Raw genomic sequence first — 56,836 nt, forward strand, 5'->3', positions numbered from 1 at the left:
GCCTACTCATCAAGCCGATGACATCGCCGCACTTCTACCGCATCGATGGGTGCCTGCCGCCGCCTGATTGACGGCAATTTAGGCTGAGGGGTGCCTTTGCCGGGCGCTTACCGTGGAACCTCCATCCGTGCCAGAAATCTCCGTCGACGAAAATCGCGAGCTTGATCCGGGTGAAGACGATATCCGGCTTTCCAACGAGCCACGTAGCATTAACCCTGAATCGGTGGCCGCGGTGATGGAGTTCGCGTCGAACGAGCAATTCCAGTTTGGTATCGCGACCTCGAATCTTCGACATCGTGGCGCGCCGTTGCTCGGGCGTCATGTTGTCTACCATCGTGGCTCTCAGTGTGGTCCTTACGTCGTGGCAAACGACTCCGCGACCTTCTCGAAAATCTGGGCGACGTGTTGGTCAAGGCTTTCCGCTGAAATCGATTCTAGGCTCACGAACGACGACAGTCGAAGGAGCCGCTTTTGCGCCTCACGCATCAAGTGCCGCCGGGCAAGGCCCTGGTATTTGATGCGTGCATCGAGCATACCGGCGGCCACGGCTGCCGCAAGCCCCTCGATGCCTGCCAGCGATGGTCGTTCTGTCACTTGGACCAGTTCGTCTTCACCGAGTGCGTGTACGAGCTGTTCAACGCTGTAGCTCGCGTGCGGGCGCGTGCCGAGATAGAACGCTCGCCACCACAGTCGTTGAAACGTATTCCTGCGCCCTGACAGGTAACGCTCGAGAGACGTTGCCGAATCGACACTGCCGAAGCGCCAGCGCACGACGTCCGGCAGGACGACGCACGCGAGGAACGACCATACTCCACCTCTCGCCGCTTCGGCAGGCGCGATGGGCATGTGCGCGAAAAGCATCAGCGTGAGTCTGGCATCGAACGTTGCGGCCTGAAGCTGGTTGGGAAACCCCGGGTAGCCGTGCGCCTTGGCCAAATCAAGAACCTCAGTGCGCAGGGCCGTGATTACGTCAACCGTCGCGCGTGATCCGCCCGTAGGTGTGTATTCGCACTCGTCGCATTCAAAGTGTGCCTGCGCTGCCAATCCATCGACGCTGGTATTGCAGATTGCTGCGGCTGTCCGCAGTGCAGCGTGATGGGGCAATTGTGGAAAGAGAAGGGTGCTCAAGAGTAGAAAACCCGAAGTTTGCCTTGGAGATCGCTGCCAAACTGTTCTGGCCGCTGTTCTGCGGCGCTTTTCAGCCCATCAAGCCCGTCGCCCGGGAAAAGGAGCTGGATGAGTGTATAAATCGCACGACCGCAGGTGCCATCGCCGTAACTTCCTTCGCGCGACACGAACTCGTCGTTCCTCAGTGCCCCGAGGATAAGGCTCCTTGCCACGTCGAAATAGATGGCGTCGCGGATGGCTTTTGCTTCGGGCGAGGGCGGTTCGTCGGACACCGCTTGAACGACACGTGCGTGTCCCGCATTGACGAAAAGCCGAACCGACCGAAGAAATGGAGCCTCCATATCAAGGCTGTTCCAAGAAAGGCGCCAACCCGCCTCGGGGTTTGCCCAGAAGACCGCGTTAAAGTCGACAATTTCAACCGGGAATCGGGACGTCGACTCGTCCAAGCACACTGCGTGGCGATCGCGTGCCAAGACGCTTCCTGCGTACTTCGCGATGAGAGCGGCGGCCTGCGCATTGTCGCGAGCGAGCAAGATGGACGTCTCAATCTGAAGAGTTCCGGCGACCTCGGCGCCCGGTATCTCACCAGATAGATCGATGCGCTGATGAATGTCCCGGTCGCTGAGCTCGATTTGCGCGAGGCAACGTTTGACAAAAGTGCCAGCACTTGACCAGCTTGCCGAAACGAGCAGGGGCACGTGCTCCGGGAGGCCGCAATCTCGCCGCACTCCTTCCGCGTCAACTGACAGTTGCCGGCGAACCTGGATCGTCGATAGGTAGTCTATTTCAATTGGGCTGGACGCGGTCGCTCCCGGAGCATTAGCAGAGACGATTTCCCACGAACCGCCGCCAAGCCGGGCGGAGTTCGCGCATCGATAGGGCATAGTTGTGGCGGCCTTCATGGTCCAGCCTCGATCTCGAGTGCAAGCGTCGTCATTGCATCAGAAGGAATGCTAACTTCCACGCTCCACGTCCCGCTGGCAACCTGAACGGTGCAGCTTGATCCCGTTGAGCACACTGAGCCATCGGGTGTCCGCCAGGCCAGAACGCGAGGAATGTCTGCTCCTTCGGGTGGCTCTGTTTCAAAGCCGTCAGCAACCATTACGCGGGAAAGAGCCTTGATCGTGGCTGTCCGCCCGGGTCTGCCCAGTACTTCGAAACGGGCCACCATCGCCGGGATACCGTTGATCAAGGCAAGTTCGGGTTCGCCGATGAAGTTTGTGCGCGCATCGGTTGGGGAGGCAGAAGGATGCCGCCGTGGCGTTCCGCCATTCCTTGACGCAGACGGGCCGCCGTCATCGTGGAGGGAAGGCACCAGCCCGCCCAGCATGGTGGAAAATCCAAGCACGGAGCGTGCGTCCGTCGTTCCAGGCTCAACACTGAACGGCGCAGCGAAAGCCTCTACGAGTTCCTTGATGCGACGCTGCGCCACGCGGACGTATGTTCTTTCCGCCGTAGCCTCGAGCTGGTCAGGCACCCAATCGTCGTGCGTTGGCGGCTCCGAGCGCGCAAACGCAGCGTCAACCCGGGAGTCCACACGGAATACGCCGGCGTATTCGGCAAGACCATATGGTGCCGGAGGCCCCTCGATGTACTTGACGACAAAGTTGGGCGCCCGCATGAGCGCAATATGGCGAAGCGGAAATTCGACAATTCTCCTGCCAGATATTGACTCCGCACTTTCGCTGGTCGTGCTGCCACCGACGCTGACCGAATTGGCGGGCCTGCGCATCAACGCAAGCTTTCCCAAATCCTGTCGGGGCCGTTGCGACGAAATGGAATGTACCTTTCCGAAATCCGTCGGTGCACCACCCGAAGCTGCGAGAAATGCATGGTTAAGCAACGCCCATTGAGGCTCGTTGATTGGCAGGACAATGTCGTGTCCCTGCCACTGCAGGCCGAACGTCATCGAGGGCGCGCCATCGACCCCGTCAATCAATTTCGGCCAGAAAAACTCGACGATGGTTCGGGCCATCGAAGCGAACACGCTCTCGGGCGAGGTATCTCCAAACTCGGGACCCAGCACATAGATGGTCGTCCCCGTGGCATTGGACTCTCGAACTGCCGGGTCAAGCAGCCGGGCGAGTTCGTCCGCGTCATGTCCTGCGACAGGGTCGACAACGCCGTCGGCTGCCCGCCCGCCCCACCAGTGACGTCCTGTGTAGCGTTGGCTGTCGGGACCTGTCGTCTCGAACTGAGGGCCGAGCGCGGAGGCCATGAACCGAGATTCCACGCCTGTTGGGCCGGCAAAGCGCGTGTGAACACAAATCGTACGAAGCGAACTAGCGAGAAAGTAGGCAGCCTTGCCAAAGCCATATGTGCCGCCCCCGTACGTCCGGTTGGGCGGCCTGCCCGAGTAGCGCATGAAGTCAACGAAGTTGGTCGGCTCGCCTGGACGCGGAACAATATTTCCGCGTGTCGGGCCGCCCAGTCCCTTTGTCCCAAAATCGCGGATCGCCAGGACCGGAAAATCTGAGTTGCCGGCCAATCGTGTCCGGACGGGGAGGTTCGCAGGGACATCCTGGAATATCGTGGCCAGCAATGCCTGCCGCGCATCGCGCGGCAAATGCCGACCTGTTATCTCGAACCTTACGCCGCCGGCGGCGTCGAGTCTTGCGTCCCAGCTGTTCTGGATTGCCTCCCGCACAAGAAGCGTGAAGCGGTCGGCGCGTGGGCGTCCCAGCTGATTCGATATACCCTCGGCCGAGGCGCCACCCGTCGCTGGAAAAACCTCAGAGTGAAGGCTTAGCGGAAGGGGCATCCGGGTTCCTTGAATTTGTCACAAGCACGCCAAGTAGCTCGTCCAGATCGGTGCGCGTCAACGGCGCTGCTGCATGAGCAGCGAGGTCCACTGTGTAGTCGATCTCCGTGACACCGTGTGGGGGGGCCGAGGCGCCGAAGTCAGCGGTCGTCAATCGCGGAAAGCCATTGACGACTTCGTGCAGTCGCCACTCAAGCAGCTCGAACCGGAATTGTTCGTAATGCATCTGGTCCTTCAGCTGGTATCCCACCCCTGCGAGCAGGGTAACGAACTCGTGGCGGTCCACACCAAGGTCTATGATCTGCTGGACTAGGTCCGGCACCGTGATCCCTGCGGCACCATTGAGTTCCAGCCGCATTGCACAAAGGTACAGTGATGCGTCTGCAGGCGCATCAAGTTGGGTCAGCCCGTGAATGCGAAACATCCAGTTGCGGCGTAAGGTCGTTTTCACTTCGAGCGCAACGCCAGGTGCGCTGAAATCGTGGCGTGCACCTCGCGGGCCCTGCCAGATGCATAGGCCGGATGGATCCCGCTCCGCAATTGCCCGCATATGCCATAGTTCGCCGAAGAGTCCGCACAGCGCCTCGGTCGTCATGACCGGCGAGACTTCCCGGTCCATGAGCTCGCGCCAACGTTGTAGCGTACGCCGGCAGGTCTGGAACGCGTCGCCGGAGTTCACACTTAGCTCCGTGAGCACCTCGTCTGCCATATGACTGAATACGGCATTCAAATGCTCCTTCTGACAGGCCAGGTCGATGTATTGACGCTGCGCTGATCCGTCAAGCAGATCACGGGTGACAAGATGCACGCCGCCGCTGCGCCGGTCGTGTGCGGCTTCAAACGTATCGGGCGCTGGCGTCAGCAGGTGGCGAAAACCCGAACCGTCAATAGCAAGGAGCACGTTCCCATTTGGGGTGGAAATCCCCGTATCGAAAACGCGGAATTCCCCCCTGGTTGGAGTCACTCCCGGCGACTCCAGCTGTTTCCATGCGATATCGGTTGGCCATGCGGTGTCACGGGTCATTGCTCAATTTCGCCTATGGTTACTCGGTTTCGCCCATGTCTTCCAGATCGTCGATATCGATCAATTCGCTGCCGGTATTCGGCAACTCGACCGTCACGTAGTCCTGTGGCGTGAGGTCCTCCTGCGGCACATCGGGGAACGCGAGCGCAATGCCCATAACGTGCTGCACAGCCTCCAGCGGTGCCCTGAACTTGCTGTCAGGGTGGGGCTGCGAGTCCTTGCTGATGGGATAGATGATCAACAGTCCCCGATCGGCAGCGTATTCATTGCGCAACTGTCTGAGCGTCTCCCGGTCGCGATTGCGCAGATCAGTAGCTGCCACAGGAACATCGGCAGCGACGTCTGTTTCCGACATCAGTGCCTTGATGTCGACGACCTCCGGGTTCCTATCGCGCAAAAAACGCGCACGGTTGACCAACGGCACTTCGAGACCCACGCCGAGATCGATCGTGCCCAGTTCCGGTCGCGGGTTCGCGCGCGTCGCAATTGCTACTGACCACTGGGTGATGTGTCCTCGCTTGTTCTGGGCGGAAATATAGCCGCGCAGCAACGGTGCTTCCATCTCACTGTTGCTCGGATCGATGGCAAAGCGGGTGAGAAAATCTAGAATCATCGACGCAGGTACGTCGATAAACACGTGGTGAGGCTTTCCCGCGAGCGTGGTTGGCTGGATGCCAGTTGCCGTCATGTCCTGGACGAGATCGCGTACGGCCTTGATGTTGCCATCGAGCCACTCCTGATCCCTGTGCCGGAACACGATCGTCTGCACTTCCCGCGCGTTGTATGCCATCTTCGCTTTTACCGCGTGCTGCATCTTGAGCTTCGACGTAATGGCCAAGGCGGGATGCGTGCGGATGCGCACGGCAAAGTCCATCGGCGTTATCGCCCCGCTCTTGTAATGCGCGATATCGGATCGAATCTCCTTTTCGACGCTGGCAAGATCGTAGAAGTAGTCGCGAAGCTCTTTGGTTGTCCAGACCCGTGGGAGGTCGGCATACCCGGGTCGATAGCCGAACCACCGGCCCATCTGGAGCAACGTGTCGTAGGCGGAAGCAGACCGAACAAAAAAGCTGACGGTCAACCCCTCAAGCGTCAGGCCTCTCGATAGAACGTTGCCGCCGATCACGATGTACACCCGGCCATTACCTTCAGAATCGACCTCGTAGTCCACGCGATCCAGCATTGGGCTCCTGCCGTTTTCCACTTTGACGTCGGTGAGTCGGACTACCGTCGGCAGATGTGCGAGCACTTCCTTGAACGGGATCGGACGTACGCCGAACGTCGCGGCAGGCAGCTTCGCCTGTTCGCGCTCCCACAGCCTCTCAAGTTCAACCAGGAGCGACGCCGCGCCCTTGTCAAGCAGCGAACGCATCGCATCGCGGAAGCTCTCGATAACTGGCTTCGAATTCAGATGCACGGCGGCATACTGAGTCGTATGGATAAGCATCGAAGCGTGTTTCGAGCGCTGGCCCCGCGCATATCGTGCAGCCGTCGCCATCCAGAAATAGAGCATCGCTTCCCGAAGCGTCGGCGTGATCTCAATCGCGAAGTTGAAACGTGCTTCGCGGCTGGGCGGCTTCAGTAGCGGCACCTCGTCGTCCGGCACCTGCCGGAACACATCGAGTCCGTCGACAGGTTCATCATCCTCGTCGAGAGCAGCGCGCCCGAAGACCTCCTCTGCGCCGAAATAGCCTTTGCCTTTGGGCAGGTCGACGATGAAGTCGCTCGGATAAAGATCCTCGGGCGTCGACGGGTCGATAAGGAGATTGGCAAAGGGCGTCGCGGTGTAGCCGACGTAAGCCGCCTTGGGAAGGTCCGTCAGCAGCTTAACGATCAACTTGTTGATCTTGGTTCGCTCTTCCGGGTCTGGGTGTGCATTGGGGCTTGCCTGATCGGCCTCGTCGTCAACGATCAGAACTGGGCAGCTCCGCAGCACTTCCGGGCGCGCGCCCGTAAGCCACTTGTGAAGGCGGGTGAGTCGGCTACTGTTTTTCTTGACGACCCCCAGAACCTTCGTGGCATGCCTATCAGTCAGGAATGAATTGACGTTCCGGTTGGTATTGAAGTCGTCTTCAGTGTCGGTAACGGTGATCCAGTGCTCGGGGTTTGCCGCGACCAGATCTTCGTCGATCCGCATCTGCGTCTGATAGCGCAGAACGTTGTTGAGCCCGGCCAGCACGATGATAAACCGGTAGCCGACGTCGGCTGCCTTCGCAACCACTGCAGTAAAGCTCGCGGTTTTGCCACTTTGTACATATCCGATGACAAGTCCACGGGTCCGAATCTGCGCCTTCTGTGGCGGATCCATCAGCGAGACGATGCGCGTCGATGCATCGTCGATGTCCTTGATGGTGTCTTCGCTCCAACCCTTTTCACGAAGATATTTCGCGTAGGAATGCCACAACCGGTCTGACGGGTCGGGCCCAAGATACCATGGATCGAAATGCTTTTTGTGAATGCTGCCCGGCTCCTTCATCGTCCAGACACGCCGCGCGGCATCGCGATATCGCTGTAGCGCCTGCTCCACAAGGTCTGCTTTGGCAAATGCCGCAAGACGCGCAGCAGCTTCTTCAGGCGTGCGGCCGGCCCGCACCGCATCAAAAATCTGTTCCGCCATGAGACCGATCTGGTCATCGGGTCCATTACTCAGTGGCATGCGACAGCCCTCCCAGTTACAGGTCGAGAATGAATTCAGCAACTGCCTTGGTGACGCTCGGACAGACAGCGTTTGCGAGTTGCTGTTGTTTATGCATCAGACCACCGGCGGTGCCCGTCGGTGTGCCTGCAAAGCGGAACCAGTCGGGAAAAGACTGCAGGCGGGCAGCCTCGCGCAGCGACAGTCCACGATGCTGGGACGGATGAATCAACATGCTCTTGCGGTAGTGCCCAATTGTAATAGCGGGCTCGCTCCAGGCAAGCCGCCTGTAGATGTTGCTGTGCGTACGCTCCACGTCGGCGTAGTTTGTCATGAGCTCGCGTGCGGCCTCCCAGTTCTTGCCTTGTGGAATTGCCTTATATCGCTCGATGACGTAGTCCGCATGGCGCGAGGTCACGTGGTCCCAGATGACGTCCGCCCGCGCACCGGCGCGCATCGCCTGCAGGAACGCGTTCTGTGAGAGTCGGTCCTCATCACTCGCATATGGCCGCTCGTCGATATCGTCGCCGTTGCCCAGTTTGGGCAGATCGGCGATTGCGTCCCTAACCGTGACAAACGCCTTGCCCGTGCCAGGCCCATGTGTCGGTTTCGGGAAGGGGCCCCATGCGCCGAACTCTTCGCTGCTGTAGCCAAGGTCCCTATGGATTCCGAGCAGGAAGAAGCGATTGCGATTCTGTGGTGCGCCATACCAGACAGCATCAAGCAGCTTCGGAAACACCTGATAGCCCATGTCGCCCAGCCGTTCAAGCACGTGGGCAGCAACGCTCAGGTCAGAAGAGCTCTCGTCGCGCGGCGTCCACAGAATGCCCTGAACGTTTTCCATGAGCAGGACTTTCGGCGCCATGTGCTCTACACAATCGAGGAAAGCGTCCACAAGCCGGTTATTTGGGTTTGAACTGGACCAGCTGTTTCTGTTCGCGCTTGAAAATCCTTGGCAGGGCGGCCCGCCAATGAGTACGTCAACGTCACCCTGCGTCCTTGCCATCGACTCTAGGCGCTCGCGGACCTGTCTCGAGCAGAGGTCCATTGGAGCATATTCTGCGGGCGTGGAACCAGGTTGTACTAGACCAGTGGCCTGCATGTAAGCGTGGTTTTGCCTTAGCGTCTGGGTGTAAATCGGCTGTATTTCCGCAGAACCCGTGATCCGATAACCGCGTCCATCGGACCCGTGCGCGCCAAGAAAGCCTAAGCCCATGCCGCCGGCTCCAGCGAATAGTTCGACCACGTTCAGGATTTTCTTTTCCTGAGTCAGCCGCCGCCTGAGGTTCAGGGGATGATCGGGGAGTAGCGAGCGCTGCTGGGCGTCCCGCTTGTCGCGGCCCTCTGCAGTTCGGCGATTTGCCCTGAACGATATGTCAATGCCTGTTGGTTTTGAACGTGCCTCATCGGCGAGTACGCTCGTCGACGAGGTTGGCACTTGCCGCTGACGGTTCGCCCGCCTGACGGCGAGGCGGATCCAGCGTGTCCATGCAAGCAGCTGGGCCAGCTTTTTCAGCGTTTCGTCTAGATTGAGCGATGTGACGCCCGTCAGCGTGCCGCGGTTGTCGCCCTGAATGCCGCCGATCGAGAGGGCGAAGCACGTCAGATCTTCAACTTCGCCTAGTTTCGCCTTCCCAAGGTTAGCCGCAAAGCATTCACTGTTGCCCGCCGGTCTGCTGAGCGTAACAGGCTGCCAGCTGGCAGTCTTTGCCCGTTCCCTGGGAGTCACATCGCGTTCGCCTTCGCGTGCGCGAGCGAAGGCGAGCCGACGCGACGCATCGATCTCCAACACGTAGTTCAAGCGCACCGCGTCAGCTTCAAGGCGGGCGGCAAGCTGCATGGCGGAGGCTGTCCGGTGGCTGCAGACAAGTACCCCTATGTTCGCCTTTGCGCGCGCAAGAAGCGTCATGACTAGGTCGACTCGCGAGCCCTCCTGGTCAAGACCGAGTTCGTGAGGCGAAGACAGCACATCGCCGTCGAGCCGGTAAAGGCGAAGGGTCGCAGGCTCACGCGTCTTGCTGTTGCTGCGAAGGTGGCCGGCAACCTCCTCGATGATCCAGACCGGGCCGAATTCGCTCGTTACGGCGCCCACGCCGTCGAGAACCTGCGTGGAAAGCGCCGGTGCGGCGCGATGAGCTGATCTATCCAGCGCTAACTGTGTCATGCGTTTGCTATCCGAGCTGGAGATGTGTCAATGGACAACGGAAATTGAAGTGAAAGCTGGTCGTCGGACGGGAAGCTGCTGGCCCACGCTGACTGCAGTTGTTCCGCAAAGGCGCGCATGGGAATAACGATCAGCGGCGTTATAAAACTTGCGTCCCGATCGAGTACGCGCACCGAGCCACTATCGACGTCCACGACCAATAGGCGGTCGGTCAGAAGCGGCCAGCTCGTGCTGCGGCAGAGAGAGAACAGGTCAGTCGAGGCGGGCGCCAGCGTGGCAACGCTGATACCCATTGCCTTCACGAGGTGCCGTACGACTAAAAGGGCCAACGCGTCGCCCGGCGAGAAACAGGGCGCGTATCCGTTCAAACCCACGAGTGGGGGCAGCACCTTCCGCCAGTGCCGGAGCGTCTGGTCGGGCAGTTGCGCCACCTCCGAAACTTGTTGTGGGGTCAGTTTGAGCATTCTGATATTTTATGCTCATTTATCTTGTTGTTGGCAACAATTTAGATCGTCGTCACCCTTTACATATTATGAACTGCAAAAACAGCAGTAGTCTCCGAAGGTCTATCGAATTTCCGCCCTTTATTGCACTGCATGGTGGGTAGCTGGCGCCACGCGGCGAGGGCCTCCTGCCTCCGAGGCCGACAGCACGTCAGTTGGGGAATGTTGAGTTTCAAGCTCAGAGCCTTCACTAGGGTTCAGTCATCACAATCCAGTTGATGTCCGCTGCGGAAATCATTCCAGCCGTTTTGCCAGATCTTCTGCGCGTGGATGGTAATAGCGCATCAGCATGCGAGGGTCTTTGTGGCCCGTGATCTTCGTTAGCTCGTGCATTGGGAAGATCGACGCCAAACGCGACGTCGCTTCGTGCCGAAGGTCATGAAAGCGAAGGTCTGTCAGAAACTTGCTATCGGGGCGTCGGCTGGCTTCTCTGCACTCCTCGAGGTAGCCTTTACGCGCCCGCGCTACAGCACGCTCAAAAGCCCTCGTAACTGCGTCGCTGCGAATTTCGAACACTCTCCGTTTTTCGTCGCCTACGCCGTCACTCGTGGGGGCAACTTTGGGGGCATCCTCGGTTTCGGCGGGATTGTCCTTCAGGCCTTGAAGAACCGCGATAGCTCGGGGCGACAACGGCACGTCGCGGGCGTCTCCGTTTTTCGTGGCTGGCAGATGCGCGACTCTGCGCTTGAGATCCACGTCTTCCCATCGCAGTGAAACGATTTCTCCCCGGCGCATAGCCGTTTCAACGGCCAGCCAGATGATAGCGGGCAGTAGCGCAGAGTTGCTGGCCGTGACAACCCGCTCGAGCTCGCCATCCTGCGCGCCCCGCTCTGACTCGGGATTGTCGGCGTCTGGAACTTCCGCCGTGGGCTCGCCGAGGGCAATGCGTCGCGTCCGCGCGTTATTCGGTTGCGGTTTCCGAATTAGCTCGACTGGATTTGACAGGCTTTCCATGCCCCATTCCTTGCGGGCAACGTTGAACACATGCGAAAGAACAGCCAAGCGGCGCAGTACCGTGGCAGGTTTGTAGTCCTTAAGCCATTCATCCCGAAGTTTCGCAATGTCGGCGCTCCGGATTGTGGCTAACGGCCGCTTCGCCAAGTCAGCGGCTTGGCAGATCTTTAAGACGGAAGCTTCTTGTGCCGCCCCCTTCTTTGAGAGCGAGATTTCTTCCACGTAGCGTTTCAGCGCTTCATAGAGCGTTGTTGCCTCGGCCTCATTGCGGCTGACCCATACCCCGCGCGACATTTCCGATTCGATCATGCTGGCCCAGGCTTCCGCCTCGGCCTTGGTAGTAAAGGTCTTGCTTTGCGCGGGGTAGCCGCGCCGGCGCACCTGCGCCTCCCATTGGTATTGCCCACGCTTTCGGATGGTCGGCATTTCTCGATGCTCGCTTGAATGGAGTGTGGCGATATTGTGGCAAATAATCGAGAAAGATGCTAAAAGCCTTGTATTTATTGGGGTGATTTTTACATTCGCAATGCGAAGGTCGTGAGTTCGATCCTCATCCGCTCCACCAATAGAATCAAGGGCTTAGCCGATGGCTAGGCCCTTTTTCTTTTGTAGATTCGATTTATTGCGCCAATTTTGCGCCACTCGGGCTGTCGAAGCCTTGGACGGAACTCTTGAGGAGCAGTGAATGGCATCTATCACCCGTCGAGGCGATCTTCAGTGGCAGGCCCGCGTTCGCCGCAAGGGCTACCCCTCCCGAATCTCCGCCTCCACCAGCGTCTTCAGCAACGCCACCGACTCCTGCCACCCAAGATAACAAGCCTCAACCGGAATAATCTCAGGAATCCCTTCCTGCACGGCATTCAACTCCGTCCCGCAAAACACAGCGCGCAGCGAAATCGTAGTCTCCATAACCCCGGGCAAATTCGGATCATCAAAAACGCCGGTATACCGAATCCGCTCCCCCGGCACGAGCTCCAGATACTCCCCGCCAAACGAGTGACTAGCCCCATTAGTGAAGTTCGTAAACGACATCCGATACTTCCCACCCACAACCGCATCAAGCTGATGCACAGTCCCGGTAAACCCATTCGGCGGCAGCCATTTAGCCAACGCAGCGGCATCCAGAAACGCGCGATAAACCCGCTCCGGCGGCGCAGTAAAAACACGATGAATCCGAACAGTACCCGTAGCCATATCCGTCCCCCAAGCAGTTACAAATGAGCAAAACAACAAATCCGATCACCCAAAGATTCTAGGCGACAGCAAAACAAACCGGCTCCAGCGAGCCCTCGCACCGCAGCAACCCAACCCGTCCCGTTGCCCTAAACTAATCCCTATGCCTCGGGCCACCCGCCCGCGCCCAGTCCCTCGGAGACCACCATGTCCGCCGCTCAGCTTGAGACTCAAAAAGTCGATTACGAAGGTTTCGAGATCCACGTCAGCGCGATGCCGGTTCAGGAAGGCGGCACGCGCTACACCTACACCGCCTACGTCTGCCATCCAGGCGCGGATGTAACACTGCCGGGCCACTCGATCCACTACCACCCAGACGGCGAGGAAACCTTCCGCAGCGAGCAAGAAGCGGTAGAAGAGGCGGCACATGTGGGCCGGAGCATCATCGAGGGCACGCATCCCGATCTCTCAGTGCTTTCGCTCGTGACCCACGGCTACTAGCCGATCAAACAAGTAAAGCAAACCGCAACTAACAGCCCTCTCGGCCAGCCAGCCACAACGCACCCACTTGCGGCGCAGCGCGCCCGTTGCGCCCGGAGTCAACTTGAGTCCACCAAACCCCTGCGCCCAGCCCACAACCCCAAAACCCGCAACACAAGCTCCCCGCTGCATCAACCCTTTCGTTGCGCATCCCCATCGCTTCATCAAAAAATTCCGCATGGCGGTCACGCGGGTGTTGTGTAATGCATCCGATTCTTATTAACATTTTCATAATGTAAGGTTCGCAGCATGTGTGCGCGCCTGAAAAGCGCCGCCGCACTATCCCTGCGCCACAACAAGCCACAACAACTCACCATCCAGCACCCTCATGACCCGCCCTTCGCACAAGAAGGCCGCGCTCGCCGCCGCCTGCGCCGCAACTTTCATCTGCCTGAGCGCCTCCGCGCAGGCTCAATCCACCGTCACGCTCTACGGCGAGATCGACGCGGGCCTCGCCTATGCGAACAACGTCGGCGGTCACTCGCAGTATCAGCTCACCTCGGGTCTCATCGATGGCAGCTTCTGGGGCCTGCAAGGCAGCGAGGATCTCGGCGGCGGCATGAAGGCGCTGTTCCGTCTCGAGCACGGCTTCTCGCTGGCTAACGGCGAGGCGCGCAACGATCACCCGTACTACGTCGGCCTCGAATCGGAGAAGTTCGGCACGCTCACGCTCGGCCGCCAGTACGACTCGGTCCACGACTATTTCGCGCCCTTCACGCTCACGGGCGGCGTGGGCGGCACCGCGTTCGCGCATCCGTTCGATAACGACAACGCCAACAACTCGTACCTCGCCGCGAACGCCATCAAGTACGCGAGCGCGAACTATGGCGGCTTCACGTTCGGCGGCATGTACGCGTTCTCGAACGGCGCGGGACGTTTCGCCGATAACCGCGCCTACAGCATCGGCGCGAACTATACGGGCGGCGCTTTCAGCGCGGGCGTTGCGTGGCTGCACAACAATGGCCGCGGCGCGACCGACAACGGCGCATATGAGCCGTTCGCACTGCCGGGCTCGGGGGAGACGGCGGGTTCGGTCATCGATACCTTCGTCGGCAAGCAGGACACCATCGGCGTCGGGGCGAACTATGTGATCGGCGATGTGACACTTGGCGCGGCGTGGTCGCGCTCGATTCAGACCGGTGTCGTCGATGCGCAAAGCGGCTTTGGGCTGCCGTCCATCGCGTTCAGCAACTACGAGCTCAACGCGGTCTGGCAGGTCACGCCGGCGGTGTCGCTCGCGGGGATGTACGTCTACACGAAGGGTTCGGATGCGCACTGGCACGAGGGTGCGCTGCAGGCGGTCTATCAGTTCTCGAAGCGCACCGACGTCTACGCCGAAACGATCTATCAGCGCGCGACGGCGGGCGCGCCCGCGGCCATCAATTCGTTCGATCCGGCCAGCGGACGGAACCAGCTCGTGGTCGCCACGGGTATCCGCCACCGCTTCTAATTCAAGGCTCTCCTGAGCGCGTCTGGAAACGCGCTTTCCGGCACGCGTGCTCGCGCGCCGGTCGTCGCATGATGGTCGGCGCGTGGATCCAGCAGCCAAGGCGACGGTCAGCGCATTCGCGCGTGCGCTGCTACCATCGGCCGTTCACTCCTCATCGCCGTCTTCATTGCGGCCTTCCGCCCCGATGCTCGCGCTCAAGCTCACGCTCGTCCCGCTCTTCCTGTTGTTCGTTTCGATGGCCGGAAAGCAGTGGGGGCCGAAGGTCGCGGGCTGGCTAGCCGGGTTGCCCGTGATCGCGGGCCCGATCCTCTGGCTGCTCGTGATGGAGCACGGCAATGCGTTTGGCGCGCGGGCCGTCACGCTCTCGCTTTACGCGATTCTCGCTTCCGAGGCGTTCAATTTCGCTTATGCATGGACGTGCCGCGCGCGGCCGTGGCGGTTTGCGCTCGCTGCGGGCTTTGCTACGTGGTTCGCCGCCGCGTGCGTGCTGTCGCGTCTGCCGGTGTCGTGGCCGTGGGCGCTTGGCGTGGCGCTGGCCGCTACGCTCTTTGGTCAGGCCTTCCTGCCGCGCAGCACCGTGGTGGCCGCTGGCGCGCCGCTCACGCGCACCGATCTCGCCGGGCGCATGGCGGCGGGCGCTGCGCTTACGCTGTCCGTCACGGCGTTGTCCACGCGTCTCGGTTCGGTGTGGAGTGGTTTGTTCGCGGTGTTTCCGCTGCTCAGCAGCGTGCTGGCGGTGTCGTCGCATCGCGCGCACGGCGCGGCGTTCGTGATTGCGCTGCTGCGTGGGATGGTGCTCGGGCGTTTTGGGTTTGCTGCGTTCTGCCTGGTGTTGTCGCTGGGACTGCAGCATCAGACGGCGACGCTGGCGTTCGCCGAAGCGGTCGCGGTCGCCATGCTGGTTCAGGCGGCGAGCGGGCGTCTTGCGCGGCTCAAGCGCGCGGATCCCGCGCAAAGCGGCGTGCGTGCCGATGCCGTTTCCACGGAGTAACTGGCGAGCGGAGCAGGAGAGGCGCGGAAAAAGGCCCGGACAACGCGTGTCCGGGCAAGCCGCCGGATCACCGGCGACGGAGGTTTCCTGTAGAGGCATCACGCGCGGCGCGAGACGCGGTGAGACAACGTCAACTCATCCGATTGCACAAAAACTAACGGGCCCGCTCTCCAATCTCATCGAGAGCGGGCCCGTCCGGTGTGCTTCTCGCAGCGCTCCGCTGGGCGGGGCGCTGCCTTCGACGGCGCTTACTGGCCGAAGTAGACCGACTTGCTCGGCGTCACGCGGCTACCGGCTTGCGTCGAGCCGTTCGTCGAGGCGCCGTAGGCCGTGGCTTCAGCCGTTGCGTTCTGCTGCGCGACCTTCGCTTGTGCGGCTTGCATGTCTGCCGGGTAGTACGGGCTCGAAACGCCCGGGCGATAGCCGGCTTGTTCGAGTTGCACGAGTTCAGCGCGCACCTGGGCGCGGGTCAGCGGCTGGCTTTCTTGAGCGAATGACAGGGCCGGGGCGGCAAGAACGGTAGCGGCAAGGGCTGCGGCAATCAGGGTCTTCATGATCAATAACCTCCAAAGTTTATCTTTTGAACCGTAACAATCGGTTTGTTCGATCCGTTGATGTAACTTTATTACTGCGAGGTTCGAAGATAAATATCGAGATACGGTAAATATCATTACGAAAATGAAGATAATTGCCGCTGACCGGGGCGCCTGCACGAGTGCGCGCTTCGCGGGACTGGCGGTGAGGCAAAATAGTGCGTGAGAGGCCGCGTGGCGCGGCTGCCGCGACTTTGCTTACCTTTGAGGAGATTTCCCATGAAAACCGTATTGGGCCGTCAGGCCGTGATTGCCGCCGCGCTGGCGGGTCTTGCAACGGCAGGCGTCGCGCAAGCCGCAGACACCGTGAACTGCTATGGCGTCGCCAAGGCAGGCCAGAACGATTGCGCGAGCAAGACCGGCGTGCACGATTGCGCGGGCCAGGCCAAGGTCGATCACGACAAGGGCGACTTCAAGACGATGCCCAAGGGCACCTGCGAAAAGCTCGGCGGCACGCCGGAGAAGTAAGCAAGGTGCAGCATGAGCACGATGATGCATCGGCCTTCGCGCACGAGTGAGGCGCAAGGCGTCGGTATTGGTTTGCGTCACGCGCACTATGGTGCGTTCATGGATGCGCCACCGCCGGTCGGCTGGGTCGAGGTCCATAGCGAAAACTATTTCGGCGATGGCGGCTACGACCTGCACGTGCTCGAAACGGTGCGCCGCGATTTGCCGGTGAGTCTGCACGGCGTCGGCCTCGGGCTCGGCTCGGCGGCACCGCTCGACGACACCCATCTCACGCGTCTGCAGCGGCTCGTCGAGCGCATCGAGCCGGCGCTCGTTTCCGAGCATCTGTGCTGGGGCGCGACGCCCCATGCCGCGCTCCACGATCTTTTGCCGATGCCGCTCACGCAGGCGTCGCTCGATCATCTGTGTGCGCGCGTCGCGCGGATGCAGGACACGCTGCGCCGGCGCGTGCTGATCGAAAACGTCTCCACGTACGTGCGCTTTCGCGACGATACGCTTGGCGAGACGGCTTTTCTGGCCGAGTTGGCGCGCCGCACCGGCTGTGGCGTGCTGCTCGACGTGAACAATCTCTACGTGAACCAGTGCAATCACGGCGAGGATGCCCTCGCGGCGATGGCCGCGTTGCCGCGCGAGGTGGTGGGCGAACTGCATCTCGCGGGGCATCGCGTGACGGCAGCAGCGGTGATCGACGATCACGGCTCGCGCGTCGCGCCTGAAGTCTGGGCGCTTTACGAGGCCGCGTTGCGCCGTTTCGGCGCGGTGCCCACGCTGATCGAATGGGACACCGGTGTGCCGCCGCTCGATGTGCTGCTCGACGAGGCGAGGCTCGCGCGCGAATGCATGACGCGCATGGCGCACGATCGGCTTGCGAGCGTGCAGGTGCGCACATGAGCGCCGATGAATCACTGGCGTCGATGCAGGCGGCCTTTGCCGCCGCGCTCGACGATCCCGCCGCCGATGCCGCGCTGGTCGCGGCCTACCTTCGTTCCGGCGATTCGATTGCCTCTGCACACGAACGTCTGGGCCTTTATCGCGGCAACGTGCGCGCTGCACGACGCGCCGCGCTGGCGAGCGCGTATCCGGTGCTCGCGGCGCTCGTCGGCGAGGCTTACTTCGATGCGCTCGCACTCGCTTATGCGCGGGCGCATCCTTCGCGCGACGCCGATCTGAATCGCTTCGGCGCGGCTTTGCCGGCCTTCATTGAGCGCTACGAGACCGATGCACGCTACGCGTATTTCGGCGACGTCGCGCGTCTCGAATGGGCGCTGCACATGGCCGCCTTCGCCGCCGACGCCGAGCCGCTCGCTCCGGCGCAGTGGCAGGCGATTGGCGCGGCGCGGCTCATGTCGTCGCGGCTTGCCGTGCATCCGGCGTGCGTCGCACTGGCGACTAATCACGCGGCGCTCGCGATCTGGCGCGCGCATCAGCACGACGATCAAAACCTCAACGACAAAGCCCGCGAAGGAGCACGCCAGGACGCCTGGCCCGATCGCGTCGATACGCCGGGCTGGGTGCTGGTCGTGCGTACGCGCTGGCATCCCGCTGCGCTTGCGCACATGCAGGCAGCGCATGAGGCGTTCGTCGCGCTCCAGCGCGGCGCGACGCTCGACGAAGCGCTCGAAAGCGCGTTCGCCATCGACGAGGCGTTCAGCTTCGCGAGCCAATGGCGTACGTGGATCGAGACCGGCGCGATTGTGGGCTTGCGGGACGAATGAGGCTCGCATGAGCCTGCCGCTGGCGTAGGTGCGCAATAAATTATTACCCGGGTGATATTGCGTTCCGTAATTTACCCGGGTAATATTTGCTCCGTGATTCGATACAGGAGCAAGTCATGGCAATGACAAATGAAGCCGCGCCAAGAGGCATGGGCGGCACAGGCGTGACGGCTTTTGCCGGCACGCGGCTGATCGCGCGCGGAGCGCCGCTCGAAGTGGCGCTGGCGGTGAAGGCTGTGCTGGAAGGCGGAGAGACCGCCCAGGTGCTGGTCTTCGACGATCGCGACGCGAAGCCAGTGGAATTCGATTTGCGCGGCCGACCCGCCGACGTGGCCGCGCGCCTCGCCGCCGATGCGGCATGGCAAGCGCGGGCCGAAGAAGACGATCAAACGCAGCCGGACGAACCCGGCGAAGACGCCCCGCGCGGCCGGGGCCGGCCCAAGCTCGGCGTGGTGGCGCGCGAGGTCACGTTACTGCCGCGTCATTGGGATTGGCTGGCGGCGCAGCCGGGCGGCGCGTCGGTGGTGCTGCGGCGGCTCGTGGAAAGCGCGCGTCATGCGAGCGAGGCGAAGGACCGAGTACGGACGTCGCAAGAGGCAGTGCACCGGTTCATGACGGCGCTGGCGGGCAACCTGCCGGGCTACGAAGAGGCGCTGCGCGCGCTCTATGCCGGCGAGCGTACGCGCTTCGAGGCGTGGAGCGTGGATTGGCCGGAGGGTGTGCGCGACTACGTGCGGGAACTCGCGCAAGGCGCGTTCGCTTGAGGCCGCAACTAGCCATAATCTGCCGGCGCGACGTCATCATCAGCCTCGCCGGATAAGCGCATTAAAAATACCCGGGCAAAAAAAAGCCGCTCAGGCCACGTGGGCATGAGCGGGAAGTCGGAGAGTTTACAATCTACAACCGCTGCATGAACTGTCATGGGGGTCACGCAGTAGATGTAGTCTAGGCCGCGGGTATTTCCGTCGATATAGGAGTAGTCCGAAACACCCGTCAGGCGGGGCTTGGCGCGTGATCGTCCTGCCCACGGGCTCGCAAGTCCACCTTGCCACGCCGATTGCGGCTCCGTACACTCGCGCGAGATTTCTCTCCCAAAAAGACAAAACCAGACAAAACCCGATCGCGCCGGCAGCCATTGCAGTCACCGGTGCGGGGCGGTCAACAACAACGGCCAACAACGGCACAAGAGGAGCCCCATGTCCGATTCATACTTTCCCCGCTGGCGCGTGCAAACGAGCGCCGCGAATGGCATCGTCGCGCCCGACGAGCGCCTGCCCTGGCCGCAGATGTTCGCGATGGGCGTGCAGCACGTCGTCGCCATGTTCGGCTCGACGGTGCTCGCGCCGCTGCTCATGGGCTTCGATCCAAACCTGTGCATCTTCATGTCGGGTATCGCCACGCTGCTGTTCTTCGTCCTGGTGGGCGGGCGCGTGCCCAGCTACCTCGGTTCGAGCTTCGCGTTCATCGGCCTCGTGATTGCCGTCACGGGCTATGGCGGCCACGGGCCGAACACCAACATTCCGGTCGCGCTTGGCGGCATCATCGCGTGCGGCGTGGTTTATGCGCTGATCGGCGTGCTGGTTTCGGTCGTGGGCACGGCGTGGATCGAAACGCTCATGCCGCCCGTGGTGACCGGCGCGATCGTGGCCGTGATCGGCCTGAATCTCGCGCCTATCGCTGTGAAGGGCGTGAGCGCCTCGCAGTTCGATTCGTGGATGGCGCTCGTCACCATCCTCTGCGTGGGCGGCGTGGCCGTCTTCACGCGCGGCATGCTGCAGCGTCTGCTGATTCTCGTGGGTCTCGCGATCGCCTACGCGATCTATGCGGTCGTGACCAACGGCATGGGGATGGGCAAGCCGATCGACTTCGCAATCGTCGGCAACGCGGCCTGGTTCGGCATGCCGAAGTTCACCGCGCCGGTGTTCGATCCGCATGCGATGACGATGCTCGTGCCTATCGCCGTGATTCTCGTGGCCGAGAACCTCGGCCACATCAAGGCCGTCTCCGCGATGACGGGCACCAATCTCGACCGCTATGTGGGCCGCGCGTTCATCGGCGACGGCCTGGGCACCATCGTCTCGGGCTTCTCGGGCGGCACGGGCATGACGACCTACGCGGAGAACATCGGCGTGATGGCCGTCACCAAGATCTATTCGACGCTGGTGTTCGCGATTGCGGCGATCATCGCGCTCGCGCTCGGCTTCTCGCCGAAATTCGGCGCGGTGATCCAGACGATCCCGGGGCCGGTGCTCGGCGGCACGTCCATCGTCGTGTTCGGTTTGATCGCCGTGACGGGCGCGCGCATCTGGGTCGTCAACCGCGTCGACTTCTCGGATAACCGCAACCTGATCGTGGCCGCTGTCACGCTCGTGCTTGGAGCAGGCGACTTCTCGCTCAAGCTCGGCAATTTCGGGCTTGGCGGCATTGGCACCGCAACCTTCGGCGCGATCATTCTCTACGCGCTGCTGCGCAAGAAGCCGGCGCAGGAAGCGGCGGTTTAAGGTCCGGCGCCCTCGTGCGCCAGGCACGCGCGTAACGCTCGCGCATATAAAAAACGCGACGCCTTTTTCGAAGGGCGTCGCGTTTGTTTTTGGTGCGCTGGTTCGCGAGTGCTTTAGCGATGCCGCCGCGCTTATCCCCGATTGCGTCCGCGCGTGGTCATCGCGGTTTCGGAGAGATCCACTTCGCGCATCAGCTTCGTGAGCGTCTCGTCGTTGATCGTCTGGCGGTTGCGCAGGTCGAGCAGCGTCGCGCGCTCGGCGCGCATGGCCGCGAGACGCATCTGCAATTCGAGCGCTTCCGCCTCGCGCGCGTGTTTGGCGCGGTCGCGGTCGGCGTCGAGCGTCGCGAGGCGTCGCCGGTAGGTGTCCATCACGCGTGCGGTGACGTCGGCGGCGTAGGCGGCCTGCGATTCATCCATGTCCTCGGTGGCTTTCTCGTGCAGCGCGTCGACGGCGCGAATCGCGGCCTGTGCCGCTTGTGCGCGCGCGGCACGCTCCTCGGCGACGTGCGCTGGATGCGCGCCGCGCCTCACGCCGCGCAGCAGCAGCGGCAGCCCCACGATCGCCACCATCAGCGAGGCGAGAATCACGCCCGAGGCGATGAAAATGGCGGTGTCGCGGCCCGGCAGCGGCGCGCCGCTCGCAAGCGCCACGGGCAGCGAGAGCACGCCCGCGAGCGTGACCGCGCCGCGCACGCCGGCCACGGTCGTGATCGCCACGGTGCGCAGGCCCGGCACCGCGTTGGCCATGCCGTGACGCGCGGCGCTGCGGCTCGCCACCCAGCGCAGCAGCCACACCCAGCCGAAGCGCATCGCATAGAGCGCGGCCAATACGGCGGCGATATAGCCGAGCAGACGCATCATCTGCACGTTGCTCGTGTGATGCGCGTCGAGCAGCGCCTTGCCGAGAATGCCGGGGAACTGCAGCCCGAGCAGCGTGAACACCATGCCGTTGAAGACGAACTCGATCATCTGCCAGGTGCTGCTCGCGCGCACGCGCGCGGACACCGGCCCCATGTGCGCGACGCTCGTGTAGTTCATCATCATCCCGGCGGCCACGGCGGCGAGCACGCCCGAGACTTCGAGATGTTCCGCGAAGAGATAGGCGGCGAACGGAATCAGCAGCGTCATCACGACGCCGGGCGCGGGGTCGCCTTCGCTGGTCACGTTGAGAAAGCGCGCGGACGCGAAGCTGAACAGCCAGCCGATCGCCGCGCCCACCGCGAGCCCGCCCGCCGCGATCACGAAGAAGCTGAGCGTGGCGTCGCGCAGCGAGAAGTAGCCCGTGAGCGCGGCGGCCACGGCGAATTTGAGCGCGACGAGGCCGGAGGCGTCGTTCATCAGCGCTTCGCCTTCGAGGATGTGCATGAGCTGCGCCGGGATCTTGTCCTTGCCGGCGATGGCGGAGAGCGCGACGGCGTCGGTGGGCGAGAGCACGGCGGCGAGCGCGAAAGCCACCGGCAGCGAGATCTGCGGCACGAGCCAGTGCACGAAGTAGCCCACCACCACCACGGTCAGCAGCACGAGGCCGAGCGCGAGCATCAGGATCGCGCGGCGCTGCATGAAGAATTCGCGCTTGGGCATGCGCCAGCCGTCCGCGAACAGCAGCGGCGGGATGAACAGCGCCATGAAGATATCGGGATCGAACGTGACGTGCGGATTGATGCGCGGAAACGTGAGCAAGGCGCCGATGGCGATCTGCAGGAGCGGCAGTGGCAGCTTGACGGGCAGCATACGCACGATGACGCCCGAAAGTGCCACGGCAAGGAGCAGAATGAGAACGGTGAAAATGGTTTCCATCGATGGGGTAAGGCGAGGGCGCGGTGCGTCCTTTCAGGGTGTCCCTTTAAGGCGGAAGCGTTGCGAACGAAGGCGGAGGTGCCTGGCGAGGCAGGCGGCGGATGGCGGGCAGTGTAGCCCGAGGGCGGCCTCCCGCGCCGCGAAGCGGGCAGCGGCCGCGCGTGCGCGTGACGCGCATCGTGTCATGCGAGCGCGGCCGGGCGCGATGCACGATGTTGGTGCGCCAGAAGCGCTTGCATGCCCGCTGGCCGCGCATGGGTGCGGGCGGATGGCGGTGTGCGTGCGCACGAACCTTGCTTGAACGGTGCCTGACCACAGGAGGCGCAACGCAGGGACTGCCGGCATGCGAGCCGCGGCGATCAACTTGCGCGAAGAGGAAAGCATGAGCACAGAGCAACATGACAAGACGGCCACGGCGCCTCATGGCTTCGACCTGAGCGTCGCATCGGGGCTCGAGCGCTATAGCGCGCAACACGGCGAGCTCACGCTCACGAGCGTGTTTCAGCCCGTTTTCAGCCTCTCGCATATGCGTGCGATCGGCTACGAAGGGTTCTTGCGCGCGCACGACGCGCTCGACCGGCCGGTCTCGCCGCTCGACGTGTTCGGCGCCGCCGCGCGCGTGGGCGAAGCGCTCCAGGTGGACCGGCTCGCGCAGGCGCTGCATCTGGAAAACTTCGCGCTGCTGGGCGCCGAGCGCGAATGGCTGTTTCTGAACGTGCATCCGGGGACGCTGACCGATCCTTATCACGCGGCGGCGCTGCTCGCGAATTTGCGGCGACTCGATTTGCCGCCGCGGCGCGTCGTGCTCGAAGTGCTGGACGTGCCGAATGTGCCGGATGTGCAGGGCATGGATAAGACCGAGGCCATGGATCTCGACGCGCTCGCGCATGCGGTGGCCGAGTTTCGCGAGCATGGCTTTCTCGTGGCGCTCGACGACTTCGGCGCGGGGCATGTCGACATCGGCCGCGTGTGGCAACTGAATCCCGACATCGTGAAGCTCGACCGCATCATGCTGCTGCACGCCGCGCATCGTGCCGACATGGCCGCGACGTTGCCCGCGCTAGTCGCGTTGCTGCACGAAGCGGGCAAGCTGGTGCTGATCGAGGGTGTGGAAACGGAGCACGAGGCGCAGCTCGCGCTTTCGTGCAACGCCGACTTTGTGCAAGGATTTTTCTTCGCGCGGCCCGCGCCCGGCCTGACCGACGCAGCGCACGCGCAAGCGGTGATCGCCGAGGTCACCGAGCGTTTTCGTGAGCAGACCGAAGCACGCGAGCGCGGCATGGCAAGCCGTCTTGCGCCCTACGTGCGCGCGTTTGAGCGCGCGGCCGAGCGCCTTGGCGCGGGCGAAGCGCTGGAGGAGGTGTGCTGGAATTTCCTCGCGCTCGATCATGCGGCGCGCTGCTTTTTGCTCGATGCGAACGGGCGTCAGGCGGGACGCAACGTGGTGCTGCGCGTGGACCGCGCCGAGCACGATGCGCGCTTCTTGCCGCTCGACGACGCGCAGGGCGCGAACTGGCTGCGCCGCCCGTACTTCCGTGCGGCGCTCGTGGCGCCCGGACGCGTGCACGCGAGCCCGCCGTATCTCTCGATCAACGAGGCGCTGCCGTGCGTGACGCTCTCGATGGCGGTGCAGGTGGGCGACCGCCTGTGCGTGCTGTGCGGAGATGTGGACTGGCTTGCGGAAGAGGCCGCGTGAGTGCGCGGCCATGCACCGCTTACTTGGCCACCACCACCGGAATACCACGCAACGCCCCCGCGCCCTTGAACGATGCGAGCGCCTCGTTGACAGCCGCGCTCGTTTTCACGTCGATGTTCAGACGCGTGGCGAGTTCGCGCTCGCTGCGCTTGACCGAGGCGAGATTCGCGAGCTTCACGTGGCCATAACCGCGCACGCGCTGATGCAAGCTCGCGAACTTCGCTAGATCGGCGGCATCGCTGGCGGTGGCGTTCGCAAACGCGCCGCGCAGCGTCGCTTCGTAGTCGTCGGCGAGCGAGCGCTCCATACGCCGCTCGAGCGTCTTGCCGAACGGGTCGAGCCACGTGCCGCGCACGCCGCGTCCCTTCGCGAGCAGCGCGAGCCCGGTCCACAGCCACTGCCCGAACTGCATCTTGCGCGGATGCTGGCCGTTCTTCTCGCGCGCGATGAGCGGCGGCGCGAGGTTGAACTTCACCGTGAAGTCGTCACCCGCCTTGCCTTCGAACTGCGCTTCGAGCGCGGTGCGGAAGGCCGGATCGGCGTGCAGGCGCGCCACTTCGTATTCGTCCTTCACGGCGAGCAGTTTGTAGAACGTGGCTGCGACGGCGCGCGCGAGCGCTTGATCGTCGGATGAATCCACGCTGAGTGCGGCATCGACCAGCGCACGATAACGCTTCACGTAGCCCGCGCCGCCGTAGGCGAGCAGACGCTGCTCGCGGTCGGCGATCAATTCGTCGAGCGTTTGCGTGAGCGTGCGCAGCTTGGCTTGGGTCTGGTTCGCGCGTTGCGTGTCCAGCGCTTCGAGCGCCGCCGCGTCGGCGGCAGCGAGACGCCCGATCGAGAACGCGAACAGGTTTGCCTGCACGGCCACGTTGTTCAGCTCGATCGCACGCGTGAGGGCCGCGAGCGACACCGGCACGAGGCCGAGCTGCCACGCGAAGCCGAGCATCACGATGTTTGCGCCGATCGTGTCGCCGAGAAAGCGTTGCGCGAGCGCCTGGGCATCGCAGGCCGAAAGCGGATCTTGCGCGGCGCTTTTTCCATTCGTCGCGCCGTTGGTCGCCGCATGGCGCATCTTTGCGAGCAGCGCGTCGGCGTGCAGATTCGCCTCGGGGTTCTGCACGAACGCCGCGTTCGGAATCTCGTGCGTGTTCACGACGATGCGCGTGCGGTCGTGGCGCACTGTTTGCAGCGCGTCGGCGCTCGCGCCCACCACCATGTCGCAAGCGAGCAGCAGGTCGGCCTGCTGGGTGTCGATGCGTACCTGGTTGAGCAGCGCGTCGGTTGCCGCGAAGCGCACGAACGACAGCACCGAGCCGCCCTTCTGCGCGAAGCCCATGAAGTCGAGCACCGAAGCGCTCTTGCCTTCCAGGTGCGCGGCCATGCTGATGAGCGCGCCCACCGTCACCACGCCTGTGCCGCCCACGCCGGTCACGAGAATGTCGTAGGGCGCGTTGTCGAGATGCGTGGCCGGAAGTGGCAGCGCATTCACGCGCGCGGCGAGCGCCTGCGGATCGAACGCCGCGCCCGCGGCCTTTTTGAGCTTGCCGCCTTCAATGGTGACGAAGCTCGGGCAGAAGCCGTTCACGCACGAATAGTCCTTGTTGCACGACGACTGGTCGATGCGGCGCTTGCGGCCCAATACCGTTTCCACGGGCTCGACCGAAAGGCAGTTCGACTGCACGCCACAATCGCCGCAGCCTTCGCAGACTTCCTCGTTGATGAACAGACGCTTGTCCGGGTCGGGGAATTCGCCCTTCTTGCGGCGGCGGCGCTTTTCGGCGGCGCAGGTCTGGTCGTAAATCAGCACGGTCACGCCCGGCGTTTCGCGCAGTTCGCGCTGCACGGTGTCGAGCTCGCTGCGGTGATGGAACGTCGTGCCTTTCGGGAACAGGCCGTGATGGCCGTCGTACTTCTCGGGCTCGTCGCTCACGACCACGAAGCGCGACACGCCCTCGGCCTCCACCTGGCGCGCGATCTGCGGCACGGAGATGCTGCCGTCCACGGGTTGGCCGCCCGTCATCGCCACGGCGTCGTTATAGAGGATCTTGTAGGTGATGTTGGCCTTCGTGGCCACAGCCTGGCGAATCGCAAGGATGCCTGAATGAAAGTAGGTGCCATCGCCGAGATTCTGGAACACGTGACGCGTGTTCGTGAACATCGAATGCGAGGCCCAGTCCACGCCTTCGCCGCCCATCTGGATCAGGCCCGTGGTGTCGCGCTCCATCCACGACGCCATGAAGTGACAGCCGATGCCGGCCTGCGCGATCGAGCCTTCGGGCACCTTCGTTGAGGTGTTGTGCGGGCAGCCCGAGCAGAAGTAGGGCGTGCGCTTCACCGCATCCGCGACGTTCGACAGAATCTGCGGCGCCACGAGATCGACCACGCGCTCGCGGCGGTCGAGCGCGGGCTTGTGCTGCGCGAGCCACGCGGCGAACACAGGCAGGATGCGCGAGGGGCGTAGCTCGCCCAGATCGGAGAGCAACAGCGTGCCGTCCTCGGCGTGCTTGCCGACGATGACCGGGCGCGCGCCATCCTTGCGGTTGTAGAGATAGTCCTTGATCTGCTGCTCGATCACGGGGCCTTTCTCTTCGATCACGAGCACATTGGCGAGACCCGAGACGAAGGCGTCGATGCGCGACATCTCCAGCGGGAACGAGAGCCCCACCTTGTAGATGCGCACGCCCGCGCGATCGAGATCGTCGACGGTGAGATCGAGGCGGCGCAGCGCTTCCATGAGGTCCAGATGCGCCTTGCCGCAGGTCACGATGCCCACGTCCGCGTGCGGGCTCGGCGCGATCCACTTGTCGATGCTGTTCACGCGCGCGAAGTGGCGCACCGCGTCGAGCTTGGCCGCGAGGCGCTGCTCGATCGAGAGGCTCGGCAGATCGGGCCAGCGGTTGTGCAGGCCGCCGGGCGGTGGCGTGAAACCTTCGGGAGCCTGCCAGTCGGTTTTAAGCGCATCGAGATCGACGGTCGAGCCCGATTCAACCGTTTCGGAAATGGCCTTGTAGCCGACCCACGCGCCCGAGTAGCGCGAGAGCGCCCAGCCGTACAGGCCGAATTCGAGCATGTCGGCGATATTCGACGGATTCACGATGGGCATGTGCCACGCCATCATCGCGAAGTCGCTCTGATGCGGCATCGACGACGACACGCAGCCGTGATCGTCGCCCGCCACCACGAGCACACCGCCGTGCGGCGACGAACCGTAGGCGTTGCCGTGCTTGAGCGCATCGCCGGCGCGGTCGACGCCCGGGCCCTTGCCGTACCACATCGCGAACACGCCTTCGACGGTGCGCTCGGGGTCGGCCTCCACGCGCTGCGTGCCGAGCACGGCGGTGCCGCCCAGTTCCTCGTTGATGGCGGGCAGGAAGCGCACGTCGGCGGCTTCGAGCAGTTTCTTCGCCTTCCAGGCCTGCTGATCGACCATGCCGAGCGGCGAGCCGCGATAGCCGCTGATGAAGCCCGCCGTGTTCAGGGCGTGCGCGCGGTCGAGCGCGCGCTGCATGAGCGGCAGGCGGATCAGCGCCTGGGTGCCGGTGAGGAAGATGCGCCCGCGCGTGGCGGTGAGGTTGTCGGTGAGCTTGTAATCAGCGAGGGGCGGCGTATCAAGCGGCGAGGGCGTGTCGCCGAACGCGGGGCGCGCAGTCATGGGGGGAGTCTCCGTTTTAGTGCTGTCGCGCGCCCTGCGTGGGGCGCTGCGAGGAAGACTCTATTTTTTCGCGCCAATGACGGAAATATTTTGCTAACTCACCAGGCGCGGCGGCGATTCGCGCGACAAGCTGCCCGTTGCGGGTCAATTTTGAGAAGGATTTCCCCTGCGGCGTTTCCGATGCCCGCGAGGCATGCCGGCTTCAGATCACGCTCGGTCCGTACGGCCTGGCGTCGTCGAACTCCACGACCTCGTGAAAGTGCGTGTAGTCGAGGCTGCTTACGCCGTTCACCTCGCTCATCAGATCGACGTAGCGGTACTGCCAGCGGATTTGCGCATCGGACCAGATGTGGCGCGCCTGCATGGTCTGCGCGGTCGACTCGTCCGAGCCTTCGATCACGACGTGCAGCGCCGCGGCCTGGCTCGCGAGCATTTCGGGCGTGGCGCCGAACAGCGGGCTCGACTCGTCGATGATGTGCATGAGGTTCCAGCCGAGCGTGAAGAGCGGATGCTCCGAGCGCACGAGCTTGAGGTCGTAGATGCGCCGCGCGGTGTAGCCATCCGACGAGGTCTCGACGCGGATCAGGCGCAGCTTGGCCTGGGCTTCGGCAATCACGTTCTGGCGCGCGTTGGCGGCGCGCGCCATCAACGTCATGCGGCCTTCGATGGGGTGCACGACCACCTGGTTCGCAAACAGGATCTTTGCGCGCGGGCGCGAGAAACGCGCGAACACGAGCCCCGTGGCCAACGCGACCCCTGACATGCCGACGAAGATCTCGAGCGTCGCGACGAGGTGGGCATAAATGGTTTGCGGATGCATGTCCCCATAGCCGACCGTCGCGAGCGTCTCGACGCTGAAGAAGAACGCGCCGAGAAAGCCCTGTGGAAACTGGTTGGCGATGGGCGCCGTGCCCAACTGATAGAGGCATGCGAAGAAGCCGTTGAGCAGCAGGAAGAGGCCGGCGAGCGAGGCGAAGAACGTGAGCCAGCGCATCTGCAGCGCGAAGTGATAGAAGTCGCGCCAGGTCTGCACGGGCATGCCGTAGACGAAAACCTGCCGCGAGCCGAATTTCACCTTGCGAGCGATGCCGCGATGGATCTCTTCGGGCTTCGGCGCGGCCGATGCCTCCACAGGGGCGGCGCCCTTGCACAGCGTGTCGGTCGAGGTTTCCTCGGGTTGCACATCCGCGGCGTTCGCGGGTGGCGCGTGGGCGGCGGAAACTTCCCGCGCGGCCGGCGCATCCGCGTCGGCATGTTTGTATGCGTGGCGCCCCGGCATTTCGGATGTCATGGTGGTCCCTTCTTCAGGGCGAGCGAAACGAGGAGGCAAGCGTAGCAATCACGGAGAAGCAGGGCAAGCCGCCACGCGCACAGCGCTCCTGTGCGGGATCAGGCCGGGGGCAAGCGAAAGTCCGGATGTGGTCGGCGCGGGCGCGCCGGTCACGGAAACGCGTGCGGCCTGGGAATGCCCGCGCCGTGCTCGATGTCGGCGATGGCCTGGCGGTGCGCGGCATCGACGGCTTCGGCGGACGCATCGAAGCCCGCGTTGCCGCCAATCGTCACCCATGGCTGCACGGGCTTGTCGCGGTGCGTGATCTGGTATTCGGCGTCCCAGCGCGCGCCCTGCAGTTCGAGCGGATGCACGTGGATGGCGTAGACGCCATAGAGAAAGAGTTGTTCGGCCATGTTCGTCTCCTGCCGGCCGGGCCAAGCGTTTTGGCTGCCGGCCGAAGAGGACCGTCGAGGACAGGATCGCCGCCCGCGCGGTTCGAGATTGCCTCTCTTGCGCCTTACAGTTCGAGTTCGCCGAGAATGCGATGCGCGAGCGCCTTCGCTTCTTCCAGTGCCTCTTCCGGCGTGCCCGAAGCGCCTTCTACTTCGTAGACTGCGTTCTCGAGTTCTTCACCGTCGTCGCGCGCCAAGGAGACCAGGCCCTGGTACTGGCCGGCATTCATGGGCCGCACGGAGGCGACTGCCGTATAGATCCCTTTGGTGTAGCTGACGTCTTCCATTGCGGGCTCCTCGTGAAAGGAGCTTCCATGCTAGCACGTTGATTCCGTGCCTGCGGGGCACGCACGTGACGCTGACAAGGCGCTTTCATGTCAGTGGTGCGCCGCGCATCGCGCGCGGCGCAGGCCAGGGCCGGTGCGTTAATCGGCGAGTAGCGCGACGACCTCGTCGAGCGTGGGCGAATGCGCGCCGGGACGGCGGCACGCGGCGGCGCCGGCAGCGAGCGCGAACGCCAGATGCTGACGCCACTCGCGACGCGGCGTGCTCATCAGGCTGAAGAGCAGCCCGCCGATGGAGGCGTCGCCCGCTCCCACGGTGTCGGCCACTTCGACGCGCGGCGGCGTGGCTTCGATCACGGCGTCGCCGGCATAGAGCGTCGCGGCTTGCGCGCCGCGCGTGATGAGCAGCGTTGCGGCGGGGTTCAGCGCGCGCATCGCGGCGATGGCTTCGGCTTCGCTCTTATCGGCGAACAGCATGCGCAAATCTTCGTCGGACACTTTGATGAGGTCGGCGAGCGCGGCCATGCGGCGCAGGATCGGCTCGTAGCCGTGCGCCATCAGGTTGCGGTAGTTCGGGTCGAAGCTGATCTTCACGCCGGCCTCGCGCAACTGCGCCGCGAGCGTGGCGAGCGTTTCGCCGAGCGGTTGGCGCACGAGGCTGATGCAGCCGAAGTGCGCCCACTTCGCGTGCGCGCGCCAGCCTTCGGGCAGCTTCGCGGGATCGAAGGCGAGGTCGGCGCTGTTATCGCCGATGAAGTAGTACGCGGGCGGATGCGTCTGGTGCACGATCGCGAGCAGCGGCGCGCGCTCGACGCGCTGCATGAAGCGCATGTCGAGGCCGGCGGCGACGCTCGCGTTCCAGAGCTCGTCGGAGAAGTTGTCGGTGCCGAGCGCGCCCGCGCAGGCGGTGGGCAGGCCGAGGCGCGCCACCGCGCGCGCCACGTTCCAGCCCGCGCCGCCGGGATGCGCGCGCCAATGCGAATCCATGCCCGGCGCGCTCGACGCGTGCGGCGTGCCTTCGGGCGCGGGCGCGCGCACCAGATCGGTGAGGATGTCGCCCGCCGAGATGAAGGCGGGGAAGCCGGACGAGAAGTCGGGACCAGTGTTGCAGGTGCTCATCGCTTGTTCCTTCGCTATGCCTTCGCTGATTCTTCGTTGATGCTCATGCGTTGCAGTCGGTGCCGAACGCCCGCGCGAAGGCCGTTTCGCTGCCTGACGCATCGCCGATGATGGGCGCCATGCCACGGCCAGGCAAAGCGTTCAGGACTTCGTAGCATGCGCCCATGGTGTGGTAATCGGTCTTGCCCGCAGGGCTTTTCTCGTCACTGTACTTGCGGTTATCGCAGGTGAGTATGCGATACCACGCACCGTAACGATGATCGACGAAATGCGCCCAGCTGTAGCGCCAGATTTCGTCGTGCCAGTCCCAGAAGCGTTCGTTGCCGGTGCGCTTCGCGAGCAGCGCGGCGGCGGCGAAGGTCTCGGCCTGCACCCAGAAGTACTTGTCGTGGTCGCACACCGTGCCGTCCGGGCCGAAGCCGTAGTAGAGCCCGCCGTGATCGTCGTCCCAGGCGTGCGCCATGGCCGCGTCGAACAACTCAATCGCGCGCGGCAGCAGCCACGGCAGCGGGCGATGGCGTTCGAGGATCATGAGCAGTTTCGCCCATTCGGTTTGATGCCCCGGCTGGAAGCCCCACGGGCGGAAGATGTTCGAACTGTCCGCCTCGTTGTAGTGCCAGTCCACCGACCAGTCGGCGTGAAAGTGCTCCCACACGAGCCCTTGCGAGAGCAACGCCTGGCGCAGCGTGATGTTCGACGCGACGCGCTCCGCGCGGTCGAGATAGACGACGTGCCCGGTCGCCTCGTACGCCGCGAGCAGCGCCTCGGTGGTGTGCATGTTGGCGTTCTGGCCGCGATAGTCCGACACGATCCAGTCGGCGCTGGCCTCGTCGGCGTACAGTCCTGCCGCGCCGTCCCAGAAGTGCTGCTCCATCAGTTCGAAGGTGGCGGCGATCATCGGCCGGGCTTCTTCGATGCCCGCCATCGCCGCGTGCGCGTAGGCGAGCAGCACGAACGCGAGGCCGTAGCAGTGGCGCGTGGCGTCGAGCGTGCGCTTCTTGCCGTCGCGCCAGTCGATCTCCCAGTCGTAGCCCTCGTGATGCGGGTCCCAATGGCCTTCGCGCAGGAACTGAAGGCCGTGGCGCGCATAGTCGAGGTGGAGCGGGTCGCCGAATTCGCGGTACGCCATGGCGTAATTGAAGACGAAGCGGCAACTGCTCACGAGGTGGCGCGAGTGGGCGTTGTAGATCGAGCCGTCGTCGCGGAAGTAATGGAAGAAGCCGCCGGTGCTGTCGAACACGTTGGGCGCGTAGAAGCGCAGCGTGTCCTCGACGTGGCCGAGCAGGAACGCGCGGTCGCGAAAGCTCGCGACCGCGGGCGCGCTTGCTTCGGTTGCCGGGGCAAGCCTGGCCGGTTGGGAGGGGGCGGCGTTGGAAGGCTTCGTCATGGCTTTCTCGTCTTGGCTTGGCCTGGCGCGACGGCTGACCAGGCTTGGAGTGGTTTCAGCAAGGCTGCTTCGGCGAGCGGCTCGGCCCGCGACAATGGGCTTTCGGCCGCCTCGGAGCGTTCGCTGGCGGCGGTGCTGGCGCGCTCGACGAGCCGCACCGGCAGCACGATTTCGTTCGTTGCGGGCGCTTCTTCGAGCAGCAGCTCGACGCCGCGCCGCCCGAGCGCTTCCTTGTCGACGGCGATGGTCGAGAGCGCGGGCGCGGCGTGCGACGCGCCCGCGATGTCGTCGAAGCCGATGATCGCAATGTCTTGCGGCACGCGCAGGCCGGCGCTCAGGCCTACGCGCATGGCGGCGAGCGCGGCGGCGTCGTTGAAGGCGAACACGGCATCGGGCAATGGCCCGCGCGCGCTGCGCGCGGCGTCGAGCAGGCGCTGCATCGCGAGCGCCGCGCCGGTGTCGGGATCGAGCCCGCCATCGATGCAGGTTTCCAGCGACGGATCGAACAGCAGCCCCGCTTCGAAGAACGCGCGCCGGTAGCCGAGCGCGCGCTGGGCGATGCTGTAGTGCGCGAGCGAGCCGCCGATGAACGCCACGCGCCGGCGCCCCTTGCTGAACAGATGATGCATCGCGAGCGCCGCGCCCGCCGCGTTGTCGATATTCACCGAACGCAGGCCCTGGGCCCACAGGTCGATCAGCACGAGCGGGCGCTGCAGCGCGACCAGCGCGGCGAGCGTCTCGGGCTCGACGAAGCCCGCCACGGCGATGGCGTCGGGCGCGTGCAGGCGCAGTTGCTGGATGGTGTCGTCGGCGGGGCCGGCGGTGAGCAGCGCGGGCACGATGCCGTGCTCGCGGCAGGCGTCTTCCACGCCGTGCAGGACGTGCGAGAAAAACGGGCTGGCGGCGAAGTTGTTGTGCTGGCGGTGCAGCAGGAATGTGAGACGGCGGATACGGGGGCGCAGTTGCCCGCAGTCGTAGCCGAGCGAGCGCGCGACTTCGACGATGCGCGCGCGCGTGGGCTCCGACAAGCCCGGTTGGTTTTTCAACGCGCGGGAGACCGTGCCGATCGACACGTTGGCCGCCTGCGCGACGTCACGAATGGTTGTCCCCATGGTTCCTGTTCGCGCTTGCCGATGCCACGCGGCGGGTGCGCCGCGATATGGCCAGATGTGCGGCGATTGTATAGTAAAAATCTAGCCAAACAACCTTGATTGGGGCTTTGGGAACCCAGTAAATACCCGTAATTTAACTAATAAACGCAAATTAACACGTTTAGTAAAAATAACTAAACAAGGTCGCCGGGAACAGGAGTTGCGGGGTGTCGCAGATCATCGTTTTGCGTGGAGGCGCTCTTGAGCGGCATTTCTCTACTGCTTTTTTTTGTTCTCTTTCTGATCGCCTGCGCCCCGGCGTGGCCGTACAGCCGCACTTGGGGCTACGGGCCGTACGGCACCGTGGGCGCGGGTACGCTCATCATGTTGTGGCTTGTGTTGAGCGGGCGGGTCTAGACACACATCGCCATATTTCCTGTGCAAAGAAAAAGAGGCCGGCGCGGAATGATCCGCGCCGGCCTCTTTGGTTTGGGCACCGTTATTTTGGGGCGGCCCCCATTCGCGGCTTGCCGCCTTACTGCCTTCCCCCCGCCACAGCGCTGCGTGCCGCGCGCGACTCGTCGCCGGCTTCGGCGTGCTCGGCGCTTATGTCGCGGGCGCCCCAGCGCTGTGCAAGCGCCGCGCACACCATCAGCTGGAGCTGATGGAACAGCATGAGCGGCAGCACCACCGCGCCAACGGCGTTCGAGGCGAAGATCACCTTGGCCATCGGCACGCCGGCCGCGAGGCTCTTCTTCGAGCCGCAGAAGATGATCGTGATCTGGTCGGCGCGCGAGAAGCCGAGCTTCTTGCTCGTGAACATGGTGGCGCCGAGCGCGAGCGCGAGCAGCACCGCGCTGATCAAGACCAGGCCGCCGAGCGCGGCAATCGACGTGTGGTGCCAGAGCCCTTGGTTGATCGCCTCGGAGAACGCGCCGTAGACCACCAGCAGGATCGAGCCCTGATCGACGAACTTGAGCACGCTGCGGTTGCGCTCGATCCAGCGGCCGATCACGGGCCGCAGCAGTTGCCCCGCGACGAACGGCACGAGCAGTTGCAGCACGATGTTCCAGACCGTATGCCAGGCCGAGGTGCCGCCCGCGGCCTGGTTCGTCACGACGAGGCTTACGAGCGCGGGCGTGACGAAGATGCCGATCAAGCTCGACGCCGACGCGCTGCACACGGCGGCGGGCACGTTGCCGCGCGCGATCGAGGTGAACGCGATGGACGACTGCACGGTCGAGGGCAGCGTGCACAGGAACAGCACGCCCATATAAAGCGCGGGCGTGACGAGCGGCGAGAGCACCGGCTTGAGCGCGAGCCCGAGCAGCGGGAAGAAGATGAACGTGCTAGTCAGCACGACGATGTGCAAGCGCCAGTGCGTGGCGCCCGCCACGATGGCCTCGCGCGAGAGCTTGGCGCCGTGCAGGAAGAACAGCAGCCCGACCGCGACGTTGGTGAGCCAGTTGAAGGGCTTGGTGGCCACGCCGTGCACGGGCAGCAGGCTGGCGAGAATCACCGTGCCGATCAGGCACAGCGTGAAGTTATCAGGCAGGAATTTCGGACGAGCCATCGATCAGTCTCAAGTGCGCACCACGGCGCACTTTCATTGGATCGGGGCGCCACGGGAGGAATCAGGGCCTCTATTGTCGACCTGGCGTGATTGAAAAAGCAAATTCATTTGACGAATCGATTGATGATTGTTTTGCATTAAATGCTGGATTTCAGAAGACGTTGCCGTGGTGTGGTCGACACGAGACAAGGGGGGGAACGGGCATCTCCGCAATTCATTCGTCATGCAAAAGACCTTGTGCGGAGCGCGCCGCAACCGGCACGCGTCCTTTACCGGCAAAGTCCCGCCGGCAGGGCCTCCGGCGGCTTTGGCGAGGCTCCGGGCAAGCATGAAACAAACCCGTGCGTAGTGTCCCCAAAGACCAAAAAATCGTGCAGTAACATGGTGTTACAACCCTTCCGAGGGCATAACACTTTTTGGCTCGACACCCTTTCAGGTCGCCCATAAATTACCGTCAAGGAAGAGTCAAAAACCGTTGCGGCAGCAATTGTTGCGTGACACATGCGCTTCCCGGAACGGCCCGCCATGGCCCGAATGGCGATAAGCCATGCTGAACGTCGGGCAGGTGATCGACACAATGTGTGCAGGGTTGTCAAAGATTGGACAGTGGGTCTTGGGGGCCGGATTAGCGGCCCTTATTGCGTTCGTCCATGTCCAGCCTGCATTTGCCGGTCACGGCGGCGACTTTCATGGCGGCGGCTTTCAGTCCGCGCCCATGATGCGTGAAGCTTCGCGTCCGGCCATGCCGATGCAATGGGGTGGCCAGCGTGGCGGCGCCATGCGCCGCGGCAGCGACGGCTTCGGTGGTGCGCCCGGCGGGCACTACGGCGGCGGGCCGATGCGCGTGGCCGACCAGGGCGGCTGGCGCGGGCGTCAGAGCGGCCACCAGCAGGAGCGCAGCCGTGGCGGCTTCAACAGCAATCCCTATGGCAATGGCTTCGGCGGCTATCACGGCCCGATTCAGCCCGTGAGCGCGGAAGCGCGTCAGGTTCCCCGTCCGCCGGCCGATTCACCGGTGCGCGCCGGCTCCATTCGCGAAGACGTCGCGCGCTACAACGAAGAGCGCAGCACGTTCCGCCCATTCCAGCGTGGCGGCGGCGAGGTGCCGCGTCCGCCGATGCCGGCGCCCTATCGTAACTAGGTCGGCACCAGCGCTTTTTCCGCAGTTCTTCAGGCATCTCCTGCCGCTCCCAATCGGCGCTTTTCGCGCCCGCTCCCCCCGGCGCCAGCCAAATCAGACCCCGAATTAGCCCAACCGACCGTCCGGACGGCGAGCCCGGCCGATATTGCTCGCCTCTTCGAGTCCTAAAACTGACGCGTGGATACCACACTTTGTGGGAAATTTCTCGTCAGACCAGGCCCTTTCGTCATCAAATCTCGGCTTCGTGAATAGGGAGCTCGAGTGGCGGGGCCGCAGGGCAGCAAAAAACGGGCCGAAGTCCAATCCACGCGGGTGACCGGCCTGGCGCCGGTCGTGCCGAGACCCGGCAAAGCGGCTGCGGGAACCGGTCGAGTCGGGGTTTGCCGACAGCAAACTATCCGGATCGATATACCGGCGATAACAATCGATATTTTTGTCCATCAATCTGGTCCGCAAAGATGGTCTCGCCCAGAACGGCGACGCCAGCGAACGGCGAGACAAGAAACGGTTTGCTCGGGCGCCAAAGCCGCCAATCACCTTTTTGACAAAGAGACAGGAGAACCCATGAAAAAAGCCGTCAGCCGCGCGCTGCGCACGCCTCTCAAGGCGGGTGTCATTGCCGCCTTGCTCGCCGCCGCATCGTCGTCGGCATTTGCGCAGTCGAGCGTCTCGCTCTATGGCCAGGTCGACGAGTGGGTCGGGGCCACGCGCTTCCCGGGCGGCAACACGGCCGTGAACGTCGGCGGCGGCGGCATGTCGACGTCCTACTGGGGCTTGAAGGGCGCTGAGGATCTGGGCGGCGGCTACAAGGCTGTCTTCAAGATGGAAAGCTTCTTCCGCGCGCAGAACGGTCAGTTCGGCCGCTTCCAGGGCGACACCTTCTTCGCACGTAACGCGTATGTCGGCATCGAATCGCCGTTCGGTACGGTGGTTGCGGGTCGCGTGACGACGCCGCTGTTCATCTCGACGATTCTGTTCAACCCGTTCGTCGATTCGTACACGTTCTCGCCGATGATCTACCACACGTATCTCGGGCTCTCGACGTTCCCGACTTACACGACCGATCAAGGCGCGGTGGGCGATTCGGGCTGGAACAACTCGATCCAGTACTCGACGCCGAACTTCAACGGCCTGTCGGGCACGGCCGTGTACTCGCTCGGCAACCAGGCTGGCGAAAACGGCAAGAAGAAGTGGAGCGTCCAGGGCCTGTACTTCAATGGCCCGTTCGCAGCCACGGCGGTCTGGCAGTACGTGAACTTCAACAACACGCCGGGCGACATCGGCAGCATCGTGAGCGGCGATACGGTCATCCAGGGCCTGCGCAGCCAGAGCATCGGCCAGGTGGGCCTGTCGTACGACCTGAAGTACGTGAAATTCTTCGGCCAGTACATGTACACGAACAACAACAGCGACCTCAACAGCTGGCACGTGAATACGGCGCAGGGCGGCGTGACGGTGCCGGTTGGCCCGGGCACGGTGATGGCCTCGTACGCGTACTCGCGCGACAGCGGCGGCCTGAACCAGACGCGCTCGACCGCGGCTGTCGGCTACGACTACCCGCTCTCGAAGCGCACCGACGTCTACGCGGCCTATATGTACGACCACTTCGACAACATGTCGTCGGGTCAGACCTACGGTGTGGGCCTGCGCGCCAAGTTCTAAGCGCCGCCAAGCCTGAAGCACCTCAGCAAGAACCCCGCGCTGTCCGCAGCGCGGGGTTTTGTTTTTGTGAAGCGCCGCGCAGGGCGCGTTTGACTGCCGTGAATCGACAAGGCGTGCACAATCTTGGGGACGGGTTCTCGATGAATTTGAATTTGGCGAAAAGGGCGGCGTGATGGACACCCTTGTCAGCATGAAAGTGTTCCGGCACGTGGTGGAGGCGGGGAGCTTCGTGGCGGCGGCCGAGCGCATGGACATGTCCGCCGCCATGGCGAGCAAGCATGTGATGCATCTCGAGCAGCAGCTCGGCGCACGCCTTCTGAACCGCACGACGCGCCGCGTCGCCCCCACCGAGGCGGGCCGCGAATACTACGAGCGCGTAGCTCTGGCGCTCACCGAGCTCGACGAAGCCGGCCAGGCCGTGGGCGCTGCGAGCGTGGTGCCGCAGGGGCGTCTGCGCGTGTCGTCGCTCACGGCGTTTGGCCTGCGCCACGTGATGGGCGCGGTGGCCGACTATGCGGCGGGCTTCCCGCTAGTCACCGTCGACATCACGCTTTCGGACCGCGTGGTCGAATTGATCGACGAAGGCTTCGACGTGGCGATTCGCGCGGCGCCTTCGGGGCTGAAGGCGTCGTCGCTGATCGCGCGGCCGCTCGCGACCGCGCATATCGTGCTGTGCGCCGCGCCCGAGTATCTACGCCGCTACGGCGTGCCGAAGAGCGTCGCCGACCTCGCGCAGCACAAGTTCGTGCATTACGCGGGCGCTTCCGCAGCGGAGCTCGCACCGTTCGCGGAGGGCGGCGCGCGGCAGGTGCGGCCCAAGCCCGGCGGCAATCTGATCGTCAATCATTTGGAGGCGCTGCGCGTGGTGCTGCTGCAGGGCGGCGGGCTCTCGATGCTCGGCACCGAGGTGATCGGCGACGACATCGCGCAAGGCCGCCTCGTGCCGCTGCTCGTCGATGCGCTGCCGCCGCGCGAGTTGCCCATCTATGCCGTCTACGCGAGCCGTCGCCATCTTTCGGCGAAAGTGCGCTCGTTCGTGGATTTCCTCGCGGAGCGCTTTGGCGAGCGCCCGCTATGGCCCGGCGTCGAGGAGATTTGCGAGGCAGCGGCGCGCGCGGCTGCGAACGGCAAGGCGTAAGCAGGAGGCGCGCCCCCGACGCTGCCGCCGCGGTAGCCGCGTTGACGAAGGAATCAGCCGGCCGCGTCAGCGCGCGAGCCCGAGCCGCGCGCGGGTCTCGTCGTACTCGCTCTTGAGGCGCGCGACCAGTTCGGCGACCGAGGGCACGTCGTCCATGAGCCCCACGCCCTGGCCCGCGCCCCAGATGTCCTTCCAGGCCTTGGTCTTGTCGCCGCCGAAATTCATCTTCGATTTATCCGATTCGGGCAGCGCGTCCGGGTCGAGCCCCGCGTTGAGGATGCTCTCGCGGATGTAATTGCCGTGCACGCCCGTGAACAGGTTCGTGTAGACGATGTCGGCGGCCTTGGCTTCGAGGATCGCGTGCTTGTACCCGTCCACGGCATGCGCCTCGCGCGTGGCGATGAAGCGCGTGCCCATGTACGCGAGGTCGGCGCCCATGGCCTGGGCGGCGAGGATCGAGCCGCCATTGGCGATCGCGCCCGAGAGCACGATGGGGCCGTCGAACATGCGCCGCACTTCGCCCACGAGCGCGAACGGCGAGGTCGTGCCCGCGTGCCCGCCGGCGCCCGCCGCAACCAGAATGAGGCCGTCCACGCCCGCTTCGAGCGCCTTGCCGGCATGACGCAGATTGATGACGTCGTGCAGCACGACACCGCCGTAGCTGTGCACGGCGTCGAGCAGCTCCTTGGGCGGCGCGCGCAGGCTCGTGATGAAGATCGGCACCTGGTGCTCCACGCATACGCGCACGTCGTGCTCGAGCCGCGTATTCGACTGGTGCACGATCTGGTTCACGGCGATCGGGCCGATCACGGCGTCCGGGTTCGCCGCCTTGTGCGCGGCGAGCTGCGCCTGGATCTGCGTGATCCATTCGTCCAACAGTTCGGCGGGGCGCGCATTGAGCGCCGGAAACGAGCCGACGATGCCCGCCTTGCACTGCGCGAGCACGAGCTCGGGGTAGCTCACGATGAACATCGGCGAGCCGACGACAGGCAACGCGAGGTTCTGCAAGAGGGCGGGCAATGCCATGGCGGGGTCTCCTTGCGGGCTGCAGGGCAGGTCCGGGCCGGACTCTGGGCGCGCGGGTTATCGCTTATGGTGCGCCGTTCGGGCGAGTCGAGGGAGTGTTCGGTTTCTAGCTTTTCGTGCCCGAATTTGCGATGACGCATTGCGCACCCCTCCTACAATACCCTTCAGACCAACAAATAGACGATGGGGACGCGACATGCCGTTCGACGGATACATGCCTTTCACCGTTCGCACCGCGGATGGCGTTGAGATTCACGGACTCCGTGGCGGCGAGGGGCCGCCGCTGCTGCTCCTGCACGGTCATCCGCAGACGCACATGATCTGGCATCGCTGCGCGGCGGATCTCGCGCAGCACTTCACGGTGATCGCCACCGACCTGCGCGGCTACGGCGCGTCGTCCAAGCCCGCGAGTGACCCGAGCCACGCGGCCTACTCGAAACGCGCGATGGCCGCCGATCAGGTCGAGGTCATGCGCCACTTCGGCTTCGAGCGCTTTCTCGTGTGTGCGCACGATCGCGGCGCGCGCGTCGCGCATCGCATGGCGCTCGACCACGCCGACGCCGTCGAGCGGCTGATGCTGCTCGATATCGCGCCCACGCTCGCCATGTACGAGCAGACCAACCGCGAGTTCGCCACGCTCTATTTCCACTGGTTCTTCCTGATCCAGCCCGAGCCGCTGCCCGAGGATCTGATCGGCGCGAATCCCGACGCGTATATCGAGCGCGTGATGGGCAGCCGCCACGCGGGCCTCGCGCCGTTCGCGCCCAAGGCGCTCGGCGCGTACCGCGCGGCGCTGCGCCAGCCTGGCGCCGTGCACGCGATGTGCGAGGACTACCGCGCTTCCGCGACCATCGACCTGGACCACGACCGCGCTGATATCGAGCGCGGCCACAAAGTGGCGTGCCCGCTGCGGGTGCTGTGGGGCGAGCACGGCGTGGTCGGGCGCTGCTTCGACCCGCTCGCGGAGTGGCGCAAGGTGGCGCGCGACGTGAGCGGCCGCGCGTTGCCGTGCGGCCACTACATTCCCGAGGAAGCGCACGAGGCGCTGGTCGGCGAAATCCTTTCGTTCTTCGAGGCGACCGAGCGCCAGGACTGATGGCCGTGCTTAGCCGAGCGGCGGCAGGCGGCGCGCCACGGGCGTGGACTTGACGATGGCGGTGCTGGTTTCCGCGCGCTCGGTGACCTTGCCCAGGATTTCGTCGAGCTGGTCGATCGAATGCAGATAGAGCCGGGCGATGAAGCAGTCGTCGCCAGTGACCTTGTCGCATTCGATGAATTCGGGAATGCGGCGGATCACTTCTTCGACCAGATGCAACTGCCCCGGCAGCGGCTTCACGCGCACGATGGCCTGCAGCGTGTAGCCGAGCGCGCGCGGGTCGATGCGCACCGTGTAGCCGCCGATCACGCCTTGGGCTTCGAGCCTGCGCAAGCGCTCCGACGTGCTCGGCGCGGAGAGTCCGATCTGGCGAGCCAGGTCGCTCACGCTCGCGCGTCCATCTTCGGCGAGCGCGGCGAGCAGCGCGCGGTCGATCTCGTCGAGCGCGATGGGTGTAGGCGCGGCGGGGCGTTTGTTCATGATTTCACCTGCGTGTTCGCTAGTCAGCCTTCGATTCGAAGGCAATTCGATATCTCAACCTTAGTTTAGCCATGTATTCCGCGCTTCGCGCTGAGTAAACTTCCAGACAGTTACTCACGTGGAGCGCTCAGTCATGTCTTCCCCAGAAGTTCGCCGCGGCGCAGCCGAGATGGTCACCGCGATGCTGATGTCCGGCACCATCGGCTGGCTCGTCGTCGATTCGCAGCAGGCGCCGATCAACGTGGCGTTCATGCGCTGCGTGCTGGGCGGCGCGACGCTCGCGCTTGCTTGCGCGGCGCTCGGCCTGCTGCGGCGCAGGCTGCCGTGGCGCACGCTCGCGCTTGCCATGGCGGGGGGCGCGGCCATCGTCGCCAATTGGGTGCTGCTGTTCGCCGCCTATTCACGCGCGTCCATTTCGATGGCCACCGCCGTCTACAACACGCAGCCGTTCATGCTGGTCGGCCTCGGTGCGCTTGTGCTGGGCGAGCGCGTGAGCGCGTCGACCGTCGCGTGGCTCGCGCTCGCCTTCGTTGGGCTCGTGGGCGTGGTCGAAGTGCAGCCGGCCGTGCTCGCAGTGCCGGGCGAGTACCTGCAGGGCGTGGCGTGCGCGGCCGGCGCTGCGTTGCTCTACGCGATCTCGTCGATCATCACGCGCCATCTCAAGGGCACGCCGCCGCATCTGATCGCGCTCGTGCAATTGGGCTTCGGCGTGCTCGTGCTCGCGCCGTTCATCCGCTACGACACGCTGCCCGCCACGCCCGTGCACTGGGCGCAGATCGCCACGCTCGGCATCGTGCACACGGGCGTGATGTACGTGCTGCTCTACGGCGCGATCCAGAAGCTGCCTACCGCGATGACCGGCGCGCTCTCGTTCATCTACCCCGTGGTGGCGATCTTCGTCGACTGGTTCGCGTTCGGCCAGCGCCTCGCGTGGATCCAGGTCGCGGGTGCGGCGCTCATCCTGCTCGCGGCGGCGGGTGTAAACCTCGGCTGGCGGATCGTGCCGCAGCGGCGCAACGCTTCTTCCGCTTGAGGTGACGAGCGCGGCGTCGCCCGCGCGCTGGCCGCATAATGTCGCGGTTTCCCGACCACGACGATGCACGAGCGCATGACCCTCTCCGACGCCAGCCACGACGAAGCCGAACTCAAACGCGCCAAGCGCCGCGCACTCTTGCTGCTGGTAGCGGCGGCGATCGTGTTCGTCGCCACGGCGCTTGCGCCGCCGGGTGTGGTGGTCGACGGCATCAAGGCGATCAGCGAAGCGTCCATGGTGGGCGCGCTCGCCGACTGGTTCGCCGTGGTCGCGCTGTTCCGGCGCGTGCCGATTCCGTTTATCGCCGCGCGCACGGGCGTCATTCCGCGCAACAAGGATCGCATCGCCGACGAACTCGCCGTGTTCGTGCACGACCGGTTTCTCAACGTCGATGCGCTGGTCGAGCTGATCCGCCGCCACGACCCGGTCGAGCGCCTTTCGTCCTGGCTCACGGCCCCGAGCAACGCGCAGCATCTGGGCGACTACGCGGTGCGGCTGATGTCGGGCCTGCTCGGCCTCACCGACGACGCGCGCATCCAGGCGTTCATCCGCGACGGCCTGCACGCCGCGCTCGACAAGGTCGATCTCTCGAAGTCGGCGGGCGCGCTGCTCGACACGCTCACGAAAGACGGCCGTCATCAGGAACTGCTCGACCAGATGCTCGATCAGCTAGGCGCTTTGCTGGCCGAGGAGAGCACGCGCACGTTCGTGGCGGCGCGCATCGTCGACGGGCTCAAGGGCGAGTTTCCGTGGACCGAAAAGATCCTGCCCTCGGAATGGATCGGCGACAGCGGCGCGCGGGTGCTGGAAAGCGCCGTGAGCCGCTTGCTGCTGCAGGTGAGCGAGGACCGCGAGCACCACCTGCGCCAGAAGTTCGACGAGGTGGTGCAAAAGCTCGTGGTGCAATTGAAAAGCGATCCCGCGTTCCTGCGCAAGGGCGAGGAACTCAAAGCGAGCCTGCGCGAAGGCAGCGCGCTCAACGAGTACACCGGTGCGCTATGGGGCAGCTTGCGCGCGTGGCTGCGCGACGATCTGGAGCGTCCCGATTCGACGCTGCACGCGAAGGTGGTGGCGACCGGCCGCTGGCTCGGCGAATCGCTGGCCGCCGACGCGGACCTGCGCGCGTCGATCAACCGCCATCTCGAAGACGCCGCGCGCGCGATGGCGCCCGATTTCGCGCGCTACCTTACGCACCATATTCGCGACACAGTGCGGAACTGGGACACGCGCGACACCGCGCGCCTGATCGAGCTGAAGATCGGCAAGGACTTGCAGGAAATTCGCGTGAACGGCACGGTGATCGGCGGGACGATCGGGCTCGGGTTGTACCTGTGCTCACACCTGTTCGAATGGTTGCGCTTGCAACTCGGCTGGTGAAATGTTCGTGAACGTATTTCTCTGATTATTCACCGCCGTTTGTTATCGATTCGGATTTCGAATCAATTCATCGGGTGAATCAATCGCTGCACAAACGTTTTGAATCAGGCCTGTGATAGCGGTTTGTAGGGAAATCACCGATGCGATGCGAATTCGCGCGCGAGTATGATCGGCTCGACAGTTTGATCACGTCAGAGCACGATACTCTCACGCTCGTCCAAGAATAGGGCGAGCGTTTTTTTTGCCGCCGCGCATGACGGCGCGGGCAATGCGGGGTGGTGCCTCAAGCCATGCCGGCGGGCGCTTCGACCCCGTTCTCGCTCATCACAAGCGCGCCGCTTTTCGCCAGCTCCCCGGCCAGTTCGCGCATCAGCGCGGGCCAGGTACTTTCGGGCGCGAGTTGCTGCGCTGCCGCGCGCATGATCGCCGCCTCGGCGAGCATCGTTTCCAGCGCCGCGAACGTCATCGTTCGCACTTCGAGCAGCTTGAACACGATCAGCACTTTGAGCGCATTCTTGGCGTTGCGCGCGCGATCGGCGCTTAGCCATGCGAGGCGTGCATAAGCGCGTTCGAGCGCGGCCTCCACATTCGCGAATGGCGCGCCATGGCCCGGAATCACCACCGCCACGTCGAGTTGCGCAATAGCGTCCAGCACCGCGCGCTGCTCCGCAAAACCGCTTGCGCCTTCGAGTTCCGGAAAGATCACGCCGAAGCCGTGCTCCCACAGCGCGTCGGCGCTGATCAGCACGCGCGGCCCGGCGGCATACAGCATCAACGAATCGGGGTCGTGGCCGGGCGCGCCGATCACCTCCCACTCGAAGCCGCCGAGCGTCACGCGCGCACCGGGCGTGAGCGTGCCCGTGAAGGCGAAGCGCTCGCAGGTCTGGCCGGTGGCGAGAAAGGACAGCCGCGCTTCGTCCCAGGCGCGCACGGCGTTCGCGCTGGCGGCGGGAATGAGCGTCTCGCAAGGCCATTGCGCCTGCAAGCGCGCGTTGCCGCCGCAGTGGTCCGAATGCAGATGGGTGTTGACGATCGTGTCGAGCGCGCGCCCCGCGAGCGCGTGCTGCACGAGCGCGACGGTTTGTGCGGCATGCGTCGCATAGCCCGTGTCGACGAGCGCCGCGCGGGTTTCGTCGACGAGCAGGATGTTGTTCGACGAGAGCCAGCCGCGCTCGAACACGCGGATCGACGGCGGCAATGTGGCGGCGGGTGGATTCGCGGCGTGGCTCATCGCGCGGCTCCTTCGCTTGCTTGCGCCTGAGGCTTCGGCATCACGAGGATCGTCGAGCGGCCCACCACGAGCGTTTCGCCGTTCTGGTTGACGGCCGTGCCTTCGAGCTTCACGAGATCACCATTCAGGCTGGCTTTCCAGTGCGCTTCCACGACGCGCCACTCGAAGGTGAGCACGTCATGGGCGTGCGCCGCGCGCTTGAGCTTCATGTCGAATTCGAGGCCGAGCGGCTGCGCGTACTGCGAAAAATGCGTGGCGAGCAGCGCCATGAAATGCGCGGTGGGCTGCGTGCCCGAGGCGATCAGGCCGCCGAAGCGGCTCTGCGCGGCGTAGGCGTCGTCGTGGTGCAGCGGGTTCAGGTCGTTCACGAGCGTGGCGAACGACTTCACCGTGTCGGGCGAGAGGGCGAGCGTGGAGCGAAACGACTCGCCGATCGTCACGACACGGGCGGGCGTGGCGGTCATCGGGCGTCTCCTGCTTTAGCCGCGTCGCGCTGGATCCACTGTTCGTGACGCGCGTCGAGCGCGTCCCACACGGCGTGCTTTGCGGCGTCGTCGAGCGTGGACCATGCGGCGATCTCATCGATCGTGCGCAGGCAGCCTTCGCACAGGCCGCTCGGCTCGTGCATGCGGCACACGTTGATGCAGGGCGAGATCATGCGTCGCGCAGCGCGACGTCCACCACGGGCGCGCCGGTAAGCGCCGCGAGTTCCTGCGGCGAAAGATTGAACACCGCGTGCGGATGGCCCGCCGCGGCCCACAGGCTCTCGAGCGCGAACAGGTCGGCGTCGATCAGCGTGACGGGCGCGGTGGCGTGGCCGATCGGGCACACGCCGCCAATCGCATAGCCGGTCATCTCGCGCACGAACTTCGCGTCGGCGCGGCCGACTTCGCCCACGTGCGCCTCGACCTTCTTTTCGTCGACGCGATTGGCGCCGCTCGCGATCACGAGCACGGGCGCATTGTCCTTGCGGCGGCGAAACAGGATCGACTTGGCGATTTGCGCGACTTCACAGCCGAGCCCGGCTGCCGCTTCCGCCGAGGTCTTGCCGGTCTCGGGCAGCAGCACGACCGGTTTGACGTGGCCGCGCTCGCGCAGCAGCAGCGCGACGCGGCGCGCGGAATCGGGCAGGGCTTCGAGGCCGTCTTTTTCGGAGTTGATGAGTGTTTCCGTCATGTCCTGGCTTCCTTCGTACTGCAATGGTTTCAGCATCCTTCAGCATCAAGCCGATGCTGCGGCGCTCTGCTTCTTGGCGAGCAGCGCCTTGCCGGCGCGCGAGACGTTGGCGCGGCCAATCGCCTTCGAAATGAAGTCGCCGGCTTCCACGACCTGGTCGAGGTCGATGCCCGTGCGAATGCCGAGGCCGTTCATGAGATACAGCACGTCTTCGGTCGCGACGTTGCCGGTCGCGCCCTTCGCGTACGGACAGCCGCCGAGCCCCGCCACCGAGGCGTGAAAGATCTCGATGCCTTCTTCGAGCGCGGCGTAAATGTTGGCGAGCGCCTGGCCATAGGTGTCGTGGAAGTGGCCCGAAAGGCGCTCGCGCGGGAACACTTTGGTGACCGCCTCGAACACTTCGTGCACGCGCTTCGCGGTGCCCACGCCGATGGTGTCGGCGATATCGATTTCGTCGCAGCCGAGCGCCGCGAAGCGCTGCACCACGTCGACGACCGACGCCACCGGCACTTCGCCCTGGTACGGGCAGCCGAACGCGCACGAGACGCTGCCGCGAATGCGCACGCCGGCGGCTTTGGCCGCTTCGGCCACGGGCGCGAAGCGGTCGATGCTTTCCGCAATCGAGCAGTTGATGTTCTTTTGCGAGAACGCCTCGCTCGCGGCGCCGAAGATCACGATTTCGTCCGCGCTTGCGGCCAGCGCGCCTTCGAAGCCGCGCAGGTTCGGCGTGAGCACCGAATAGATCGCGCCTTCGCGGCGCGCGATGCCGGTCATGACCTCGGCGCCGTCGGCCATCTGCGGGACCCATTTCGGCGAGACGAACGAGGCCGCTTCGATGTTCGGAAAGCCCGCCTTCGAGAGCCGGTCGATCAACTCGACCTTCACGGCGGTGGGCACGAATTCCTTTTCGTTTTGCAGACCGTCGCGCGGTCCGACTTCGACGATTTTGACTGCGGTGGGGAGTGTTGCCATGTCTGCCTCCTGTACTGCGATCCGATGTAAAGCTGTGTTCGCGCGCGCCTCAATAGCCGCGCGCCGTATTCACGATCCCGCTCACCGTCTCGCCGCGCGCGAGCGCCTCGATCTTGTCCGCGACCTGCGAGATCGCTTCCTCGCGCAGCGTGAGCGCCGAGCTATGCGGCGTGATCGTGATGCGCGGCTCGCGCCAGAACGGATGATCGTCCGCAAGCGGCTCATGGTTGAATACGTCGAGCGTGGCGGCCGAGAGCGTGCCGTTCGCGAGGGCATCGACGAGATCCTGTTCGACCAGATGCGCGCCGCGCGCGACGTTCACGAGATACGCGCCGCTCGGGAGCTTGCCGAAGGTGCGCGCGTCGAGCACGTTTTCGGTGTCGGGCGTGGCGGGCAGCAGGTTCACGAGCACTTTTACGTCGGCGAGGAACGCGTCGAACTGCGGGCCGCGCAGCTCGCCCGAGAAGGTCTCGATGCCGTCGAGGGTTTTCGCGCTGCGCGAGAAGCCGCGCACCGGCACGCCGAGCGACGCCACCGCGCGCGCGACGTGCGCGCCCAGCACGCCCAGGCCCAGCACGCCCACCGTGAAGGTTTCGAGCGGATGCGGCGCGAGCACGTGCCATTCGCGGCGCGCCTGCTGCAGCGTGTATTCGTCGAAGCGGCGCAGGTAGCGCAGCACCGCGTGCTGCACGTATTCGGCCATTTGCGGCGCCATGCCCGAGTCTTCGAGGCGCACGAGCAGCGCGTCGCGGGGCAGCGTGCCGGGGGACTCGCGTTCGAGCGCGAGGATCGCGTCGACGCCCGCGCCCAGATTGAAGACCGCGCACAGGTCCGGCTGCGTGGCGAACAGCTCGCGCGGCGGGTGCCAGACCACGGCGTAATCGGCGGGGGCCGTATCGCCGGGCTGCCATGCGCGCAATTCGGCGCCGGGCAGCGCGCGAGAGAGACCGTCGAGCCAGGCGGTGGCGTCGGCTTGCGGGAGCCAGAACAGAATTTTCATCGCGGTTCGTTCCCTGCAGATGGTGAAAAACGTGAGATGAGTGGGATCGGTCGCCACATTCTACGTTTTCATGCCGCAAGCCGCCGGCTTTCTCCGCGCGGCCGCGCGCCGTGGCTGGGGCGAGAAAAAGCAAAGCAAAAAAAATTGGTTTGGCGCACAGGGGCGGCGGACCACAATCCGTTCACGATCCGCCGAAGCGAGGAAAAAATCATGCTTTCGTACGACGCTTCTTCGTGTGCTTTTTCGTGCAATTCCCGCTGGCCGCCCAGACTCGTCACTGTGCCGGGCCTGCACGGCAGCGAAGGCGCGCATTGGCAAAGCTGGCTCGAGCGTCAGTTCGCGCGCTCATTGCGCGTGGAGCAGGACGACTGGGACGCGCCCGATCTGGCGCGCTGGAGCCATGCGCTCGCAAGGCTGCTCGCGCGCGAGCGCGGTCCGTTCGTGCTCGCCGCGCACAGCTATGGCTGCCTCGTGGCGGCGCACGCGCTTCAGCAGGGGCTGGTTGCCGCCGACGTGGTGGGGGCGCTGCTGGTTGCGCCCGCGAGCCCGGAGAAGTTCCGCTTTGCCGGCGCCTTCGAGGCGCGCCGGCTTCCCGTGCCTGCGATCCTGATCGGCAGCGAGACCGATCCGTGGATGCCGCTCGAGGGGGCGCAGCGCCTCGCTCAGCAGCTGGGCAGCGCGTTCGTGAATCTCGGCGACGCGGGGCATGTCAACACGGCGGCGGGCTTTGGCCCGTGGCCGCGCGCAAAGTATTTCGTCGATACGCTCGTGCACTGTGAGGCGCCGAGGCGTCTGAACACCGATAGCGACGCAGTAGATGACGAGCCGTTCGGCGTGAGCGGCCGGTTGAAATTCGCCTGAGTTTCGCCTGAAGTTCAACCGGTCGCGGGCATGCTCGCCCGCCGGCGGCATCAGCGCGCCAGCGCCCCGCGCAGCAGCCGCGCCGTATGCAGCGCGATCATCCCTTCTTCGTCGGTGCGGATCGCGAAGACCGGCACGCGGCTTTCGCGCGAACTCACGCGCTCCTTGCCGGCGTCGTTGGCCGTTGTGTCGAGCGCGGTGCCGAACAGCGGCGCGAGCCGCTCGCACACCTGCGCGCGAATCGGCGCGGCGTGCTCGCCGATCCCGCCCGTCATCACCAGCGCATCGAGCCCGCCCAGCCCGACGGCGAGCTTGCCCACTTCCTGCGCGATGCGGTACGTGTAGAAGTCGATCGCGAGCTTCGCTCGCTCGCTGTCGCTCGCAAGCAGCTCGCGCATGTCGCTGCTCACGCCCGAGAGGCCCTTGAGGCCGGACTCCTGGTACAGCAGCTTCTCGATCTCGTCGTAGCCCATGCCGCGCGCCATCATCCAGAGCACCGCGCCGGCGTCGATCGCGCCGCTGCGCGTGCCCATCGGCAGGCCGTCCAGCGCGGTGAGGCCCATGGTGGTCTCGACGCTCTTGCCGTCCTTCATCGCGCACAGGCTCGCGCCGTTGCCCAGATGCGCGACCACCACGCGGCCGCGCGCGATGTCGGGCTCGGCGCTGTGCAGGTAGTGCGCGATGTACTCGTACGAGAGGCCATGAAAGCCGTAACGGCGGATGCCTTCCTCGTAGTAGTGGTATGGCAGCGCGAAGAGCTGCGCCATGATGTCGTTGCCCGCATGAAAGGCCGTGTCGAAGCAGGCCACTTGCGGCAGCTCCGGCGCGGCCGTGCGCACCGCGCGGATCGCCGCGAGATTGTGCGGCTGATGCAGCGGCGCGAGCGGCGTGAGCGCGTCGAGCTCCTCGATCACCTTGTCGTCGATGAGCACCGCGTCCTTGAAGTGCGCGCCGCCGTGCACCACGCGATGGCCGATCGCGGCGGGCGGCGTGTCGCGCAGGCCCACCGCGAGCACGAGGCGCAGGAGGCGGAACGCGGCGTCGTGGTCGGAGACTTGTGCGACCGGAAACTTCTCGTCGACGATGAGCCGGCCATCGGCCATGCGCGCGACCACGCGCGGCGCCACGCCAATGCCTTCGATCTGGCCGCCCGCGCCGAAAATCGCGCGCGCGCCGCCTTCCGCGTGAGGATCTTCAACGACGCGATACACCGAGCACTTGATGCTCGACGAGCCCGCGTTCACGACCAGCACGATGTGGCCTTCGTCGTGCGCGTGATCCGTGGAGGAGAGGGGAGTCGTGCTCACAGGGCCTCCGGGGTCTTGCCCGCGCGCCGCGCGTGGGCGAGCAGCACCGCGATCGCGCAACTGCCGATGCGCGCGCGCACGGTGTCGGCGCGGCTCGTGAGAATCACGGGCACGCGCGCGCCGAGCACGATGCCGGCCGATTCCGCGCCGGCAAGAAAGGTGAGCTGCTTGGCGAGCATGTTGCCGGCTTCGAGGTCGGGCACCAGCAGGATGTCGGGGTCGCCCGCGACCAGCGAGGTGATGCCCTTGATACGCGCGGCTTCGGCGTTGATCGCGTTGTCGAAGGCGAGCGGACCGTCGAGCAGGCCGCCCACGATCTGGCCGCGATCGGCCATCTTGCACAGCGCGGCGGCGTCGATGGTCGAGGGCATCTTGTCGGAGACCGTCTCTACCGCCGCAAGGATTGCGACCTTCGGCGTGGCGATGCCGAGCGCCTGCACGAGATCGATGGCGTTTTGCACGATGTCGGCCTTGTCGGCGAGCTTGGGGAAGATGTTGACGGCGGCGTCGGTGATGAACAGCGGCTTGTGATACGCGGGCACGTCCATCGCGAACACGTGCGAGAGGCGGCGCTCCGTGCGCAGGCCGCTCGCGCCGCGCGCCACTTCGTGCAGCAGTTCGTCGGAGTGCAGGCTGCCCTTCATGAGCATCTCGGCTTCGCCCTCGCGCACGGCGAGCACCGCGCGTTCCGCAGAGGCATGGCTGTGCGGAACGTCAATGATTTTGACGTTTTCGAGCGAGAGCGCGGCTTCTTGCGCCACCGAGCGGATCTTCGCTTCCGGGCCGACCAGGATCGGCTCGATGAGGCCGAGGTTGGCGGCATCGAGCGCGCCCGTGAGCGACGAGACATCGCAAGGATGCGCAACGGCGGTGGGCACGGGCGCGAGGCCCGCGCAGCGGGCCAGCAGGGTGGAATACTTGTCGGGCGTGTCGGGCGTTGCAGTCATGTCGGTCTCTCATCCGAAACAAGGGCCTGTCGTGGGCGCAAATATCGGCACGCGAATTGATGTGCAAATCGGCACGAAATGGCTGTGAACAGGTCTTGAGCAGGCTAAACCACGGTGGCGCGGCGGTACGCCTCCACGTGTTCATGTTGCGGCGCGCAAAGCGCTAATAGTGTAGTTCAGCGCGTCTCGCACCGGTCGCAAAGTGTGCAGCGGCAGCGGCTGGCTTGCTCAGCGCATTCGCGATGCATCGCCCGCGCAACGGCCCGGGCAGGCGCGACGGTGCGGTCTGTCACGCGCGCTTCACGCCGCCGCGCGATCATGAAGCGCGCGCGCGATCTCGTACGGCTTGACTTGGCGCAAAACTCTGCCTAGATTGAAATACTGCAGTGCAGCATGACTGTCGTGCGCACGCCATGCACGCCCCGTTATAGGAGATTTGTCACGTGGCCGTATCCGCTTTCTCGCCTGCGCTCTCATCCGATTCTTCGCCTGCCTCCCCGAGCCGTTCTCTGTGGCCGCTCTGGCCGTTGCCGGGTTTCGAGGCCTTGCAGTCGTTCCAGCCTTTCCAGGCTTTCCAGCCCCTTGCCGACGCGTTCGCCGACTCCGCCCGCGCGGCGTCCATGCCTGGCATGCCCACTTCGCTCGCGCTGCCCGCCGCCGCGCCCGCCGCGCTCCAGCCGCTGTTCGACTACCTGTTCGACGCCTGGCAGCGCAGCGTGCTGTTCCTCGACGTGCTGAGAGAGCGCGGCAACCAGACCTACCTGCACGAGAAGGCCGGCATGCCGCCGGTGCTCGCGTTCGACTATGAAGTGATCGTCGATGGCCGCGAGTTCGAGGATCCGTGCAACTACGCGCTGTTGCGCATCAAGCCCGAAGCGGGCGTGCAGACCGACGCGCGCATGCGCCCGTTCGTCGTGATCGACCCGCGTGCGGGGCATGGCCCCGGCATCGCGGGCTTCAAGATGGACAGCGAAGTGGGCATCGCGCTGCGCAAGGGCCATCCGTGCTACTTCGTGACCTTTCGCCCCGTGCCGACCGACACGCAGACGATCCAGTCGGTGGGCGAGGCGGAAATCGTGTTCCTGCGCAAGGTGCGCGAACTGCACCCCGACGCGGACGGCGAGCCCTTCGTGATCGGCAACTGCCAGGGCGGCTGGGCCGCGGCGCTGGTCGCGGCGTCCGCGCCAACGCTCGTCGGGCCGCTCATGCTCGCGGGCTCGCCGCTTTCGTACTGGGCCGGCGTGCGCGGCAAGAACCCGATGCGCTACTCGGGCGGCATGCTGGGCGGCTCGTGGATGTCGTCGCTCGCCGCCGATCTTGGCGACGGCCACTTCGACGGCGCGCACCTGGTGCAGAACTTCGAGAACCTCAATCCGGCCAACACGTTCTGGGGCAAGCTCTACAACCTCTACGCGAAGGTCGATACCGAGCGCGAGCGCTTCCTCGAATTCGAACGCTGGTGGGGCGGCCACTACCAGCTCAACCGCGCCGAGATCGACTGGATCGTGCAGAACCTGTTCGTCGGCAATCACCTCACGCGCAACGAGGTCTACGCGAAGCACGCACGTGCGCCGGTGGACCTGCGCAACATCCGCACGCCGATCATCGTGCTGGCCTCGTGGGGCGACAACATCACGCCGCCGCAGCAAGCGCTCAACTGGATTCCCGATCTCTACGCAAGCGTGGACGAGATCGTCGCGAACGAGCAGGTGATCGTCTATTGCCTGCACGACAAGGTGGGGCACCTGGGCATTTTCGTTTCGGCAAGCGTGGCGAATAAGGAGCACACCGAACTATTTTCGGCGCTCGATCTGATCGACGTGCTGCCGCCGGGCCTCTACGAAGCGAAGATCACCGACTCGACGCCGCAGGCCGGGCGGCTCGAAGCGCTCGACGGGCGCTACGAGATCCGCTTCGAGCGCCGCACCATCGACGACATTCTCGCGCTCGACGACGGTCGCGACGACGAGCAGCCGTTCGAAGTGGTGCGCCGCATCGCGGAGAACAATCAGCGGTTCTACGACCTTTATGTGTCGCCGTTCGTGCGTGCGTCGAGCAACGCGCTTTCGGCGCACGTGCTGCGCGAGACGCATCCGTCGCGCGTGGAGCGCAGCGTGTTCAGCGACGCGAACCCGGCGCTCGGCGGGCTGTCCGCGGTGGCGCAGGCGGTGCGCGCGAACCGCTTGCCGGCCGCGCCCGACAATCCGTTCACGCTGATCGAGAAGCAGATCTCGGCGAGCATCGAAGGCGCGTGGGACGCGTGGCGCGACGCGCGCGACACATGGATCGAAAACACCTTCTACCGCGTCTATACGGCGCCCTGGGTGCAGGCATGGGTGGGCGTTGCGCCCAACACGCCGCTCGACCCGGTCGCGCCGCCGCTCATGGCGTTGCGCAAGGAGCTCGCGCAGCAGCGCCTGCGCGCCGCGCGCGAGCAAGTGAACAAGGGTACGCCGGTCGACGCGTTCATGCGCATCATGGCCTATCTCGTCGACGAGATGCGCGTGGTCCAGTACCGCCCGTTCCAGCGCATGCGCGAACTCGCGTGCGAATACATGGGCGATCGCCAGCCTGGCATCGCCGAGTTGAAGGAGTCGGCGCGCCGCCAGGGCGCGATCGTGCAGCTCGACGCGAACGCCGCTATCGAGGCGCTTCCCGAACTGGTGCCGGACATGCGCACGCGCCGCCTGTTGCTTTCGGTGGTGTATCAGGTGGCGACGGCCTCGGGCCCGCTCGACGGCGAGCGGGCGGAACGTCTCGTCGAGGTTCAGCGCGTGCTGGGCGTGGAGCCGGGCAGCGAGAAAGAGCCGTTGCCGCCGCCGCCGGGCAGCGGCAATGACGCGAGTGGCTCGGGTCATGCAGGCAGTGCGGACAACGCGGGCGATGCGAAGCCGGCAAAGGCAACGAAGACCACGGCGACAACGAAGACAGCAGCGGTGAAGCCAGCCGCGCAGTTGACGAAGCCCGCCGCCGAACCCGCGCTTGCGCCCGCACCGGCAGTGAAGTCCGCTAGTGCGGCCCAACCGTCCGCGAAGGCGAAGGCAAAGGCGGCTGCCGCTCCGGAACCGAAACCCGCAGCCAAAACGGCTGGCGCACGGCGCGCTGCCGCCGCGAGCACGCCTGCCTCGACGCGTGGCGCGCGCCCGACGACCGCCCGCCGCCGCGCAACGTCCGGCGCAGGCAAGTAAGCTGTAGAAGAACCTGAGAGAACGCGCCGCGCGTGCGGAAGGTCACACGCGCGAGCGCACCGAACTGCGAACCTGAATCGTGCGGGCATCGAATCCGTGCCGATTCGCGACACATCGTCGAGGCCATCCATGCAGACTCTTCCTGACCGGCCGCTTGCAGGCATGCGCGCCCTCGTGACGGGCGTCGCGAATGCCGAATCGATTGCCTACGGCTGCGCGCGCGCATTTGCCGAGCTGGGCGCCGAGCTCGCGCTCACTTACCTCAACGACAAGGCCAAGCCTTACGTCGAGCCGCTGGCGAACCAGCTAGGCGCGGCAATGCTGCTGCCGCTCGACGTCGAGGACGAGGCGCAGTTCGACGCCGTCTTCGACGCGCTGCGCGAGCAGTGGGGCACGCTCGATATCGTGCTGCATTCGATCGCCCACGCGCCGAAGGCCGACCTCCAGGGCGGCCTGCTCGAATCGTCGGCGCAGGGTTTTGCGTATGCGATGGACGTCTCGTGCCATTCGTTCATCCGCATGGCGAAGCGCGCCGCGCCGCTGATGCCGCGCGGCGGCACGCTGTTCGCGATGAGCTACGACGGCGCGAATCGCGTCGTGCCGAATTACAGCCTGATGGGGCCGGTGAAGGCGGCGCTTGAAGCGTCGTGCCGCTACCTCGCCTATGAACTCGGGCCGCTCGGCATTCGCGTGCATGCGATCTCGCCGGGACCGCTCAAGACGCGCGCCGCCTCGGGCCTGCCCGATTTCGACCGCATGCTCGCGGAAGCGGTCGAACGCGCGCCGCTAGGCGAACTCGTCGACATCATGGACGTCGGCTACGCAACGGCCTATCTCGCGACGCGCTACGCTCGCCGCCTGACCGGCAATACGGTCTACGTCGACGGCGGTTCGCACATCATGGCCTGAGCGCGCAGGCTTCACGCGCTCAGTGCGTGCGACTCGGCTCACGGCCCGCTTACCAGCGACGGTAGCCGTAGTCGCGGTCATGATCGTCCCAGCGGCGGTCGCGGCCCCAGTGATGGTCGTTCCAGCGATGGTCTTCCCAACGGCGATCGCCCCAGCGACGGTCGTCCCAGCGGCGATCGTCGTCGCGCCAGCCCACATAGGCGGGCGCCGCATAGACTGGCGCGGGCGCCGCATAAACCGGCGCGCCAACGGCGAGTCCCACGGAGACGCCGGCCGTCGCGGTCTGCGAGATGGCGAGAATCGTTGCACCCGCACCCAATGCGGCAATGAGTTTCGCGTTCATTCGAGTCTCCTTTGGCTCGTTGAATGGACGCCTCCAATCTAGTTCGGGTCGCGGCGCGGCGGATTACAAAACTGCAACAATCGTCTCGGTGTTGCGGGATTGTGCCGGCTCAAGGTTCGCTTTCGAGCGGGCGCGTGCGAGGTAAAAGCCCTGTAAAACAGGGATTTTCGTGATGCCGTGCCGTTTCGTGAGAAAAATGTCGCGCCCCAATTGGACGCAAGATGTTGCGCATTTCCTGCGTGCGTAACGTGTGTTGCGCCGAGGGCCCGGAACGCAAGCAAGCGCCTGTTTGTAAGTGTAGGTAATTGTTTGGGTCGATATCTGTAACCAATGTAACGACTTCAAACCGTAGACTCGCGCTTTACCGTGTCGCGAGGCTTCGGCCTCGCTTCGTTGCAGGGTTAAGCGATGTTTCTCGAAGGCCACGCCATCCGCTCGTCACGTATTGACGTCGAGGCGAAACAAGATGCGCGCGCATCCAAATCGCCGATCCGGCGTGCTGGCAGTACTTTTTTCAAGCTGCTTTACCGCTACACGCATTCGCGTGCGTGGCGGCACAACGAACGTTTCGCGCATGGCGTGGTGCTCGAACGCGACGAGGCGGGGCGGCTCGCCGGCATGCGCTTGCACGGGCATCGTCTCGCATGCGTCAACGCCCAGATGCCGCTGGTGCCCGATCTGCACGATGCGGGACGGGAATGCCATCTCATCGCCACCGGCCCTTCGGTGAAAGGCATCGATTACCGCGCGCTGCACCTGCACCGCGTGCTGGGCGTGAACGGCGCCATCGCGCTGACCGAACGGCAAGGCGTGCGCTTCGACTACTACTGCATCGTCGACACGGGGTTCGTGCGCAGCCGGCCCGACCTTGTCGAGCGCGTGATTCGCGAGCCGCTCACGCTGTTCGCCACGCCACTCGTGCTCTGGCATATTGCCGAGCAGATCGGACTGGAACGCATGCGTTGCCGCGTCTTTCTCGTCGACGATATGCTGTTTCCCGCTGGCCGCCGCGCGCCGCGC

General features: G+C 64.7%; 50 protein-coding genes and 1 pseudogene (1 of these 51 cut by a window edge). 20 read left to right on the forward strand and 31 right to left on the reverse strand.

Annotation, left to right across the window (positions count from 1 at the left end; translation table 11 throughout):
* Positions 1–34: 34 nt before the first annotated feature.
* The 10 genes from HV773_RS08660 to HV773_RS08705 all read right to left on the reverse strand — a co-directional run bounded on the left by HV773_RS08660 (position 35) and on the right by HV773_RS08705 (position 12,363).
* The gene (locus HV773_RS08660; RefSeq protein ID WP_175194839.1) at positions 35–334 is read right to left on the reverse strand and encodes a hypothetical protein; all 300 of its coding nucleotides are present in this window, start codon (positions 332–334) and stop codon (positions 35–37) included.
* Between the two features lie 20 nt (positions 335–354).
* Positions 355–1,128, reverse strand: coding sequence for a DUF6339 family protein (locus HV773_RS08665; protein ID WP_175194841.1), 774 nt, complete (start codon positions 1,126–1,128; stop codon positions 355–357).
* Entirely contained in the window at positions 1,125–2,030 is a 906-nt protein-coding gene (locus HV773_RS08670) for a hypothetical protein (RefSeq protein ID WP_175194843.1), read from the reverse strand. Before HV773_RS08670 ends, HV773_RS08665 begins: the two co-directional genes overlap by 4 nt.
* Positions 2,027–3,889 (reverse strand): hypothetical protein, encoded by a 1,863-nt coding sequence (locus HV773_RS08675; protein WP_175194845.1) that lies wholly within the window; start codon positions 3,887–3,889, stop codon positions 2,027–2,029. The genes HV773_RS08670 and HV773_RS08675 overlap by 4 nt, the downstream gene beginning before the upstream one ends.
* Positions 3,861–4,913: a PD-(D/E)XK motif protein gene (locus HV773_RS08680; RefSeq protein WP_175194847.1), complete on the reverse strand. Its 1,053-nt coding sequence runs from the start codon at positions 4,911–4,913 to the stop codon at positions 3,861–3,863. The genes HV773_RS08675 and HV773_RS08680 overlap by 29 nt, the downstream gene beginning before the upstream one ends.
* 19 nt (positions 4,914–4,932) lie before the next feature.
* Positions 4,933–7,530 (reverse strand): Z1 domain-containing protein, encoded by a 2,598-nt coding sequence (locus tag HV773_RS08685; protein ID WP_175194849.1) that lies wholly within the window; start codon positions 7,528–7,530, stop codon positions 4,933–4,935.
* Between the two features lie 55 nt (positions 7,531–7,585).
* Positions 7,586–9,712 (reverse strand): DNA cytosine methyltransferase, encoded by a 2,127-nt coding sequence (locus HV773_RS08690; RefSeq protein ID WP_175194851.1) that lies wholly within the window; start codon positions 9,710–9,712, stop codon positions 7,586–7,588.
* Positions 9,709–10,176, reverse strand: coding sequence for a MerR family transcriptional regulator (locus tag HV773_RS08695; RefSeq protein ID WP_175194853.1), 468 nt, complete (start codon positions 10,174–10,176; stop codon positions 9,709–9,711). Before HV773_RS08695 ends, HV773_RS08690 begins: the two co-directional genes overlap by 4 nt.
* Positions 10,177–10,449: 273 nt before the next feature.
* Entirely contained in the window at positions 10,450–11,595 is a 1,146-nt protein-coding gene (locus HV773_RS08700) for a site-specific integrase (protein WP_175194855.1), read from the reverse strand.
* A gap of 318 nt (positions 11,596–11,913) precedes the next feature.
* The gene (locus HV773_RS08705; RefSeq protein ID WP_129560971.1) at positions 11,914–12,363 is read right to left on the reverse strand and encodes an SRPBCC family protein; all 450 of its coding nucleotides are present in this window, start codon (positions 12,361–12,363) and stop codon (positions 11,914–11,916) included.
* Between the two features lie 186 nt (positions 12,364–12,549).
* Between HV773_RS08705 and HV773_RS08710 the strand changes: the two genes are divergently transcribed.
* The 3 genes from HV773_RS08710 to HV773_RS08720 all read left to right on the forward strand — a co-directional run bounded on the left by HV773_RS08710 (position 12,550) and on the right by HV773_RS08720 (position 15,323).
* Positions 12,550–12,843, forward strand: a complete 294-nt coding sequence (locus HV773_RS08710; RefSeq protein ID WP_129560972.1) for a hypothetical protein — start codon at positions 12,550–12,552, stop codon at positions 12,841–12,843.
* Positions 12,844–13,210: 367 nt separating this feature from the next.
* Entirely contained in the window at positions 13,211–14,332 is a 1,122-nt protein-coding gene (locus tag HV773_RS08715; RefSeq protein ID WP_129560973.1) for a porin, read from the forward strand.
* 184 nt (positions 14,333–14,516) lie between these two features.
* Positions 14,517–15,323 carry a hypothetical protein gene (locus HV773_RS08720; protein WP_129563252.1) on the forward strand — a complete coding sequence of 269 codons (807 nt, stop codon included), beginning with the start codon at positions 14,517–14,519 and terminating at the stop codon, positions 15,321–15,323.
* A gap of 248 nt (positions 15,324–15,571) precedes the next feature.
* Here the strand turns inward: HV773_RS08720 and HV773_RS08725 are convergent, their stop codons facing one another.
* Positions 15,572–15,877: a DUF4148 domain-containing protein gene (locus HV773_RS08725; protein WP_129560974.1), complete on the reverse strand. Its 306-nt coding sequence runs from the start codon at positions 15,875–15,877 to the stop codon at positions 15,572–15,574.
* 258 nt (positions 15,878–16,135) lie between these two features.
* Here HV773_RS08725 and HV773_RS08730 point away from each other — a divergent pair, with 258 nt between their 5' ends.
* The 5 genes from HV773_RS08730 to HV773_RS08750 all read left to right on the forward strand — a co-directional run bounded on the left by HV773_RS08730 (position 16,136) and on the right by HV773_RS08750 (position 20,600).
* On the forward strand, positions 16,136–16,384 hold the full coding sequence (locus tag HV773_RS08730; RefSeq protein WP_129560975.1) for a BufA1 family periplasmic bufferin-type metallophore: 249 nt from the start codon (positions 16,136–16,138) through the stop codon (positions 16,382–16,384).
* 12 nt (positions 16,385–16,396) lie between these two features.
* Positions 16,397–17,275 (forward strand): MNIO family bufferin maturase, encoded by an 879-nt coding sequence (gene bufB, locus HV773_RS08735; protein ID WP_227875349.1) that lies wholly within the window; start codon positions 16,397–16,399, stop codon positions 17,273–17,275.
* Positions 17,272–18,099 (forward strand): HvfC/BufC N-terminal domain-containing protein, encoded by an 828-nt coding sequence (locus HV773_RS08740; protein WP_227875350.1) that lies wholly within the window; start codon positions 17,272–17,274, stop codon positions 18,097–18,099. The genes bufB and HV773_RS08740 overlap by 4 nt, the downstream gene beginning before the upstream one ends.
* Positions 18,100–18,215: 116 nt before the next feature.
* Complete coding sequence (locus HV773_RS08745; RefSeq protein ID WP_227875351.1) at positions 18,216–18,863, forward strand: DUF2239 family protein; 648 nt, start codon at positions 18,216–18,218, stop codon at positions 18,861–18,863.
* A gap of 432 nt (positions 18,864–19,295) precedes the next feature.
* Entirely contained in the window at positions 19,296–20,600 is a 1,305-nt protein-coding gene (locus HV773_RS08750; RefSeq protein WP_129560976.1) for a solute carrier family 23 protein, read from the forward strand.
* A gap of 131 nt (positions 20,601–20,731) precedes the next feature.
* Here the strand turns inward: HV773_RS08750 and HV773_RS08755 are convergent, their stop codons facing one another.
* A complete protein-coding gene (locus tag HV773_RS08755) occupies positions 20,732–22,399 on the reverse strand; it encodes a Na+/H+ antiporter (protein WP_175194857.1) in 1,668 nt (555 codons plus the stop codon).
* A 382-nt stretch (positions 22,400–22,781) separates the two neighbouring features.
* Between HV773_RS08755 and HV773_RS08760 the strand changes: the two genes are divergently transcribed.
* Positions 22,782–24,095: an EAL domain-containing protein gene (locus HV773_RS08760; RefSeq protein ID WP_175194858.1), complete on the forward strand. Its 1,314-nt coding sequence runs from the start codon at positions 22,782–22,784 to the stop codon at positions 24,093–24,095.
* Between the two features lie 19 nt (positions 24,096–24,114).
* Here the strand turns inward: HV773_RS08760 and HV773_RS08765 are convergent, their stop codons facing one another.
* The 7 genes and pseudogenes from HV773_RS08765 to HV773_RS08795 form a co-directional block, all read right to left on the reverse strand.
* The gene (locus tag HV773_RS08765) at positions 24,115–27,750 is read right to left on the reverse strand and encodes an indolepyruvate ferredoxin oxidoreductase family protein (protein ID WP_129560979.1); all 3,636 of its coding nucleotides are present in this window, start codon (positions 27,748–27,750) and stop codon (positions 24,115–24,117) included.
* Positions 27,751–27,952: 202 nt separating this feature from the next.
* Complete coding sequence (locus tag HV773_RS08770; RefSeq protein ID WP_227875352.1) at positions 27,953–29,041, reverse strand: ion channel; 1,089 nt, start codon at positions 29,039–29,041, stop codon at positions 27,953–27,955.
* A 149-nt stretch (positions 29,042–29,190) separates the two neighbouring features.
* Positions 29,191–29,436, reverse strand: a complete 246-nt coding sequence (locus HV773_RS08775) for a hypothetical protein (protein WP_129560980.1) — start codon at positions 29,434–29,436, stop codon at positions 29,191–29,193.
* Between the two features lie 104 nt (positions 29,437–29,540).
* Positions 29,541–29,762 (reverse strand): hypothetical protein, encoded by a 222-nt coding sequence (locus HV773_RS08780; RefSeq protein WP_129560981.1) that lies wholly within the window; start codon positions 29,760–29,762, stop codon positions 29,541–29,543.
* 138 nt (positions 29,763–29,900) lie between these two features.
* Complete coding sequence (locus HV773_RS08785; RefSeq protein ID WP_129560982.1) at positions 29,901–30,878, reverse strand: carbohydrate kinase family protein; 978 nt, start codon at positions 30,876–30,878, stop codon at positions 29,901–29,903.
* Positions 30,879–30,921: 43 nt separating this feature from the next.
* The gene (locus HV773_RS08790) at positions 30,922–32,265 is read right to left on the reverse strand and encodes an AGE family epimerase/isomerase (protein ID WP_129560983.1); all 1,344 of its coding nucleotides are present in this window, start codon (positions 32,263–32,265) and stop codon (positions 30,922–30,924) included.
* Positions 32,266–32,357: 92 nt separating this feature from the next.
* Positions 32,358–33,377, reverse strand: a pseudogene (locus tag HV773_RS08795) (LacI family DNA-binding transcriptional regulator); the annotation flags it as partial.
* A gap of 228 nt (positions 33,378–33,605) precedes the next feature.
* On the opposite strand from HV773_RS08795, the gene HV773_RS08800 reads away from it, so the two are divergent.
* Entirely contained in the window at positions 33,606–33,773 is a 168-nt protein-coding gene (locus tag HV773_RS08800; RefSeq protein WP_227875353.1) for a DUF3309 family protein, read from the forward strand.
* Positions 33,774–33,891: 118 nt separating this feature from the next.
* Here HV773_RS08800 and HV773_RS08805 read toward each other — a convergent pair whose 3' ends face one another.
* Positions 33,892–34,929, reverse strand: coding sequence for a bile acid:sodium symporter family protein (locus HV773_RS08805; RefSeq protein WP_129560986.1), 1,038 nt, complete (start codon positions 34,927–34,929; stop codon positions 33,892–33,894).
* Between the two features lie 715 nt (positions 34,930–35,644).
* On the opposite strand from HV773_RS08805, the gene HV773_RS08810 reads away from it, so the two are divergent.
* The 3 genes from HV773_RS08810 (at position 35,645) to HV773_RS08820 (ending at position 38,870) form a co-directional block, all read left to right on the forward strand.
* Positions 35,645–36,070: a hypothetical protein gene (locus tag HV773_RS08810; protein ID WP_129560987.1), complete on the forward strand. Its 426-nt coding sequence runs from the start codon at positions 35,645–35,647 to the stop codon at positions 36,068–36,070.
* A gap of 564 nt (positions 36,071–36,634) precedes the next feature.
* Positions 36,635–37,732 (forward strand): porin, encoded by a 1,098-nt coding sequence (locus HV773_RS08815; protein WP_129560988.1) that lies wholly within the window; start codon positions 36,635–36,637, stop codon positions 37,730–37,732.
* Positions 37,733–37,904: 172 nt separating this feature from the next.
* Positions 37,905–38,870, forward strand: a complete 966-nt coding sequence (locus HV773_RS08820) for a LysR family transcriptional regulator (protein WP_129560989.1) — start codon at positions 37,905–37,907, stop codon at positions 38,868–38,870.
* Between the two features lie 66 nt (positions 38,871–38,936).
* On the opposite strand, the gene HV773_RS08825 is transcribed toward HV773_RS08820, so the two are convergent.
* On the reverse strand, positions 38,937–39,896 hold the full coding sequence (locus tag HV773_RS08825) for an NAD(P)H-dependent flavin oxidoreductase (RefSeq protein WP_129560990.1): 960 nt from the start codon (positions 39,894–39,896) through the stop codon (positions 38,937–38,939).
* A gap of 214 nt (positions 39,897–40,110) precedes the next feature.
* Here HV773_RS08825 and HV773_RS08830 point away from each other — a divergent pair, with 214 nt between their 5' ends.
* Complete coding sequence (locus tag HV773_RS08830) at positions 40,111–40,992, forward strand: alpha/beta fold hydrolase (RefSeq protein WP_377731376.1); 882 nt, start codon at positions 40,111–40,113, stop codon at positions 40,990–40,992.
* A 9-nt stretch (positions 40,993–41,001) separates the two neighbouring features.
* Here the strand turns inward: HV773_RS08830 and HV773_RS08835 are convergent, their stop codons facing one another.
* Positions 41,002–41,472 carry an Lrp/AsnC family transcriptional regulator gene (locus HV773_RS08835; protein WP_129560992.1) on the reverse strand — a complete coding sequence of 157 codons (471 nt, stop codon included), beginning with the start codon at positions 41,470–41,472 and terminating at the stop codon, positions 41,002–41,004.
* Between the two features lie 133 nt (positions 41,473–41,605).
* Here HV773_RS08835 and HV773_RS08840 point away from each other — a divergent pair, with 133 nt between their 5' ends.
* Both HV773_RS08840 and HV773_RS08845 read left to right on the forward strand, forming a co-directional pair.
* Complete coding sequence (locus HV773_RS08840; RefSeq protein WP_129560993.1) at positions 41,606–42,505, forward strand: DMT family transporter; 900 nt, start codon at positions 41,606–41,608, stop codon at positions 42,503–42,505.
* Positions 42,506–42,580: 75 nt separating this feature from the next.
* A complete protein-coding gene (locus tag HV773_RS08845) occupies positions 42,581–43,882 on the forward strand; it encodes a DUF445 domain-containing protein (protein WP_129560994.1) in 1,302 nt (433 codons plus the stop codon).
* A 283-nt stretch (positions 43,883–44,165) separates the two neighbouring features.
* Here HV773_RS08845 and HV773_RS08850 read toward each other — a convergent pair whose 3' ends face one another.
* The 6 genes from HV773_RS08850 to HV773_RS08875 are packed head-to-tail and all read right to left on the reverse strand — an operon-like array spanning position 44,166 to position 48,261.
* On the reverse strand, positions 44,166–45,113 hold the full coding sequence (locus HV773_RS08850; protein WP_129560995.1) for an MBL fold metallo-hydrolase: 948 nt from the start codon (positions 45,111–45,113) through the stop codon (positions 44,166–44,168).
* Positions 45,110–45,577 (reverse strand): MaoC family dehydratase, encoded by a 468-nt coding sequence (locus HV773_RS08855; RefSeq protein WP_129560996.1) that lies wholly within the window; start codon positions 45,575–45,577, stop codon positions 45,110–45,112. The genes HV773_RS08850 and HV773_RS08855 overlap by 4 nt, the downstream gene beginning before the upstream one ends.
* On the reverse strand, positions 45,574–45,771 hold the full coding sequence (locus HV773_RS08860; protein WP_129560997.1) for a DUF1289 domain-containing protein: 198 nt from the start codon (positions 45,769–45,771) through the stop codon (positions 45,574–45,576). Before HV773_RS08860 ends, HV773_RS08855 begins: the two co-directional genes overlap by 4 nt.
* Positions 45,768–46,289 carry a YbaK/EbsC family protein gene (locus tag HV773_RS08865; protein ID WP_129560998.1) on the reverse strand — a complete coding sequence of 174 codons (522 nt, stop codon included), beginning with the start codon at positions 46,287–46,289 and terminating at the stop codon, positions 45,768–45,770. The genes HV773_RS08860 and HV773_RS08865 overlap by 4 nt, the downstream gene beginning before the upstream one ends.
* A gap of 45 nt (positions 46,290–46,334) precedes the next feature.
* Positions 46,335–47,261 carry a hydroxymethylglutaryl-CoA lyase gene (locus HV773_RS08870; RefSeq protein ID WP_129560999.1) on the reverse strand — a complete coding sequence of 309 codons (927 nt, stop codon included), beginning with the start codon at positions 47,259–47,261 and terminating at the stop codon, positions 46,335–46,337.
* Positions 47,262–47,310: 49 nt separating this feature from the next.
* Entirely contained in the window at positions 47,311–48,261 is a 951-nt protein-coding gene (locus HV773_RS08875; RefSeq protein WP_129561000.1) for a 2-hydroxyacid dehydrogenase, read from the reverse strand.
* 210 nt (positions 48,262–48,471) lie between these two features.
* On the opposite strand from HV773_RS08875, the gene HV773_RS08880 reads away from it, so the two are divergent.
* Complete coding sequence (locus HV773_RS08880) at positions 48,472–49,122, forward strand: RBBP9/YdeN family alpha/beta hydrolase (protein ID WP_129561001.1); 651 nt, start codon at positions 48,472–48,474, stop codon at positions 49,120–49,122.
* 50 nt (positions 49,123–49,172) lie between these two features.
* On the opposite strand, the gene HV773_RS08885 is transcribed toward HV773_RS08880, so the two are convergent.
* Positions 49,173–50,429 carry an acetate/propionate family kinase gene (locus tag HV773_RS08885; RefSeq protein WP_129561002.1) on the reverse strand — a complete coding sequence of 419 codons (1,257 nt, stop codon included), beginning with the start codon at positions 50,427–50,429 and terminating at the stop codon, positions 49,173–49,175.
* Positions 50,426–51,376 carry a bifunctional enoyl-CoA hydratase/phosphate acetyltransferase gene (locus HV773_RS08890; RefSeq protein WP_129561003.1) on the reverse strand — a complete coding sequence of 317 codons (951 nt, stop codon included), beginning with the start codon at positions 51,374–51,376 and terminating at the stop codon, positions 50,426–50,428. The genes HV773_RS08885 and HV773_RS08890 overlap by 4 nt, the downstream gene beginning before the upstream one ends.
* Positions 51,377–51,819: 443 nt before the next feature.
* On the opposite strand from HV773_RS08890, the gene HV773_RS08895 reads away from it, so the two are divergent.
* Both HV773_RS08895 and fabI read left to right on the forward strand, forming a co-directional pair.
* Positions 51,820–54,564, forward strand: a complete 2,745-nt coding sequence (locus HV773_RS08895) for a DUF3141 domain-containing protein (protein ID WP_227875354.1) — start codon at positions 51,820–51,822, stop codon at positions 54,562–54,564.
* Positions 54,565–54,693: 129 nt separating this feature from the next.
* On the forward strand, positions 54,694–55,473 hold the full coding sequence (gene fabI, locus HV773_RS08900; RefSeq protein ID WP_129561005.1) for an enoyl-ACP reductase FabI: 780 nt from the start codon (positions 54,694–54,696) through the stop codon (positions 55,471–55,473).
* 49 nt (positions 55,474–55,522) lie between these two features.
* Here the strand turns inward: fabI and HV773_RS08905 are convergent, their stop codons facing one another.
* Positions 55,523–55,816, reverse strand: coding sequence for a hypothetical protein (locus tag HV773_RS08905; RefSeq protein ID WP_129561006.1), 294 nt, complete (start codon positions 55,814–55,816; stop codon positions 55,523–55,525).
* A 408-nt stretch (positions 55,817–56,224) separates the two neighbouring features.
* Here HV773_RS08905 and HV773_RS08910 point away from each other — a divergent pair, with 408 nt between their 5' ends.
* Positions 56,225–56,836, forward strand: partial view of a hypothetical protein gene (locus tag HV773_RS08910; RefSeq protein WP_129561007.1) — the 5' portion only. It continues 477 nt past the right edge of the window; 612 of the gene's 1,089 nt are visible here — the first part of the coding sequence; the start codon lies at positions 56,225–56,227; its stop codon lies off the right edge, out of view.

This window comes from Paraburkholderia caffeinitolerans (assembly GCF_902859945.1).
Taxonomy (GTDB): Bacteria; Pseudomonadota; Gammaproteobacteria; order Burkholderiales; family Burkholderiaceae; genus Paraburkholderia; species Paraburkholderia caffeinitolerans.

Coding starts and splice junctions, on each gene's coding strand:
- HV773_RS08660 (WP_175194839.1), bottom strand. CDS start 334: ATGGTAGACAACATGACGCCCGAGCAACGGCGCGCCACGATGTCGAAG.
- HV773_RS08670 (WP_175194843.1), bottom strand. CDS start 2,030: ATGAAGGCCGCCACAACTATGCCCTATCGATGCGCGAACTCCGCCCGG.
- HV773_RS08675 (WP_175194845.1), bottom strand. CDS start 3,889: ATGCCCCTTCCGCTAAGCCTTCACTCTGAGGTTTTTCCAGCGACGGGT.
- HV773_RS08680 (WP_175194847.1), bottom strand. CDS start 4,913: ATGACCCGTGACACCGCATGGCCAACCGATATCGCATGGAAACAGCTG.
- HV773_RS08685 (WP_175194849.1), bottom strand. CDS start 7,530: ATGGCGGAACAGATTTTTGATGCGGTGCGGGCCGGCCGCACGCCTGAA.
- HV773_RS08690 (WP_175194851.1), bottom strand. CDS start 9,712: ATGACACAGTTAGCGCTGGATAGATCAGCTCATCGCGCCGCACCGGCG.
- HV773_RS08695 (WP_175194853.1), bottom strand. CDS start 10,176: ATGCTCAAACTGACCCCACAACAAGTTTCGGAGGTGGCGCAACTGCCC.
- HV773_RS08700 (WP_175194855.1), bottom strand. CDS start 11,595: ATGCCGACCATCCGAAAGCGTGGGCAATACCAATGGGAGGCGCAGGTG.
- HV773_RS08705 (WP_129560971.1), bottom strand. CDS start 12,363: ATGGCTACGGGTACTGTTCGGATTCATCGTGTTTTTACTGCGCCGCCG.
- HV773_RS08710 (WP_129560972.1), top strand. CDS start 12,550: ATGTCCGCCGCTCAGCTTGAGACTCAAAAAGTCGATTACGAAGGTTTC.
- HV773_RS08715 (WP_129560973.1), top strand. CDS start 13,211: ATGACCCGCCCTTCGCACAAGAAGGCCGCGCTCGCCGCCGCCTGCGCC.
- HV773_RS08720 (WP_129563252.1), top strand. CDS start 14,517: ATGCTCGCGCTCAAGCTCACGCTCGTCCCGCTCTTCCTGTTGTTCGTT.
- HV773_RS08725 (WP_129560974.1), bottom strand. CDS start 15,877: ATGAAGACCCTGATTGCCGCAGCCCTTGCCGCTACCGTTCTTGCCGCC.
- HV773_RS08730 (WP_129560975.1), top strand. CDS start 16,136: ATGAAAACCGTATTGGGCCGTCAGGCCGTGATTGCCGCCGCGCTGGCG.
- bufB (WP_227875349.1), top strand. CDS start 16,397: ATGAGCACGATGATGCATCGGCCTTCGCGCACGAGTGAGGCGCAAGGC.
- HV773_RS08740 (WP_227875350.1), top strand. CDS start 17,272: ATGAGCGCCGATGAATCACTGGCGTCGATGCAGGCGGCCTTTGCCGCC.
- HV773_RS08745 (WP_227875351.1), top strand. CDS start 18,216: ATGGCAATGACAAATGAAGCCGCGCCAAGAGGCATGGGCGGCACAGGC.
- HV773_RS08750 (WP_129560976.1), top strand. CDS start 19,296: ATGTCCGATTCATACTTTCCCCGCTGGCGCGTGCAAACGAGCGCCGCG.
- HV773_RS08755 (WP_175194857.1), bottom strand. CDS start 22,399: ATGGAAACCATTTTCACCGTTCTCATTCTGCTCCTTGCCGTGGCACTT.
- HV773_RS08760 (WP_175194858.1), top strand. CDS start 22,782: ATGAGCACAGAGCAACATGACAAGACGGCCACGGCGCCTCATGGCTTC.
- HV773_RS08765 (WP_129560979.1), bottom strand. CDS start 27,750: ATGACTGCGCGCCCCGCGTTCGGCGACACGCCCTCGCCGCTTGATACG.
- HV773_RS08770 (WP_227875352.1), bottom strand. CDS start 29,041: ATGACATCCGAAATGCCGGGGCGCCACGCATACAAACATGCCGACGCG.
- HV773_RS08775 (WP_129560980.1), bottom strand. CDS start 29,436: ATGGCCGAACAACTCTTTCTCTATGGCGTCTACGCCATCCACGTGCAT.
- HV773_RS08780 (WP_129560981.1), bottom strand. CDS start 29,762: ATGGAAGACGTCAGCTACACCAAAGGGATCTATACGGCAGTCGCCTCC.
- HV773_RS08785 (WP_129560982.1), bottom strand. CDS start 30,878: ATGAGCACCTGCAACACTGGTCCCGACTTCTCGTCCGGCTTCCCCGCC.
- HV773_RS08790 (WP_129560983.1), bottom strand. CDS start 32,265: ATGACGAAGCCTTCCAACGCCGCCCCCTCCCAACCGGCCAGGCTTGCC.
- HV773_RS08805 (WP_129560986.1), bottom strand. CDS start 34,929: ATGGCTCGTCCGAAATTCCTGCCTGATAACTTCACGCTGTGCCTGATC.
- HV773_RS08810 (WP_129560987.1), top strand. CDS start 35,645: ATGATGCGTGAAGCTTCGCGTCCGGCCATGCCGATGCAATGGGGTGGC.
- HV773_RS08815 (WP_129560988.1), top strand. CDS start 36,635: ATGAAAAAAGCCGTCAGCCGCGCGCTGCGCACGCCTCTCAAGGCGGGT.
- HV773_RS08820 (WP_129560989.1), top strand. CDS start 37,905: ATGGACACCCTTGTCAGCATGAAAGTGTTCCGGCACGTGGTGGAGGCG.
- HV773_RS08825 (WP_129560990.1), bottom strand. CDS start 39,896: ATGGCATTGCCCGCCCTCTTGCAGAACCTCGCGTTGCCTGTCGTCGGC.
- HV773_RS08830 (WP_377731376.1), top strand. CDS start 40,111: ATGCCTTTCACCGTTCGCACCGCGGATGGCGTTGAGATTCACGGACTC.
- HV773_RS08835 (WP_129560992.1), bottom strand. CDS start 41,472: ATGAACAAACGCCCCGCCGCGCCTACACCCATCGCGCTCGACGAGATC.
- HV773_RS08840 (WP_129560993.1), top strand. CDS start 41,606: ATGTCTTCCCCAGAAGTTCGCCGCGGCGCAGCCGAGATGGTCACCGCG.
- HV773_RS08845 (WP_129560994.1), top strand. CDS start 42,581: ATGACCCTCTCCGACGCCAGCCACGACGAAGCCGAACTCAAACGCGCC.
- HV773_RS08850 (WP_129560995.1), bottom strand. CDS start 45,113: ATGAGCCACGCCGCGAATCCACCCGCCGCCACATTGCCGCCGTCGATC.
- HV773_RS08855 (WP_129560996.1), bottom strand. CDS start 45,577: ATGACCGCCACGCCCGCCCGTGTCGTGACGATCGGCGAGTCGTTTCGC.
- HV773_RS08860 (WP_129560997.1), bottom strand. CDS start 45,771: ATGATCTCGCCCTGCATCAACGTGTGCCGCATGCACGAGCCGAGCGGC.
- HV773_RS08865 (WP_129560998.1), bottom strand. CDS start 46,289: ATGACGGAAACACTCATCAACTCCGAAAAAGACGGCCTCGAAGCCCTG.
- HV773_RS08870 (WP_129560999.1), bottom strand. CDS start 47,261: ATGGCAACACTCCCCACCGCAGTCAAAATCGTCGAAGTCGGACCGCGC.
- HV773_RS08875 (WP_129561000.1), bottom strand. CDS start 48,261: ATGAAAATTCTGTTCTGGCTCCCGCAAGCCGACGCCACCGCCTGGCTC.
- HV773_RS08880 (WP_129561001.1), top strand. CDS start 48,472: ATGCTTTCGTACGACGCTTCTTCGTGTGCTTTTTCGTGCAATTCCCGC.
- HV773_RS08890 (WP_129561003.1), bottom strand. CDS start 51,376: ATGACTGCAACGCCCGACACGCCCGACAAGTATTCCACCCTGCTGGCC.
- fabI (WP_129561005.1), top strand. CDS start 54,694: ATGCAGACTCTTCCTGACCGGCCGCTTGCAGGCATGCGCGCCCTCGTG.
- HV773_RS08905 (WP_129561006.1), bottom strand. CDS start 55,816: ATGAACGCGAAACTCATTGCCGCATTGGGTGCGGGTGCAACGATTCTC.